Source organism: Stenotrophomonas sp., assembly GCF_032061965.1.
In the GTDB taxonomy this organism is placed as follows: Bacteria; Pseudomonadota; Gammaproteobacteria; order Xanthomonadales; family Xanthomonadaceae; genus Stenotrophomonas.
Genome location: NZ_DAMBEF010000007.1, coordinates 35787 through 91909, shown reverse-complemented (window position 1 = coordinate 91909; position 56123 = coordinate 35787). Strand labels below are relative to the sequence as shown.

Sequence of the window (56123 nt, the reverse complement as noted above, 5' to 3'; positions counted from 1 at the left end):
TCTCGCTGTCCGGGTCCACCTGCGCGCCATAGCAATCCAGCGCCTTCTGCGCGATGGCCTGGCGCAACGGCGCCACACCGGTCATCGGCGCGTACTGGTTCAAGCCCTCGCGCATGGCCTTGGCGGTTTCATCGATCAGCCGCTGCGGTGCCGGGAAATCCGGGAAGCCCTGGCCCAGGTTGACGGCACCGTGCTCGGCGGCCAGCTGCGACATCACGGTGAAAATGGTGGTGCCCACCTTGGGCAACTTGGTCTGCGGTTGCATCGTTACGTACGCGCCGGGGGAGGAAAGTCCCGAGTTTACGCAAAGCCGCCGGTTTCGGCCCCACTACGCCCACCTTGCCTGCAGGACACTGTGGTGCCGGGTCTATAATGCGCCCCCTCCGGGCGCCTGCCCGGCTGTGCCCTCCTCCATGGACGGAAGCGCCCGATCGATGATTGACTCCACCAACGCCCCGCCACTGCTTGCCGCCCAAGGTCTGCGTTTCAGCCGCAACGATGACCCGGTGTTCGGCCCGCTGGACCTGCATGTCGACGCGGGTGAGGCACTGCTGGTGCAAGGCAGCAACGGGGCCGGCAAGACCACCTTGCTGCGCGTGCTGGCCGGCCTGCTGGCGCCCGACCAGGGACAGATCGAGATCGATGGCCGCCCGGCCAGCCGCACTGAGCGGTCGCGCTATATCGCCTACCTGAGCCACCTGACTGCCCTCAAGCAGGACCTGGGCACCCTGGAGAACCTGCACTTCCTGTGCGGGCTGCAGGGCCGCCGTGCGCGCCAGATGCCCGGCAACGCGCTGGCCATCGTCGGCCTGGCCGGCTATGAGGAAACGCCGGTTCGGCAGCTCTCGGCCGGACAGAAGAAGCGCCTGTCGCTGGCCCGGGTATGGCTGTCGCCGGCACCGGTCTGGCTACTGGACGAGCCCTACGCCAATCTCGACCTGGAAGGCATCAACCTGGTCAACCGGATGATCTCGGCGCACCTGCGCAGTGGCGGTGCCGCGCTGGTCACCACCCATGGCGCCTACTCCGCGCCACCGGTACGCAATCGCCTGCTCACCCTCGGTGGCAACGATCAAGAGGAAAGCGCATGAGCCTGCCCGGTCCACAACCGACCCTGGCCAGTGCCGCGCGCGCCCTGCTGGCACGTGACCTGAGGCTGCTGTGGCGACGCCGTGGCGATGCCGCGCAACCCATCCTGTTCGCCCTGCTGGTGGTGGCATTGTTCGCCCTGGCGCTGGGCGGCGAACCCCGACTGCTGCAGAGCGTGGCCTCGGCCGTGTTGTGGTTGGCGGTGCTGCTGGCTGGCCTGCTGTCGTTGGACAGCCTGTTTCGCAGTGATGCCGAGGATGGCTCGCTGGAGCAATGGCTGCTGTCGCCGGTGCCGCTGGCGTGGCTGGTCGCGGTGCGGGTGTTCACGCATTGGCTGACCACTGCCTTCCCCTTGGTACTGGTCAGCCCGCTGCTGGCCGAGCTGATGCACCTGCCACGCGCCCAATTACCGATTTTGATCGCATCACTGGCACTGGGCACGCCCTTGCTCAGCCTGCTGGGTGCGGTGGTTGCGGCGCTTACGGTAGGCATGCGCCGGGCCGGCATCCTGCTGGCGCTGCTGGTGTTGCCGCTCTACGTCCCGGTGCTGGTGTTCGGCGCCGGCGCGGTGGCCGCCTCGGCGCAGGGCCTGGATCCGAGCGGGGCACTGCTGATGCTTGCTGCCGGGCTGGTGGTGTCGGCGCTGCTGGCACCGCTGGCGGCTGCACTTGCCATCCGCATTGCCAACTCATAACGCGCTATTCTTGACGGCGGCTTCACACCTTTGCTCTGTCAGCCCATGCCAAACCGGCACTATCCAGATTGCGCGACCACCGGCCTGCCCTCGCTGCCCCCTCGGCCCGCAGTAGAACTGCAGCGTCGTGGCGAACTTCGCGCGGAAAAATTTCTGGAAGCCGCCACCGTCATCTTCAACGAGAAGGGCTACCAGGCCGCGCGCCTGTCGGACATCGTCAAGCTCGCCGGCGGTTCCATGGCCACCTTGTACCGCGCGTTCGGCGACAAGGTCGGCCTGGTCCATGCGCTGATGGAACGCAGCATCAGTCAGTTCGGGCGCAGCCTGGACGAGCTGACCAGTTCAACCCTGCCCGCCGAACAGGCGTTGGAGCAGGCCGCGCTGAAGATGGTGGAAGAGATCCTGTCGCCGGCACGCATTGCCTGCCACCGCGTGGTCATCGCCGAAGGCATGAGCCAGCCCGAGCTGCGTGATTGGTTCCAGGCCCATGGCGTGACCGCGATGGAGATCCTGTTGAGCCGTTATTTCGCGCGCGAACACGATGCCGGCCGGCTTGACATCCAGAATCCCGACCTGGCCGCGCGCCATTTCTACATGTTGGTCATCGGCGGGGTGATCCTGCGCTCTGTCAATGGCCGCATGAGCCCTGACGATGTCCCCTTGGCTCAGGAACAGGCACGCTCTGCGGTGAGACTTTTCCTGAACGGGACGCGCCCGCGAACCTGAACCGGAGCTTGCTGCGCCGCAGCTTGCACTGTACCCAAAGCCGCTCACAGAATCGTGACGTAATCGCCATTACGTTGTCGGCACCCGTTGTCACCGACCCATCGGCAGGGACAACTCAAGGAGGGGAACGTGCGGCTCTACCTAGCGTTTGTGATGCTGGTCGCAACTCTGGTGTTGGCGTCGGCCGCTTGGCTGGCGCCGATCAAGGCCGACGCGTCCGGGCAAGCGGTCAAGCTGCCCGAAACCCAGTTCGCCTCCACCCAATCCGGGCACGGTTTCGACGCCCCGCCCGGTTTCGCCGATGCCGTTCCTGCGCGCAACAAGGCCCATCCTGACGCCAAGTCGGTCGGGCAGCAGGTCTGCACCGCGTGCCACAGCAAGGAGAACGACAACTTTGCCCATACCGCGCATGCCGCCGGCATGCAGGTCGCGCTCGCTGCCAATCCCAATACCGCCACTTGCGAGGCCTGCCATGGCCCGGGTTCGGTGCATGCGGCCAACCCGACGCAGAAGGGTTCGATCATCGCTTTCACCCGCGATGGCGGTACGCCGGTCGCCAACCAGACCGAAAGCTGCCTGGGCTGCCATTCCGGTGGGCCGCGCGATGCATGGCTGGGGTCGATCCATCAGCGCAACGACCTGTCGTGCAGCGACTGCCACAACCCGATGACCAAGTTCTCTGCCGAAGGCCTGACTGCCAAGCAATCGGTGAGTGAAACCTGCGCCACCTGCCACAAGGACATTCGCCAGCAATTCAACCGTCGCTCGCACATGCCGCTACCCGAGGGCGCCATCAGCTGCGTCGATTGCCACAACCCGCACGGCACGCTCAATCCCACCCTGCTCAAGACCGATACGGTCAACGAGACCTGCTACCAGTGCCACGCAGAGAAGCGCGGCCCGTTCCTGTTCGAGCATGCGCCGGTGCGCGAAAGCTGCCTGAACTGCCATCAGGTACACGGCTCCAACCAGCACGCGTTGCTGGTCGCGCCAATCCCGATGCTCTGCCAGCAATGCCACTCGCATACCCGCCACCCCAACGACCTGCAGACCGAAACCTCGCTGGGCAACGGCCTGACCGCCGATGAGCGCTTGATGGGCCGCGGCTGCATCACCTGCCACGCCCAGGTACACGGCTCCAACCATCCTTCCGGCCCACGTCTGCACAAGTAAAGGGAGAACGACATGTGCACACGGAATCGTTCAAGGAACTGCCGCTGGTCACTGTTGTCCCTCGCGCTGTTGGCAGGTCTTGCGCAGGCGCAGGACAGCGGCGGCGGCGTCGACCTGCAGTTCGGCAACTGGCTGGACCCCAGCGGCCGCATCGGCTGGAACGGCTGTGACCCGGACGGCGAAAGCTGGTTGAGTGCGGAGAACAAGCGCACCCCGACCGGCCTCCTCTACGGCTGCGCGCCGCAGATGGCCACGGCCAAGCCCTTCGGCGACAACGGCTGGACCTACTCGGGCAATGTCGCGCTTGGCTACCTCCACCTCAGTGGCGATGAGCGCAATACCAACTGGCGTCGTTTCCGCGATGCCGATGATGGTGTCGTGCTGCAGGCCAACTTCAGTCTGGCGCGGGCCGAGGATGGGCGCTACGTCGATGTGCGCATGAGCCGGCTCAGCCGTGACAACCAATACCTGCGTGCAGTCTTCGGCCAGGCCGGCCGCTACAAGGTGCAGGCCTTCGCGCGCAGCACGCCGAACGTGCTCAGCGGCAATGCCCGCTCGATATGGGATGGCGTCGGCAGCAACCACCTCACCCTCAAGGACGGGCTCACCCCGGCCGGCAGCAGTGCCGCACAGGTTGCCGCGGTGTCCGCTGCACAGCCATTCACCACCTTGAGCGTGGTGCGCGACAAGCAAGGGGTGAGCATCAACTACCTGCTCAATCCGCGCTGGACCGGCTATGCCAGCCTCACTCATGAAGAGCGCAAGGGCGCGCGCCCGTTCGGCGGCCCATTCTTCTTCAACTACCCGTTCCCGGCCAACGGTGGCGTCTACGAAATCCCGCGCCCCATCGACGACAGCACCCTCAATTTCATGGGCGGCTTCCGTTTCGTCGGCAATGTCTGGCGCAGCGATTTCAGCTACACCGGCTCGTTCTTCCGCAATGCGCACAGTTCGTATGACTACCAGGTGCCGTACGGCCTGTACTCGGTGGCCGGCGCCTACACACCGCCGCTCACGCAGGGCTCGTTCGCTTACGAACCGGAGAACGACTATCACCGGCTGGGTGCGACCTTCGGCCGCAAGCTGCCGTCGTGGAATGGCGACTTCTCGGTAAACCTGGCGCTCACCACCATGCGCCAGAACGACAAGTTGCTGGCACCGATGGATTGCCAGGGCCAGTTTGGGCAGGTACTGGCACCACCCTTCATTGCCGACTGTGCCAACTGGAATACCACCGACGCGTTGTCACGCAAACGCGCGGGGCTGGCCATCAACAACCAGAAGCTGGATGCGAGGCTGGTGCTGATGCCCAACGACGACGTCACCTGGCGCAATACCGCACGCTATCTGCGCGAGGACTACAGCGGCACCTACTGGGCCTACAACCCGCTGACCGACCAGTACGGCTACATCGCCGAAAATGGTGCGCAGGGCAGCGTAGTGCCGGGCGAAATGGGCGTGTGGGATCGCGGCCCGAACGCCTCGGTGCTCACCCGCATCCGCAACCTGCCACTGGACAAGGAAACCCGCGAGGTTTCCACCGGCGCCGACTTCCGCGCCAACAACAAGAACACCTTGTCGACCAGCTTTACCTACACCACGATCGAGCGCGCCCACCGCGAGGTCGCCACCACCCGCGACAGCCTGCTCAAGTTCGGCTGGAACAACCGTGCGCTGGATTGGCTGACCTTCCGTGCCAACTACTCCTACCTGGACCGCAGCGGCAGCCGCTATTACTACGACCCTTACGAATTCACCTTCTCCAGCTCCCTGCCCGGCTTCGTCGAGCCTGCCGGAGGGCTGAGCCCACATACGGTTTCGGCCCTGCGCAAATACGACATCGCCTCGCGCACCCAGCAGAAGCTGGACCTGATGGCGACCTTCATCCTGCCGCATGACATGACGATCTATGCCTCGGCGCGCGGCGACCGCAACCGCTATGACGCGCAGATAGGTCGGCAGCGCTTCGACACCTATTCCGGCAGCCTGCAGTGGGAATGGCAGCCCAGCCCGGAAACAACCACCAGTGCCTGGTATGGCTACGACCGTTCGACCTTGGTGTTTGCCAACGTCAACGACGGTACCGGCAGCGACCCGGACCTGGGCGGGCCCACCTACCCGGACGCCAACCGCTGGTGGATGGATGATGCGCAGCGCAATCACTACGCCGGGGTCAACTTCAACCGCCGCTTCGGTCGTGCCGTGCTGGATCTGGCCTGGAACTGGACCTACTCACGCGGCACCACCCGTTACCGCATGAACTCGCCCGCGGCGATGACCACGCCAGCCAATGCAACGCAGGCGACCGGCGCCTATCCGGTGATGAAGTACCGGGTAACCTCGCTGACGGCGGGCCTTACCGTGCCGCTCAACGACCGCATGCGCCTGCGCGTATTCGACACCTGGGAACGCGGCAGCCTATCCGACTGGCACTACTTCGGCTTCGAGGACACGCTGATCTATGACCATCGTGTTTATACCGATGGCGGTCCCTCCGGCTACAACGTCAACCTGGTCGGCATGTTGTTCGAGGTGGCCCTATGAAGGCGCTCTGGCTGATTGCCGCACTGGCCGCCGCCGGCGGCCAGGCCGACCCACCGGCTGCACCGCCCACTGCCGCCGACGCACCAGCACCTCCGGCAGCGCCCACCGAAACCCCGGCGGCCCCGACAAAGCCGTTGGCGCGACTGGATCTGCGCCGCGCGCATGCCCCGGCTGGCGATGCACAGGCGGGCAAGGGCAAGTCCGAGGTCTGTTCCGCCTGCCATGGCGCCGACGGCATCGCGATCACGCCGGCCTTCCCGAACCTGGCCGGGCAGAAGGCCGACTATCTGTATTGGGCTCTGCACGCCTACAAGGATGGCCGCATGCCCGAATCGCCGATGACGCCGATGGCCGCGCCATTGGAAGAGCAGGACATCCGCGACCTGGCCGCCTATTACGCCAGCCTGCCGCACCCACCGCCGCCTGCCGATGCCGCGCCTGCCGATCCCCCGTACCCGGCCTTGCTCAGCCAGGGCCAGGCCATCTACATGGACGGTGACGTCAGCAAGGGCATCCCGCCCTGTCAGGGTTGCCATGGCGCAGATGCGCGCGGCAACCCGCAGGCCAGCTTCAAGGACCGCAGCGGGCGCAGCCCCTATGCCGCCTATCCGGTGCTGCGCGGGCAACAAAATGACTACCTGCAGGCACGCCTGCAGCAGTTCCACGACAACACCATCGACGCATCCACCAACAGCCGGGTCATGCACGGCATTGGCCGGCAACTGGATGCCGATAGCATCAAGGCGGTCTCGACCTGGCTGTCATCGCTGAAAGAGTAGAACCGAGCTGGACCTTCCCCCGCGCCACGCCGTGGCGTGCATTGCAACCTGTGCTTGAGGAGTTACCCATGAAGTCCCGTATTTTCCTTGCCCTGCTCGCCCTTGGCGGTGCCTCCTCCGCCTACGCCTCGGACACCTGTTCGGTGAACCTGGAAGGCAACGATGCGATGAAGTACAACCTCACCAACATCGACGTGCCCAGGACCTGCAGCAACTTCACCATCAATCTCAGCCACACCGGAAAGATGGCCAAGAACGTGATGGGCCACAACGTCGTGGTGGCCAAGACCACCGACATGGCCGGAATCGACGCCGACGGCATCAAGGCCGGGCTGGCCGCGGACTACCTCAAGGCCGGCGACACCCGCATCCTGGGCCACAGCAAGGTGGTTGGCGGTGGCGAAAGCACATCGGTGTCGATCCCGGTGGCCAGCCTGACGGCAGCCGGTGCGCCGTTGTCGTTCTTCTGCAGCTTCCCGGGCCACTCGGCGCTGATGAAAGGCACGGTCACCCTCAAGTAAGCACCTGGCCACCGCCGGTATCCCGGTTTTGGGGTATCTTGCGCTAGTGTGAAAACAGCAACGGTGCCGCAAGCGGCACCCAGCCGGTCGGGCCGCCGCTTGCGGCCCGGCCTTCGTCTTCCTCAGCGAGCGTGCGGATGTTCAAAGCTTTAGTCGGTTGGTTTCACAAGCTGGGCTCACCGCCCTACTTCGACAGCTTTGCTGCACGCTGGGCGCCGTGGTTCTATCTTGCCTCCCTGCCACTGTTTGCCTTCGGGCTGTGGCAGGCGCTGGCGGTGGTCCCTGCCGACTACCAGCAAGGCGACAGTTTCCGCATCCTCTACATCCATGTGCCCTCGGCCTGGATGAGTTTGTTCGTGTTCGGCCTGATGGCCTTCTACAGTGCCATTGGTTTGATCTGGCGGATCAAGCTGTGCGAGATCCTGGCCATGGCCTGCGCGCCAATCGGCGCCGGCTTCACCCTGATCACCTTGCTCACCGGCAGCATCTGGGGCAAGCCGATGTGGGGCACCTGGTGGGATTGGGACCCACGCCTGACCACCGAACTCATCCTGCTGTTCCTGTACCTCGGCGTCATGGGCCTTTACGGCGCCATCGATGACCGCCGTGCCGCGGCCCGTGCTGCCGGCCTGCTGGCAATTGTCGGCGTGGTGCTGTTGCCGGTGATCCGTTATTCCGTGGTCTGGTGGAACTCGCTGCACCAGGGCCAGACCATCCGCATGTTTGGCGAGTCCAGCATGGACAGCAGCATGATCCTGCCGCTGTGGTTGATGGTGTTGGCCACCAAGTTCTGGTTTGCCGGCTCGCTGCTGACCCGCGCCCGCGCCGACAACCTCCGCCGCGAAGTCGGCAAGGCCTGGGTGCGCGAACGCGTGGAGAAATCGGCATGAGCTATTTCAAATACGTCGCCATGGCCTATGCGGTGTTCTTCCTGGTGCTGGCGTGGGATTTCATCGTGCCGCGCCTGCAAATCCGCCAACTGCTGCGCGAAGCGCGCGGCCGCGTTGCTCGTAGCAAGCGCAGCAACAGCGCGCCTACCGACGAGGAACTGAGCCGATGAGCCCCACCCAACGCCGCCGTCTGCTGCTGGTGTTGCTGGTACTGGCCGTGGCCGGCATTGCCGTCGCCCTGGTCGCCACTGCCCTGCAACGCAATATCGCCTATCTGTACACGCCGGCCGAGGTCAAGGCAGGCAAGGTGGCTGCGGATGCGCGCTTCCGCCTTGGTGGCATGGTCGCCAAGGGCTCGTTCAAGCGTGAAAGCGGCGCATTGCTCGCACGTTTTGACGTCACCGACGGCGACGCCGAACTGCCCGTCACCTACGACCGCATCCTGCCGGACCTGTTCCGCGAAGGTCAGGCCGTGGTCGCCACCGGGCGCATGGTCAACGGCGTGTTTGTCGCCGAAGACGTCCTGGCCAAACATGACGAGACCTACATGCCCAAGGAACTGGCCGACAAGATGGGCCAAGCCCATACCAAGCATCAGGTTCCGGCTGCCGCCCCTGCTACGGAATCGCCCTGAGTGCTCGCTGAAATCGGACAGGTACTGCTGATCCTCGCGCTGCTGGCAGCCCTGCTGCAGAGCGTCCTGCCAATGATCGGTGCGCAACGCCAGCTGCCTGCGCTGATGGCCACCGCAAGGCCCACCGCCCTGCTGCAGCTGACCATGGTATTGGGTGCCTTCGTGGTACTGACCATCGCCTTCGTCCGCCAGGATTTCTCGCTGCGTTATGTGGCCGAGAACTCCAACTCACTACTGCCGATGATCTACCGCTATTCGGCGGTATGGGGCGCGCACGAAGGCTCGCTGCTGCTGTGGACGCTGGTCCTGGCGTTGTGGAGTGCCGCCGTCAGCGAGTTCTCGCGGCAGCTGCCCGAGCCCGTCGTCGCCCGCGTGCTGGCGGTGATGGGCATGATCAGCGTCGGTTTCCTCGCCTTCCTGCTGTTCACCTCCAACCCGTTTGCACGGCTGCTGCCGGCCCCGGTGGAAGGCCACGACCTCAACCCGCTGCTGCAGGACCCCGGGCTGATCATCCATCCGCCGCTGCTGTATCTGGGCTATGTCGGCTTCTCGGTGCCGTTCGCCTTCGCCATTGCCGCACTGCTGGATGGGCGCATCGATGTCCGTTGGCTGCGCTGGACCCGGCCCTGGACCAATGTTGCCTGGGCGTTCCTGACGGTCGGCATCGCGCTGGGCAGTTGGTGGGCCTACTACGAACTGGGCTGGGGCGGCTGGTGGTTCTGGGACCCGGTCGAGAACGCCAGCTTCATGCCGTGGTTGGTCGGTGCAGCGCTGCTGCATTCACAGGCTGCCACCGAGAAACGCGGCGTGTTTGTCGGCTGGACCTTGCTACTGGCCATTGCAGCGTTCGCGCTGTCGTTGCTGGGTACTTTCCTGGTGCGCTCCGGCGTGCTGACCAGCGTGCATTCCTTTGCCGCCGATCCTTCGCGTGGGCTGTTCATCCTGATTTTCCTGGGCCTGGTGGTGGGCGGCTCGTTGCTGCTGTACACCCTGCGCGCACCCGGCATTGGCGGCGATGCGCAGGACCCGCGCCGCGCGTTCACGCTCAATTCCCGCGAAGGCCTGCTGCTGGCCAACAACCTGCTGCTGGCCAGTGCCTGCGCGATGGTGCTGCTGGGCACCTTGTACCCACTGCTGGCCGATGCGCTGGACCTGGGCAAGGTATCGGTAGGCCCGCCCTACTTCGGCACCTTGTTCCTGCTGTTGATGACGCCGTTGGTCCTGCTGCTACCGTTCGGCCCGCTGACCCGCTGGCAGCGTGAGCAAGGCATGCGGCCGCTGACGCTGCTGCTGCCTTGGGCGGCTTTCGCCGTGGTGCTTGGCGTGATTGGCTGGTGGTTGGCGCCGCAGGGCAAGTTCAAGACCGCTGCGGGCATCGCCGGCGCAGCCTGGGTGGCTGGCGGCACGCTGTACTACCTGTGGACCCGCCTGCGCGGCGGCGGCCGCCCCAAGGCCGAAACCTGGGGCATGCTGGTCGCCCACCTCGGCATTGCCGTATTCCTGGTCGGCGCCCTGCTGGTGGAGGCACTGAATGTGCAGCACGAAGTTGCGCTTGCGCCGGGCCAGTCGGTGGATGCCGGCGGCTACACACTGGTGTTTGAAGGCGTGGACGCTACCGATGGCCCCAACTACCACTCCGACCGCGGCCACCTGAAGGTGCTGCGCGGCGATCAACTTGTCGCACGCCTGAACCCCGAAAAACGCATGTACGCCAGCGGCGGCCAACCGATGACCGAAGCCGGCATCCATCCGGCCCTGGGTGGCGATGTGTACGTTGCGCTGGGAGAATCACTGGGCGACGGCTCTTGGGCCGTGCGTGTACAGATCAAACCCTTTGTCCGCTGGATCTGGTTGGGCGCGGCGCTGATGGCCCTGGGTGGCCTGATCACCGCCGTCGACCGCCGCTTCCGCCGGTTGCCCGAGAAGTCCCGATGAATACCCCTGTAGAACCGCAATCCAACAAGCCGCACCGGCTGCCGCCAATCGCCATCATCCTTGGCGCCCTGTTCTTCCTCGGCCTGATGGGGTTGATGCTGTACGGCGTCAGCCGTTCCGACCGCCCGGATCGCGACAGCCTGCCGTCGGCACTTATCGGCAAGCCGGCGCCGGCGTTCTCGCTGCCGGTGCTGCACGACCCCAGCGTCCATGTCACTGGCAAGCAGCTGCGCGGTGCACCGTATGTGCTCAACGTCTGGGGCAGCTGGTGCCCGACCTGCCGTGACGAGCACCCCATCCTCACCCGTTTCGCCGAAACCAAGCGCGTGCGCATGATCGGCTACAACTGGAAGGACGAGCCCAGCGAGGCCTTGCGCTGGCTGGAACAACTGGGCAATCCCTACATGATCGTGCTGGCCGATCAGGAAGGCCGCACCGCGCTGGACTGGGGCATCGCAGCCGCCCCGGAAACCTTCCTGGTGGATGGCGCCGGCATCGTGCGCTGGAAGTACAGCGGCGCCATTACCCAGCAAGTAATGGATGAACAGCTCATCCCCGCGCTGGAGAAAGTGGAAGCCGCCAACGGCGGCCACAAGGGTGCACCGGACCTGGGCACGCTGCGATGAGATACCTGGGCGGCATCCTGCTCTGGCTTTGCCTGGCCACTGCCGCCCTGGCGCAACCGGCCGGCGACCCGACGCCACTGCAGTACCGTGATCGCGCCGAGGAAGCCCGCTTCCACGCACTGACTGCCGAACTGCGCTGCGTGCAATGCCAGAACCAGTCGCTGGCCGACTCCAACGCCCAGATCGCCCACGATCTGCGCGGTGAAATACTCAAGCTGATGCACGAAGGCCGCAGCGACGCCCAGATCAAGCAGTTCCTGGTCGAACGCTACGGCGAGTTCGTGCTTTACCGGCCCCAGATGGAAGGCGGCACCTTGCTGCTTTGGCTGGGCCCGGGATTGTTGTTGCTGGCTGGCGCTGTCGTGCTGGTCGTGCATGTGCGCCGACGTGGCCGCAACGTCCCCGCCTCCGCAGCCGATGATGCCAGCCAGGAAGAACGCGAATGGTGAACTGGGTTTTCCTGATCGGCGCCGCCGTGCTTGCCGCCGCCGCAACCGGCATCGCCTTGTGGCCTTTGTGGCGCGCGGGCCAACGGCGGATCTGGGGCACCCTGCTGGCCATCGCCGTGGTCGCCACGCTGGGCCTGTACCAATGGTTGGGCACGCCCGCTGCGCTGCAACCGCAGCCGGTGGCCAGTGAAGGCCCACAGACCATCGAGCAAGGTATCAGCGCACTGCAGGAAGCCTTGGCCAAGAATCCGCAGCGCGTGGATGGCTGGGTGCTGCTGGCCCGCTCTCAACTTGAAATCGGCAAGGTCGCCGATGCCGCCGCCTCCTATCAGCGTGCCGTCGCGCTGGCACCTGACGAGGCCGACCTGCTGGTCGAAGCCGCACAGACGCGTGCCCAGGCCAATCCCAAGCTTCTATTCGACGACACCGCGACCCAATGGCTGGCCCACGCCCGCCAGGTGGCACCGGACAACGAACGCGCCATCTGGCTGTCCGGCATCGTGCAGCGCCAACAAGGCCACGATGAGCAGGCGGCGCAGACCTGGGAAAGCCTGCTGAGCCGGTTGGAACCGGCCGCGGCCACCGCATTGCAGGAACAGATCGACATCGCCCGCGGCAAGACCCCCACAACGGCGCACGGTCGTGATGCCGCTGCCGGCGCCGCAGCTGCCAATGAGGGCAAGGGCATTCAGATCACGGTGACGATTGCACCGGCCTTGGCTGCACGCGCAACCTCGGGCAAGGAAACCCTGTTCGTCATCGCTCGCATCCCGGGCGGCCCGCCAATGCCGGTCGCAGTGGAGCGCCACCCCGCCCAGGCCACCCCGTTGACCGTGACCCTGGACGACGGCGACAGCCCGATGCCGACGCAGAAGCTGTCCGACCTGCAGGAAGTGGAAGTCTTCGCCCGCCTCTCCAGCAGCGGCACCGCCATGCGCGGCGAAGGTGATGTCGAGTCCGCGCCTATCAAGGTGAAGCTGCCGGCAAGCGCACCACTGACGCTGTTGATCGGTCCCCCTCAGTAAGTCGCAGGGGCATGGAAGCCGAGCAACGCACGAGCAGCCAACCCCGGCGGCAGCCCCATCAAGCAATCGCAATGCGTTGGTTGCCACGGCCAGCGCTGCAGTGCCTGGCCGCACTTGCCTTGCTCGGGATGCTGCTTCCCCTGCAGCGGGCCTGGTTCCCGGGCCAGAGCGGGATTGCTTGGGTTCTGGACTTGTTTGCGCACTGGCAGCCGTTTTATGCGCTGGCCTGGCTGCTGAGCTGTGCGCTGCTTGCCGTTGGCCACCGGTACTGGCTTTGGGCCCTGCCGCTGACCTTCCTGCCTTGGTTCAGCGCAAGTCGGGAAACCACAGGCGCATCGCCCTCCTCCGAGCTGGTCATCGTTGTTGCCAACGTCAATATCCACCAACGCGACCCTGCGCGTCTGCTGCAGTGGCTGCGCGAAGACCCCGCCAATATCGTTGTACTGACCGAACTATCAACCGCCTACGCCGAGCAACTGGCCGCTGCCGGCAATGGTGGATTCCGCCATGCTGTCCTGCACGCGCAGGACTCGCCACCGGGCTTGGGCATCCTCTCCGATCGCCCCTTGCAGACCCCGCGGCTCCACGCCGATGCGCTTGGCGCGCTCCGCCTGGAAACGCGCATCGACCTGCAAGGACGCTCGATCCATCTGATTGCAGTCCACCCAAAGCCGCCCATGGCAATACGCAAATTCCGTGCGCGTGACCAGTTGCTGTGCGACCTGGCGCAAACCTCGACAGGCCCCACCATCATTGCCGGCGACCTCAATGCGACGCCTTGGTCCAGTGCCTTGTTCATCGCCGAACAACAGGGGCTGCGGCGCACAACCGGCGCTGCACCGACATACCCCAGCGAAGGCGCGGGACTACTTGGCATTGCCATTGACCACGTGCTGGTGTCGGCGCCGTTGGCTGGCACGTTCCGGCAGCGTGGCCCGGACATTGGCTCGGACCATCTGCCGGTGCGGGTTGGCCTCAGCTGGAGTGCCAGCCCGCTCCCGCCCGCGCCTTGACTCCGTCATAGCGTGATAACTGCTGGTTATCACCCATGCGAAGATGTAGCACGCATCCCCGTTAAAATTGGCCGATGACCGAATTCATACCCGAAGGCAGCCGTTTCCACGCGCTTTCGTCTCCCTTTCCGATGAAGCGCGGCGGCAGCCTGCAAGGCGCCCGCGTTGCCTATGAAACCTGGGGCACGCTGGCTGCCGATGCCGGCAACGCCGTGCTGATCGTCACCGGGCTGTCGCCCGATGCGCATGCTGCCAGCCACGCCGACAACCCGAACGTGGGCTGGTGGGAGCCCATGCTCGGCCCCGGCAAGCCGATCGATACCGACCGCTGGTTCGTCATCTGCGTCAACTCCCTGGGCAGCTGCAAAGGCTCCACCGGCCCGGCATCCACCAATCCTGCGACGGGCCAACCTTATCGGCTGGCGTTCCCCGAGCTGTCCATCGAGGACGTCGCCAACGCCGCCGCCGAGGTGGTCAAGGCACTGGGCATCCGCCAGCTCGCCTGCCTGGTTGGCAATTCGATGGGCGGCATGACCGCGCTGGCATTGCTGCTGCAACACCCCGGCATCGCCCGCACCCATATCAACATCTCCGGCAGCGCGCAGGCGCTGCCGTTCTCCATCGCCATCCGCTCGCTGCAACGCGAAGCCATCCGCCTTGATCCGGCCTGGAACAACGGCGACTACGACGATGCGCACTACCCGGAATCAGGCATGCGCATGGCGCGCAAACTTGGCGTCATCACCTACCGTTCGGCGTTGGAATGGGATGGCCGCTTTGGCCGCGTAAGGCTGGATTCGGAGCAGACCGACGATGATCCGTTCGGCCTGGAATTCCAGGTGGAAAGCTATCTGGAAGGCCACGCCCGCCGCTTCGTGCGCCGCTTCGATCCCAACTGCTATCTGTATCTCGGGCGATCGATGGACTGGTTTGACCTGGCCGAATATGCCGGCGGTGACGTCATGGCCGGGCTGGCAAAAATACGGGTCGAGCGTGCGCTGGCCATTGGTGCCAACACCGACATCCTGTTCCCGGTGGAACAGCAGCAGCAGATCGCCGACGGCCTGCGTGCCGGCGGCGCGCAAACCCAGTTCATCGGCATGGATTCGCCGCAAGGCCACGACGCCTTCCTGGTCGACTACGACCGCTTCGGGCCAGCCGTCCAGCAGTTCCTGCACAGCTTGCCGACAGTCGACTGATCGCAGGGCTGACCAACGCAGCGGGCAGCAACTGATGGTTGCCCGCAGATAGCCGACGCACGCTGTTTGCCTTTCCCCACAGGCAACAGCCCATGCTGCGTGCACTCCTGTTTCTAGTGCTGTGCGTGTTGACGATCAGCCGCAGCCACGCGGCCGTCCCGCCGCTGATGCTGGCCAGTACCTGGCAGGACGGGCCGGACGTATCGCAGTACCTGGTAAGTGAGAAGCTCGACGGTGTCCGCGCACGTTGGGACGGCGAGGTGTTGTGGACGCGCGCAGGCCACCGCATCCACGCCCCGGCATGGTTCACCGCGCACTGGCCGCAACACCCCCTGGATGGTGAACTCTGGTTGGCGCGAGGCCAGTTCGAAGCCACCAGTGCCCTTGTCCGCAGTGGCAGCGTCGAGGACGTCCGCTGGCGCGCCCTGCGTTTCATGGCCTTCGATCTGCCAGCGATGCCAGCAGGGTTTTCGGACCGCCACGCACAGATGGGCAAGCTGATCGGCAACGCATCAACGCCGTACCTGCGCATCATCGAGCAACACCGTCTGAGCGATACCGAAAGCCTGCACCGACGGCTTCGCGCTGTCGTCCAGGCCGGTGGCGAAGGGCTGATGCTGCAGCACCAGGACAACCGCTACAGCGTCGGTCGCAGCAACGGCCTGTTCAAACTCAAGCTGCATGAAGACGCCGAGGCGCGTGTCACCGGCTACATTCCTGGCAAAGGCAAATACGCTGGCAAGGTCGGCGCCTTGTTGGTGGAGAACGACAAGGGTCATCGCTTCCGCATCGGCAGCGGTTTGAGCGACGCCCAGCGCGCGGCGCCACCGCCCATCGGGGCCTTGGTCACCTACCGTTACAACGGCCTGACCGTACATGGGCTGCCACGCTTCCCGCGTTTCCTCCGCCTGCGTCCGGAGCCGTGAACACCATCCCCACGGCGTTCGACCACGCGCGAGGTGTCTTACGGTTCCCAGCATCTTCCCAGCTGCCATGGAATGCGTTGCAATACGCAAAACCGGGCAGGGATACCATGCGCTACCAAGGCAGGCTGCAGGACTGGAACGATGAAAAGGGCTACGGATTCGTCATCCCCAATGGCGGCGGCGATCGTGCGTTCGTGCACATCAAGGCATTCGAACAACGCGCGCAACGCCCCAGCGATGGGCAACTGATCAGTTACCAGCTGCGCAAGGATGAAAGAGGTCGCTTCAACGCGATCGCCATCCGCCAGACCGCTGGCGCCAACAACGCATCCATTCCGCAAAAAAAGGTGGCGTTTACCGCCAGGTTGCCGCATGTACTGCTGGGCGCTGGCGCGCTGCTTTGTATCGCAGTGTTGTGGGCGATGCGCTACATACCGGACTGGTCGCTACCTGTCATCGGCAGCATGAGCGCAGTCACGCTTGGCTTCTATCTGCATGACAAAGGCGCGGCTGCACGCGGCCAGCAGCGCACCCCGGAAAACACCCTGCATATCTTGGCCCTGCTGGGGGGCTGGCCCGGCGCCCTGATCGGTCAAGGCCTGTTCCGGCACAAGACCAGCAAACGCAGTTTCCAGGCGGTGTTCTGGCTTACGGTAATACTCAATATTGCCACCCTGTTTTTTCTTGCCCGCTGGTTGGCTGACTGAGGGCAGCAAAGAAAAAAGCCGCCCTCCCAGCGCAGTCGGTTGCTTCATGCAGCAGGCCCGCATCAGGCTTGTCTCTTGTGCCACCTCGTCCTCCGTACTGGAAGCCAACCATGCGCCACTTGCCTGCACGCACCCGACTGGACAGCAGACCTCTGACGCCGGAGAGGATCCGGAAAATCGTGCTGCCGCTTTTTCGGCGCAGACACGCTTACGGAGCCGAGGATGGGGCTGAACTGGTTCTCCAGCTGGCCGCACTTGAAGTCACCAACTCAAAACAACTCAGAATCATCATGAAACGTCACAGGCGCGCGCTGTTACAGGACGAAAATCGGCGCATGTCGCGACTGGAAACCCGCTGGATTGCCGAAGAAACCGGCGGGGTCGGCATCAACGTGCATTCCAGCACATCCTGGTTCACGATTGCCGGCCTTGCAAGGCAAGCCATGGAGCTGGAGTTCGGTGAACGCGCGGCCGCGTTGTGGACTGCTACCGAAGACTGACCTGGCTGATCCTGGCGTGCACGCAGCTTCAACCCGGTTACCTGTGACCTTCCGATCAACCCGCGCTGCTTCAGACGTTGGCGCAATCAAGATCCGCTGTACGGTCGCCCCCCTCGTTTGACAAGGAGTCACCCATGACATTCTGGATAGTGGCTGCACTCACAAGCGCTCTGCTTGGCTTGGCAAGTAGCGCGTTCTTTCAGAAGACCTGGGCCGCGCTGTCGGCCGCGGGCCTTTCAGCGGCCCTGATTGCACCGTATCTAGGCCTGCGTTTTGTCCAGGACATCACCGGCCACCATGACGCACAGGATGGATTGGCCTTCCTGTTCGGCCCGTTTGTGGCGGTGCCTGTAGCCGTGCTCTGCGCCTATGCATCCAAACGCGTGCAGCGTCGCCGGGGCCACGGATAGGCGGCACTGTTGCGCACCCGGCGCTGCTATCGCGGAAACCAGTGTGGCAGCGCCATCGGCGTGAGCCATCTTCGAGCCTGAGAAGCCCCCGCCCAAATCCTTCCGCAGGAGCTCGCCCCCTGGGTTCCAGCCGCCTTCCGCGCCGCGGAGACCGGCCCAGCAGCGCGCTTGCGGCTGCAACGGCTCACTGCCAATAATGCGATACAGCCCCACCAACCCACCGGCTCATACCTGCAAAGCCCTCATGGAGCGCGCAATGAACTGCCCCAAATGTAATGCCCAGTTGCAATCGTTCGTTCACCAGGGTGTTGAAATCGAACGCTGCGGCGGCTGTGGTGGCCTCTGGTTCGATGTATTCGAGCATGAGGAGTTACGCGAGCTGAGTGGGTCCGACGCAATCGATACCGGGGCACCGGCAAAGGTTCCAGCTGGCACCGGCTCTGGGCTATGCCCCAAGGATCAGCAACGGTTGTTCAGCATGGTGGTCGCCGGCCAGCCGCATATCGCCTATGAGTCCTGCGGCCTTTGCCATGGGGTTTTCTTTGACGCGGGCGAGTTCAAGGATTTCCGCGAAACAACCTTCGGCGAGCGTTTGCGCGCGATCTTTGGCGTGGCCCGCGTCGCCCAGGGTCAGGCCTGATCACCTCGCGGCTATCGCGCCTGCAGGCGCGATAGCCAGCTCGGGGGCTGAGGCCACGCCAACGCCCCATCGCCCCCGCAGCGGCGCGAACTTGTTGATTGTGCAGTTGCCAACGGGATCAATCACCCTGGTGTTCGACAAGACCCAATTCCGGCAGACCCTGATCAGCACGGGCGCGATAGGCGCCTTGTTCGGCTCCCTGCCGGTGCTGGCCTTGCTGGCATTCCGCAACGACTACGGCCACGCCCCTCGCGCTACCCGATCGCTGTTTGCACTGGGTTTGGACCTGTGCCTGCTGTTTTTCGGTAGCGTCACTTTCTGCATCTTCTTTTTCGGCGTGTTGCCGATGGCCTTACACTATGCATTCGTCTGGACGATGCGACGTTGGACAGGGCGTGATTGATTGGCAAGGAATGCGCAGTCCGTGTCCGGAACAAGCGCATTCTTCCCCGCTCACTGCATCTGAACCAGCTGCCCCTGCTGCAACCGGTATGCACGCTGCACCACGCCATCAGGCAGGCTGTCGTGGGTGATCATCAGCAGGCTGCGCTGGCCCAGCGCCGCCGCAAGATCGATCAACAAGGCATGCGCTGTATCAACGTCCAGGCCTTCCGTGGGTTCGTCCAGCACCATGATCGGTGCATTGCGCAGCAAGGCCCGCGCCAACGCCAAGCGACGGGCCTGCCCCGCCGACATCGTTGCGCCGTTCTCGCCTACCCAGGCGGACAGGCCGCCCTGCTGCCGCGCCCACGCAGTCAACCGCACCTGTTCCAGCACCGCCCACAGCGCTTCGTCGCTGGCGTGGGGATCACCTAGCCGCAGATTCTCTGCAATGCTGCCGGCAAATACCGGTGCACCCTGCGGCAACCAGGCGATCTGCCGATACCAATCGTCCTGGGTGAATTCGCGCAGATCCACGCCCGCATAGCGCACGGCGCCTTGCTGCGGGTCCCACAATCGCAGCAGCAACGCCGACAGCGTGGTCTTGCCGCTACCACTGTCACCGCGGATGGCGATGCGCTCGCCCGGTGCCAGGCTCAGGTCCACACCGTCCAACAGGCGTCGTGCTTCCCCCGACCACGCAAATACGACGTTGTCGAACTCGACCCGGCCAACAGCAACCGGCACCTTGCGCGGCGTTGCCGGGTCCTGCACTGCCGGGGCCTGATCCACGATCTCGGCAAGCCGCCGCCCCGCCACACGCGCCGACTGCAGCGCCTGCCACGCAATGCCACTGGCGGCGGCTACTTCCAGCAACGCCACCGTCAGAAACACCAGCGTTGCGGCAAAGGGAGCCTCCACCCTGCCCGCTTCGAACGCCGACAAGGCCAGCCACAACATCGCCAGCAGACCCAACCCGGCAATCGTCGAATGCAGCACATTGCCTGCGATCAGACGGCGACGACGGCGCAAGTCACTGCGCGCCAACTGCTGCGCGGCTGCATCCACGCGCAACGTCCAATCGTCGCGCGCGTCCAGTGCCGTCAGATCGGCAACGCCTTCCAGCCCCTCATAGGCAAGTGTGCGCAGCTGGGCGCGGCGCTGGGCGCGTTGCGCTTCGCCTGCGTTGCCTCCGCGCACCGCAACCGCTGGCACGCCGAAGCCAACCAGCACCGCCAACACCAGCAGCAGGACGGCAGCGGGCCAATAGATCAACGCTGCGCCGATGGCCGTCGCCAGAGCAATGCCGGCCAACGCCAGCAGCGGGCTGATGGCACGGACCATCAAGCCGTCGACTTCGCTGATATCGGTGATCAACCGCGCCAACAATTCACCGGTGCGGCTGCTGCCCAGCCTTGCCGGCGCCAAAGGCAGGGCGCGCTGGAAAAACCACACCCGCAGATCGCGGGCAATGCGCAGGGTCGCGTCATGGCCCACCAGCTTCTCGAAGTAGCGCGAAGCGATACGCGCCATGGTCAAGCCGCGGATGCCCGCTGACGGCGAGAAGAAGTTGAAGGTGCCCGACATTCCCAATGCACCGGCCAAAGCAGCGGCGGTCAGAAAGCCACCGGACAGGCCCAGCAGGCCTACCCCGGCCAGCATGGTGGTAAACAGCAGCACGGTTGCCAGCAACAACCGCCAGCGATGGCGTTTGAAGACCTCGCGCATCGACGGGACACTCATGCCTGCTCTCCCTGTTCACCGATATGGGCCTGCAGATCGAGGACCTGGTCCGCCCAGCGCATCGCCACCGGGCTATGCGTGGCCATCAAGACACTGCGGCCGCGCGTATGCGAGGCCAGGGCCTGCAGCAGATCGGCCTCGGTCTGTGGATCCAGGAAGGCAGTGGGCTCGTCCAGCAGGAACAGATCCGGCTCCAGCAGCAACAGGCGGGCCAATCCAATCCGCCGCGCCTCGCCCCCGGACAAGCCAAAGCCGCGCTCGCCGATCACCGTATCCAGGCCCAGTGGCAGCTGGCGTGCAAAACGCATGACCTGGGCCACCTCGGCAACGGCCTGCAAGCGGGCATCGCTTACCGCCGGGTCGGCCAGGCGCAGATTGTCGGCGATCGACCCATGGAACAGATACGGCCGCTGTCCGGCGTAGCCGATACGTACGCCGTCGCGGACCAGCAGCCGGCCTTCGCGCGGCGGCAGCCAACCGGCCAATGCCTCCAGCACCGTGCTCTTGCCGCTGCCACTGGGGCCGACCAGCGCCACGCGCTGACCATCACCGATACTCAGCGAAAAGTCGCGCAGCACATCGTGACCGGCGCCCTGCGGGCGCAGCGCTACCGATTGCAGCGACACCATCGGTGCATGCAGCTGTGCCGGCTCCGGTGCCATCAGCGGTGGCGACGGCACGTTGGCGGCGCTTACATCCAGGTCATCGGCCAGCAGTCGCTCGACCTCGGCAGCGGCGGCCAGGGCATTGGCGCGGTCGTGGTAGTGCGCGGCCAGCCGGCGCAGCGGCGCATAGAACTCCGGCGCCAGCAGCAGGCAGAACATGCCGGTGCCCAGGGTTGGCACCACCGCGTGCAGCGACATCAGCCCCAGATAGCTCAGGCCCAGGTACAAAGCGACCATGGCCACGCTGACCGAGGCAAAGAACTCCAGCACCGTGGACGACAGGAAGGCGATGCGAAGCACCTTCATGGTGCGCACGCGCACGCCATCAGCAGCAATGGCAATGCCGTCCAATTCGGCCGCACCACGGCCGTAGAGCCGCAGCAGCCCCAAGCCCTTGATGCGATCAGCAAAATGGCCGCTCATCCGCGCCAATTCGCCCAGCTGCGCACGCCCGGCCGCCTCGGCCCCCCAACCCACCAGCATCATGAAGAACGGCACCAGCGGCGCGGTGAAGATGAAGATCAGCGCCACCACCCAGTCCACATAGGCCACCGCAGCAGCAATCAGCAGCGGGACCACCACCACTTCCACCCGTACCGGCTGGAATCCCGCGTAATAGCCCTCGATCGCGTCGCCATGGGCCAGCAACAGCTCCCCCAGTTCGCCGCTGCGCTGGCGCCGCAGCCAAAGCGGCCCCCGCGCCATCAGCCGCCGGTATACCTGCCCGCGCAAGGCCAGCTTGGCGCTGTCGGCGACCCGGCCAGCTGCCGCCTGGGCCACCCCGCCCAGCAGGCTGCGCAGCAACAGCACGGCCGCCAGTACCCAGAAACCGTGAACTACCTGTGCCCAATCCAGCCGTTCCACGACTATGCTCTGGATAAGCCAGGCAATGGCGCCGGCCTGCACGATCAGCAGCGCACCAGAAATACATACGGCCATGGCTGCCAGGCGCTGTTGCGGCTTGGCGCCGGACGCCAAGGCGGCCAGCCATTGCTGCTGCAGGCGGCGCTCGCCGGCGGCGCTGGAATGTGGAACTTCGCTCAAGACTGACAACTCAGGTGAAGGAGATCTACGTGATTGTAAGCAAGCCGTACCCCGCTCGCGCGCCAGCACCATCGGTGCTGAACCTCCCGGCCACATTGATTCAGATCAAGGCATTGGCAGGCATGAACAGGGAGTATCCCTGCCATAGAACCCCTTCCCGCCACACCATGACGCCCAATTCCCACGAGGTAACCAGGCCATGATCGACTCAACAGTCGTAGAACTGTCTCGTCTACAGTTCGCGCTGACCGCGATGTACCACTTCCTGTTCGTCCCGCTCACGCTGGGGCTTTCTTTCATGATTGCGATCATGGAGAGCGTCTACGTGATGACCGGCAAGGATGTCTGGCGCCGCATGACCCTGTTCTGGGGCGTGCTGTTCGGCATCAACTTCGCCATGGGCGTGGGCACCGGCATCGTGATGGAATTCCAGTTCGGCATGAACTGGTCCTACTACAGCCACTATGTGGGTGACATCTTCGGTGCGCCGCTGGCCATCGAGGGTTTGATGGCGTTCTTCCTGGAAGCCACCTTTATCGGCCTGTTCTTCTTTGGTTGGGGCCGCCTGTCCAAGGTGCAGCACTTGACCGTGACCTGGCTGATGGCACTGGGCACCAATCTGTCGGCGCTTTGGATCCTGATCGCCAATGGCTGGATGCAGAACCCGGTAGGTGCGGTGTTCAACCCGGAAACGATGCGCATGGAAGTCGTGGACTTCATGGCCGTGTTGTTCAACCCGGTGGCACAGGCCAAGTTCGTGCACACGGTGTCGGCCGGTTACGTGACCGGTGCGGTATTCGTGATGTCGATCAGCGCGCTGTTCCTGCTGCGCAACAAGCACCACGACGTCGCCCGCCGCTCGTTCGCGGTGGCCGCGGCCTTCGGCCTGCTGTCCTCGCTGTCGGTGGTGGTGCTGGGTGACGAAAGCGGTTATGCCGCCAACGAGCACCAGAAGATGAAGCTGGCCGCGATCGAAGCCATGTGGGAGACCGAGCGTGCCCCGGCCGACTTCACTGCCTTCGGCATTCCGAACCAGGAAACCCACCAGAACGACTACGACATCAAGATCCCGTACCTGATGGGCTTGATCGCCACGCGTTCGCTGAACCAGCCGATTCCGGGCATCCTGGAACTGGTGGACCGCGCCGAGCACCGTATTCGCGGTGGCCAGCTGGCCTACGGCGCGCTTGAACGCATCCGTGCCGACAAGAACGACGTCGAAGCACGCGAGATGTTCGACCGCCATTGGCAGGATCTGGGCCACGGCCTGCTGCTGAAGCGTTACCGCGAGGACATCCTCAACGCCACTCCGCAGGAAATCTCCAAGGCGGCGATGGATACGGTGCCGCGTGTTGCCCCGCTGTTCTGGACCTTCCGCATCATGGCGGGCCTGGGCTTCTACCTGATCGCCTTCTTCGCGGTGGCGTTCTACTACTCCTGCCGCCACAACTTCCAGGACAAGCGCACCTTCCTGAAGATCGCGCTGTGGACGCTGCCGGCACCGTGGATCGCCATCGAATGCGGCTGGTTCATTGCCGAGTACGGCCGCCAGCCGTGGGCCGTGGAAGGCGTGCTGCCCACCTTCTATGCCGCCTCTGGCCTGGCCCTGCACGAAATCCTGATGACCCTGGCCGGCTTCACCGCGCTGTACACGGTACTGCTGGTCATTGAAGTCAAGCTGATGCTCAAGGCCATCCGCAAGGGCCCGGACGACATCCTGCCCTCGCTGCAGCACAGCGCCGCCCCCACCCACGCCTCCAAGCCGGCTTCTGGCCAGGTTTGAGGAAGGAGAACACTCATGGATTTCATTCTTCTGGACTACACGACACTGCGGGTGATCTGGTGGCTGCTGCTGGGCGTGCTGCTGATCGGCTTCGCGATAATGGATGGCTTTGACCTGGGCGTCGGCGCACTGCTGCCGTTCGTGGCCAAGACCGATGAGGAACGCCGCCTGGTCATCAACACCGTCGGCCCGGTATGGGAAGGCAACCAGGTATGGCTGGTGCTGGGCGGCGGCGCGATCTTCGCCGCCTGGCCGCCGCTGTATGCGGTGAGCTTCTCCGGCTTCTACCTGGCGATGTTCGTGATCCTGTTCGCCCTGATCCTGCGCCCGGTCGGCTTCAAGTACCGCGGCAAGATGCCCAGCCAGCGCTGGCGCAACAACTGGGACTGGGCGCTGTTCATCGGCGGCTTCATCCCGGCGCTGATCATGGGCGTGGCGGTAGGCAATGTGCTGCTGGGCGTGCCCTATCACTTCGACGACACGCAGCGCATCTGGTACACGGGCACGTTCTTCGGCCTGCTGACCCCGTTTGCATTGCTGGCTGGCCTGCTCAGCGTGGCCATGCTGGTCGCCCACGGTGCGGCGATGCTGGTGATCAAGACCGATGGCCCGGTGGCTGATCGTTCGGCACGCTACGGCAGCATTGCCGCCATCCTCAGCTTCGTGCTGTTCGCCGTCGCCGGCGCCTGGGTTGCCTTCGGCTTGCCGGGCTATGCCATCACCTCGCCGGTAGTCAGCGATGGCGCCAGCAATCCGCTGTTGAAGACGGTCGAACTTAGCGCCGCTGGCGGCTGGCTGCACAACTACAGCACCATGCCGGCCACGATCCTGGCACCGGTGGTGGGCCTGCTGGGCGCACTGGCCAGCGCAGTGCTGTTGCGCAAGCGTCGCGGCGGCCTGGCCTTCATCGCCTCGGGCGCCTCCATCGCCGGCATCATCTTCACCGTCGGCTTTGCGATCTTCCCGTTCCTGCTGCCCTCCTCCAGCCAGCCCGGCTCCAGCCTGACGCTGTGGGACGCATCCTCCAGCCACCTGACGCTGTGGATCATGCTGCTGGCAACGGTGGTCTTCCTGCCGCTGATCATCGCTTACACCACCTGGGTGTACCGCGTACTCAAGGGCAAGACCACGCTGTCGGAAATGGGTGAAAACCCGAACGCCTACTGATCCCCATTCAAGACATACAAGGAGACATCCCATGTGGTATTTCGCCTGGATCCTCGGCGCCGGCCTCGCCTCTACCGTCGCCATCCTCAACGGCATGTGGTTTGAAGCACGCGAAGCCCGCAAGGCCGAAGAAAACCGCTAAAAACCGCGTTAAGGTATTGCCAAGAGCCCGGACTGAGCGTATCTTTCCGGGCTCCTTCGCGGGGTGTAGCTCAGTCTGGTAGAGCGCTACGTTCGGGACGTAGAGGTCGCAGGTTCGAATCCTGTCTCCCCGACCAAAGGGTCGAAAGAAGCCTGGAAAAACGGCAACGTTATCCAGGCTTTTTATTCGCCGGTACCGCGATACCGGCAGCCACGCACCACGCCTTGCAGGCAGCGTTGGCTGAACGAAACAACTTGCAGGGCACGAGGTTCACCGCTATCATAGGCGGCTCCTTCGGGGTGTAGCTCAGTCTGGTAGAGCGCTACGTTCGGGACGTAGAGGTCGCAGGTTCGAATCCTGTCTCCCCGACCAATTCGACAAAAGCCGGCCTCTGGCCGGCTTTTGTTTTATGGGTCATACCGCGCTGCCGGTTGGTCCACGCCGGAGTTGCCATGTCATCGCCCGCCTCGCCACAGCCCCACTCCCTGCTCAAGGGACGGCTGCTGGCCTTCATCGCCATCGTTCTGGTCTCGGCCAACCTGCGCAGCGCCGTCACATCGCTGACGCCGTTGCTGGACCGACTCGGGCATGTCTTCGATTTCGGCAGCACCATGACCGGCGTGCTGGGCATGATGCCCACTGCGGCCTTCGCCGTGTTTGGTTTGGCGACGCCCCGCATTACCCGCGCCATTGGCCTTGAGCGCACCGCCGTACTGACCATGTTGCTGGCCACCATCGGCCTGCTGCTTCGCGCGTTCTCCGGCAACGTCGGCATGTTGCTGCTGGGCTCAGCCATCGCACTGGCGGGCATGGGCATGGGCAATGTGGTCGTGCCGCCGCTGGTGAAGCGCTACTTCGCTGATCGCGTTGGCACCTTGAGCACCATCTACATCACCGTCCTGCAGGCCGGCACGATGGTGCCGGCCCTGCTTGCCGTGCCCATGGCCGACGCCTTCAACTGGCGCGTATCGCTGGGCATGTGGTCGCTGCTGTCGGTTGCCGCCTTGCTACCGTGGATCCTGCTTGCGCGCACCGCCCCTCGCCCCGAACCAAGCACAGCCACCACCGAACACGCCCCTGGACGGGTGTGGAAGACGCAGCTGGGCTGGGGCATGGCGCTGATGTTCGGGATGACGTCGCTCGGCACGTATTCGCTGTTCACCTGGCTGCCCAAGGTGATGGTCGAAGCCGGCGCCAGTGAATCCTTCGGTGGCGTGATGGTCGCGGTTTATTCGGCAATCGGCCTGTTGCCGTCCTTGCTGGTGCCAGCATTGGCAGTACGCATGCGCAATCCCTTCCCGATTGCGGTGATGGTATTCGTGCTGAACATGGTCGCCTTCTCCGGCCTGCTGTGGGCGCCAATGAGCGCGCCGTTGCTGTGGGCGGTGATCGCCGGGTTGGGCCCATCCACCTTCCCGCTGGGCCTGACCTTGATCAACCTGCGCACCCGCAGCCAGGCCGGCTCGGCCGCGCTGTCGGGCTTCATGCAGGGCGTTGGCTACAGCCTGGCAAGCCTGGGGCCGCTACTGTTTGGCTGGCTGCACGGCGTGAGCAATGGCTGGACCTGGTCGTTCGCCTTCCTGGCCTGTTGCTCCGGCGTACTGCTGACAGGCGCATGGTTTGCCTGCAAGCCGCAGCAGCTGGAAGATCACTGGAAATAAGCTGTTGGTAATGGAAAGCCGCCGACTCGCATCGGCGGCTTTTTCGTATCTGGAGATTTCAGCTTGCGCGCACGCAATGTAGCGCGGGTAAGCACAGCGCAGCCGGGACCGCATGGGGCCGGCTGGCATGAGCGCTTTGAGTACCGGAATCTCCCGCCCGCCCTGCGCTTCCGCGCTACGGCAGCTGACGTTTACGATGCTTTCGGCGGATGCCGCACCTGGCCTTCGCCGCGTACCACGAAACGCTCCACGGTCAGCGCTTCCAGGCCCATTGGCCCATAGGAATGCAGACGCGTAGTGGAGATGCCGATCTCCGCGCCCAGGCCCAGCTCACCACCATCGGAGAAACGCGAGGAGGCGTTGACCATCACCACCGCCGAACGCAATGCACGCACGAAGGCCTCACCATGCGCCGGATTGCCGGTTGCGATGACTTCGGTGTGATCGGAGGTGTAAGTCTGGATATGGGCGATGGCGACAGCCATGTCCGGCACGATGCGGATGGCCAGGATCAGATCCAGGTACTCAGCGGCGTAATCGTCTTCGGTCGCGGCGCTGATGCCCGGCAGCAATGCCTGGCTGGCTGCATCGCCACGCAGCTCAACACCACGCTCGCGCAGGGCTGCCGCGGCCAACGGTAGAAAGCGTGGCGCGATATCTGCGTGTACCAGCAGGGTTTCCAGGGAGTTGCACGCCGCCGGTCGCGTGGTCTTGCCATCAACCAGCAGGTCCACCGCCAATTGCAGATCCGCGCTGTCATCGACGAAGAGATGGCAGACGCCTTTGTAGTGCTTGATCACCGGCACCCGCGCGTGCTCTGCAACGAAGCGGATAAGGCCTTCGCCGCCGCGTGGAATTGCCAGGTCGATGATGTCGTTGAGCTGGAGCAGCTCCAGCATGGTCTCGCGGCGCAGATCCTCAACCAGGGTCAGCGCGGCATCGGCGACGCCGGCTTCGCGCAGGGCGCGCTTGAGACTATTGGCGATAGCGGTGTTGGAGTGGATGGCTTCCGACCCCCCTCGCAGGATCACGCCGTTGCCGGCCTTGATACACAGCGCCGCCGCGTCTGCGGTCACATTGGGCCGTGCCTCGTAGATCATCGCGATCACGCCCAGCGGCACCCGCACCTTCTGCACGCGGATGCCATTGGGCCGCGCATAGTCACGGGTGACTTCGCCTACCGGATCCGGCAGGGCCGCAACCTCGCGCAAGGCGTCGGCGACGCCGCGCAGCCGCTCCGGGTTCAAGGCCAGCCGGTCCAGCATCGCGCTGCCCACGCCCTTGTCACGCGCCGCCTGCAAGTCACGCGCATTGGCCGCAAGAATGCCGCCGGCATCTGCCTCCAGCCCATCGGCCATCGATCGCAGCAACGCACTGCGCGCCTCGGTGGACAGCTGGGCCAGCTGTTGTGCGGCGTCGCGGCATTGCAATGCCAGTTGGCGGATATTACTCATGTCCTGCCCTGCTATTGATCAAGTAGTGGCTTACAGCAACACCAGGTCATCGCGATGGACCACGTTGTCGCCGTAGTTGTAGCCGAGGATGGATTCGATTTCGCGGGTGTGGTGCTGGCTGATGCGACGGATATCGACGGCGGAGTATTGGCTGACGCCGCGGGCGATCTGCTGTTGACCCTGCGCATCGAACAGTCGCACCTCCACCATGTCACCGCGTCGGAACTCGCCTTCCGCACCGACCACGCCACCGGGCAGCAGCGAGGCGCCGTTGTCGCGCAGCGCCCGCGCCGCACCGGCGTCGATCAGGATCGCGCCAGGTTCCAACGGTGCGTGCTTCAACCAGTACTTGCGCGCAGCAATGCGCGACTGCCCCGCATGCAGGCGCGTGCCATGCAGGCGCCCTTGTGCCAGCCCACGCACCACATCGCTGTTGCGGCCGTTGAACAGGAAGGTATCGATGCCGGCAGCACCGGCCTTGGCTGCCGCCTGCAGCTTGGTATGCATGCCACCGGTGCCGACCGCGCTGCCACTGCCGCCGGCCATGGCCATGATGTCCGGGGTCAGCGCGATGACTTCATTGATCGGCTGTGCATCCGGATGGCTGCGTGGGTCGGCGGTATACAGACCGTCGATATCGGTGGCGATGAACAGCGCATCGGCATCCACCAGGGCGGCGACGATGGCGGCGAGATTGTCGTTGTCGCCGAGCTTGAGCTCGTCCACCGACACGGTGTCGTTTTCATTGATGACCGGCAACGCACCCAGCGCCAGCAGCGCGTTGAGCGTAGCGCGTGCATTGAGGTAGCGGCGACGGTTGCGCAGGTCGTCATGGGTCAATAGCACCTGCGCGACCGGGCGTTCGAAGAAACGCTGCCACAGCGCGATCAACTGCGCCTGGCCAAGCGCAGCCAAGGCCTGGCGTGCGGCCATCGCCGCTCCCGCTTCGGCCGCCTTGGGCACGATGGCACGCCCGGCGGCCACCGCGCCGGAGGAAACGATCACCACTTCGCGCCCTGCCAGCACATTGGCCGAGACGAACTGCGCCAAGCCCAGTGCAAAGCGCGGGGTCAGGCCGCCACCGTCGGCAGCGAGCAGGCTGCTACCCACCTTGAGCACGGCACGGCGCCACTGCGGCAGCGCTTGTTCGGTGAACGGCGAAAGCGAGGACTGGTTCATGGGATCAACGGGTATTCCACTCATGGACGGTCAGTTCGGAACTGCCGTGGATAGCCAGCGGGTCGGTAGCGACCAGGGCCTTTGCCTGCGCAAGCGTGTCGACGTTCTTCAGCACATAGGCGCCACCGCTGCCGTCGCTGAAGCCACCGGTGAGGTGCAGGCGGTCATCCGCACTTAGCGCATCGAGGAAGGCTTTGTGTGGGCCAATCACCGCATCGTCGAAAGATGGCTTGCGCATGGCCATTACCAGGTAGAGCTTCATTGCATTCTCCTTTGCTGCATATGACACCACGTGGGAGCGGGGATCGCGCGTTTGCTTTCGCTTGGAACTTGCTGGGTGGGGCCTTGGGCTTTGGCTTTGGCTTTGGCTTTGGGCTTTGGGCTTTGGCTTCAGCCTTGGCTTTGGTCTTGGCGCTGGCTTCGACTGTCCCTTCTCCCGCCTGCGGGAGAAGGTGCCCGAAGGGCGGATGAGGGGAGCTTTTGACGTTGCTTGCTAGAAGCTTGTCCTCACCCCAACCCCTCTCCCGCACGCGGGAGAGGGGCTAAAGAGCTAAACAAAACGGGCGCCTTTCAGCGCCCGTATTCAAGCCATCAGCCCTGCAGCGCACTCCAGCGTGCTGCCAGCTCTTCCAGGCGAAGATCCGCTGCCGCACCGGGCGACACCCGTGCCGCCAGACTACCCTCGGGCGTGCGCCCTTGCCCTGCCGTATCCGACGCAGCCGCTGCGGCCTTGTAGGCATCACGGAAAGGCACACCGGCGACCGCAGCTTCGACCGCCACGTCGGTTGCATACATGCCCGAATCAATCGCCGCGCGGATGTTGTCATCGCGCCAATCCAGGTTCGACAACAGCGCCGGCAGCAGCTCCAGCGCGGCCAGACCACGGCCGAAACCGTGCACGATCGCGCCCTTGGAATTTTGCAGATCGCGCTGGTAACCCGAAGGCAGCGACAGCAGCTGCTCGATCTCGGTACGCGCCGCAGCGATGCTGGCATGGGTGGCGCGCATCAACTCGATCACGTCCGGGTTGCGCTTGTTCGGCATGATCGAACTGCCGGTGGTGTACTGCGCGGGCAAGGCCACAAACGCAAATTCGCCCGTGGTGAACAAGGACAGATCCCAGGCGATACGACGCAGGTCCAACGTCGCGCCACCCAGCGCCTCCAATGCCGCCAGCTCGAACTTGCCGCGCGAGAGCTGCGCGTAGATCGGGCTGACCTGCATGCGTGCAAAACCCAGCGCTGCGGTGGTGTGCTCGCGATCCAGCGGCAGGTTGACGCCGTAACCGGCCGCGGTGCCCAGCGGATTGGTATCGATCAGCGCACGCGTATCGCGCGCACGGATGGCGTTGTCGATGAAAGCCTCGGCCCAACCCGCCCACCACATGCCCGCCGACGACACCACGGCGCGCTGGATATGCGTATAGCCCGGCAGCGGCTGCAGCTTTTCAGCGGCCGCGCGGTCCAGGGCTACCTTGGCCACTTCGGTGCTGATCTGCGCAACGCGCTCCAGCTTGTCCTTCAGCCACAAGCGGGTGGCCACCAGGATCTGGTCGTTGCGGCTGCGGCCGGTGTGGATCTTGCGACCAGCATCGCCCAGCCGTTCGGTCAGGCGTGCTTCGATTGCCGAGTGGCAATCCTCGTACTGTTCGTCCAGCACGAAGGCGCCGCTGCGGAAGTCATCGGCAAGCACCGCCAGCTCGCGCTTGAGCGCGGCCAGTTCATCGCTGCTGAGGATGCCGATGTGCTGCAGGCCTTCGGCGTGCGCAGTGCTGGCCTGGATATCGTGCAGGAAGAACTCGCGGTCCAGGATGACGTCGTCGCCCGCCAGGAAGGTCTGGATCTTTGCGTCAACCGCGACGCCGGGTTTCTGCCATAGCAGGTTGGTCATGGTGTTCTCTCGAAATGGCGCCGGGCGCGGCGACAACCGCCTGCGCCCTGGCAGTGAATCAATGCGGGATGGCGGTCAGCTCGTCCAGCCCCAACGCACGATTGAGGTTCTGCAGGGCCTGCGTGGCCGCGCCCTTGAGCAGGTTGTCGATGGTGGCTACCACCACCACGCGCTTGTTGCCCGGGGCCATGGTGAAGCCACCGATCTGCACACCATGGGTGCCGGCAATGCGGCTGACCCACGGCGCGTCATCGACCACTTCAATCAAGGGCTCGTTGGCGTAGCGCTGCTGGTAGGTCGCGATGACCTCTTCGCGGCTGCGTGGCTGCTGCAACCACAGGTTGACGGTCATGGTGATGCCGCGGAAATGCGGCGCCACATGCGGCATGAATTCCACCGGCACGCCGAGTTGGGTGGACACCTCGCGCTCGTGCACATGGTTGGTCAGCGCGTACGGCATCAGGTTGTCGCGCAGCAGTTCCTGGTTGTTCTTGTCCGATGGCGTGGTACCGGCGCCGGACCAACCGGAGACGCCGAAGCACACCGGTGGGCCTGCCAACTGGCTCAGCAGCGGCGCGATCGCCAGCTGCATCGCCGTGGCATAGCAGCCCGGGTTGCTGATCCGCGCCTGCCCTGCATAGCGTGCGCGGGTCAGTTCCGGCAGGCCGTAATACCAGCGGTTGTCGAAACGATAATCGGCTGACAGATCAACGATCACGGTGTCCGGCTTGCCGGCATCCAGGGCAGCAACAAAGGGTTCGCCCTTGCCGTTGGGCAGGGCCAGCACCACCGCGTCCACAGCCTTGGCGGCAACCGCCTCCGGGCCCAGGCTTTCATAGCGCAGCTCGCCGTTATAGGCGTCGTTGTGGTCAGCCACGCGCTGTCCGTCCAACTCACGCGAGGACACGAACGCAAGCTCGATACGCGGGTGCGCGGCCAACAAGCGGATCAGCTCGGCGCCGGTGTAACCGCGCGCGCCAACAATGCCTACCGAGAATTTTTTGTCAGTCATTTATGCGAATCCAGAAGGAACTGCAGGTGGGCTTTCACCGCCGGCCATTCCGTGTCGATGATGGAGAACACCACGGTGTCGCGGCGCGATCCGTCGGCGTGACGTTTGTGGCTGCGCAGTACGCCATCCTGCTTCGCACCAAGGCGGGCAATGGCGGTGCGCGAAGCGTGGTTGAACCAGCTGGTCTCGAAACCGACGCTGATGCAGCCAAGGGTTTCGAAGGCATGGTGCAGCAACAAAAGCTTGGCCTCGGTGTTCAGGCCGCTGCGCTGCACGCGCGGGCTGTACCAGGTGTAGCCGATGTTCAGCCGCGGCACGTCGGCCTCAAGTGCGTAGTAACGCGTACTACCGACCACTTCACCACTGGCGTCCCTGACAACGAAGGCCAGTACGCGGCCTTGGGCCTGGGCTTCCAGCGCAGCGACCACATAGTGCCCAGCGTGCTCGGGGGTCGGTACATTGGTGTACCAGCACCGCGACAGTTCGCCGTCACCCAGGGCGCGCTGCAAGGCCGAAACATGCGCCAACTGCAGCGGTTCCAAGGTAACGTGCCGACCTTTCAGGATCGGCACCTGGCTCCAATGTCCGGCGCTGGCCAGGTCCATGTTCACCCCTGCAGGCTCGGCTTGCGCTCGCCGCAATGCGCGACGTAACCCTTGATGCTGTCAAAGTCGTTGGCACCGAACCAGAACACCTTCCAGTGGTCGAGCTTGTAGCAGCCGTCCGACTCGGAATAGTAGAAGTGATTGACCGGGTTGCCGTTGCGCGAGCGCCAGAACAGCTGCGTGGTTTCCTCCAGCATCACGTTCCACACCGCCCGGCCCAGGCCTTCGCCCTGTGCGTCATCGAGCACGGCAAACTTGTCCAGGTACACGCCTTCGGCCTCGTCGGTGAGTACCACCGCAGTGCGATAGTTCTCACTGACGTAGGCGCGCAGCAGCTTGGTCTTCTCGAAGTAATCCGGCACCAGCGTGCGGCCGAAGCTGGATTCGATCAACGCTTTCAGGCGACCGGTGTCGAGCTGATCCCAGGACGTGGCCTTCAGCACTTTTTCGCCACGGCGCACCAGCGTACCCGAGCCCTTGTGCGTGAACAGCTCCTTGGCCAGGTCGGCCGGGCGTGTGATCGACACCGAGGATTCTTCCGGCAGCTTGTCCAGCAGATCCTTGATCTGCTCGATCTTGACCCGCATGCCACCGTGGATCCACGGCTGCTGCATCAACTGGTCGTATTCGGTGGACAGGTTGATCGAGTCGATCAGCTTGCCCTCTTCGTCCAGCAAGCCGCCGGTGCCGGTCAGGAAGATGATCTTGTACGGCTGCAGTTCCTGCACCAGTTCATTGGCGGCGAAATCGGCATTGACGTTGAGGATCTGCCCGCTGGGGGTTTCGCCCAGGCTGGTGATCACCGGTATCGAACCGGCGCGCAGGCTGGCTTCGATCGGTGCCAGATTGACCTTCTTCACCTCGCCGACCAGGCCGTAGGTATCCAGATCCAGGTACTCGGCCTCGAACACGCCGCCGGTGATGGAGGTTGCACGTGCACCGTTCTGCTGCAGGGCTTCAACCAGTTTCAGGTTGGACTGCTGGAACACCTTGCGCACGATCGCCAGGGCTTCGGGCGAGGTCACGCGCAGACCGTCGATGGTCTGCTTCTCGATGCCGGCGGCGGACAGCTCGGCATCGAGCTGCGGGCCGGCACCGTGCAGCACGATCGGGGTCAGGCCGACTTCCTGCAGGAAGGACAGCGACGAGGTCAGCGCTTCCAGATCGTCGCGCAACACCGCGCCACCGACCTTGACCACGGCAAAGCGCTTGGCATCAAGCTGAGAAAAGCGCTTGAGGTACTGGCTGATTTCCTTCGCACTGGCCATGCTCGAAAGCAGGCGGACGATGGTCTGGCGGGTCTGGCGGTGCGGCTGCATGGCTGGGGACATTGCTTGTATCTACGTAGCGACCCTGGGGGTCACGAAAAAGAAGCCGGCGGCGAGCCGCCGGGCCACGCGCGGCTCAGGCGCCGCGCTGCAGGATCTGCAACACCGATTCGGCGTAACGCTGCAACTGCTCCAGCGTCACGAACTCATCGGCGGTGTGGGCCTGGGCGATATCGCCGGGGCCGTACACCATGGTTGTGTAGCCACCGGCCGAGAACAGCGACGCCTCGGTCCAGAAATCCACCGCGTTGCCGATCGGCAGGCCCAGTTCGTCGGCGATGTCGCGCGCGGCCAGACGGCGCTCTTCGGCACGGGCGATATCACCGGATGGCAGGCTGGGGCCGCGGAAGGTTTCTTCAAAATGCGCCGCCTGCGGCTCGGCGAAGCTGGCGAAGGTGCCCAGCAGCGCATCGATATCCATCGACGGCAGCGGCCGGAAACCAAACCGCAGCTCGGCTTCGGGCGCGATCATATTGGCCTTGATGCCACCTTCGACGCGGCCGATGTTGAAGCGCAGCCCGGTCAGGCCGCCAAAGCGCGCATGCGCCAGCGACTCGACGTGGTCCAGCGCCTTGCCGCCCCAACGCATGGCCTGGTGCAGCGCACTTGCCGAAGGATCCTGCTTGCCGGAAGCATGGCCGGCGCGGCCCTGGAACTTCATCAGCACCGAGCTGATGCCACGGTGCGCGAGCACCGCTTCGCTCATGGTCGGCTCGGCGACGATCACCGCTTCGTACGCGATGCCACGCGCCAGGAAGGCGGCGATACAGCGCGGGTCATTGGCTTCTTCGTCACTGGAGAACAGAAACGCAGCATCGCCATCGGTCAGATTGGCGGCGGCCACCAATGCAGCAGCGGCGCCCTTGATGTCGCAGACACCGAGGCCGACAACGCGGTCGTCCAGGCGACGCATCACGTGCGGATCGGCCGACCAATGCGGGGAATCCGGCACGGTGTCCAGATGCACGTTGAACAGATATTTGGGGGTGCCGCGCACCGCGTAGAAGCTGACCGCACCGGCGCCGTGGTCGATCACCTCGACATTGAAGCCCGGCAGGTTGTCGCGCAGGTAATCAAAGATGCCACCGGTAGTGATGGCACGCGGCGGATTGCGGGTGTCGTAGGACACCAGCTTTTCCAGGTGATCGAGGGTGGATTGGAGCAGCTTGGTCATGGTTTCAATTCGTAGCGAAGGCGGACGAAAGCTCCCTTCTCCCGGCGGGAGAAGGTGCCCCGAAGGGGCGGATGAGGGTAAGGCTGCACCAAAGCGGTGTGTGGCTGCGCCCTTACCCTCACCCCAACCCCTCTCCCAAAGGGAGAGGGGCTAACAGCGCTTAGCGATTCACCTGCGCGTACAGCGTGGAGCTCATGCCGAACAGCTTGATGAAGCCTTCGGCTTCTTCCACGCCCCAGTCGGCCGACTGTGCATAGGTTGCGCCCTTGGCGTTGAGGATGTGCTCCGAACGCACGGCCACGGCGTCAACGCGGCCACCACGGGTTTCCAGCACCACTTCACCGGTGACCTTGGCCTGCGAGGACTGCAGGAAGGCCTCGATGTCGGCCTTCAGCGGGTCGTGGTAGAAACCTTCGTACACCAGCTCCACCCACTTGCGCGCCACTTCCGGCTTGAAGCGGTTCTGCTGCTTGGTCAGCACGGCGTCTTCCAGCGCGCGGTGCGCGGCCAGCAGCGAGACCAGGCCCGGGGCTTCGAACACGATGCGGCCCTTCAGGCCGATCACGGTGTCACCGGTGTAGACGCCACGGCCAACGCCGTACTGGGCGAACAGCTTGTTGAGCTTGGCCAGGATCTGCTCACCCGGCAGCGCCTTGCCGTCCAGCGCAACTGCCTCGCCCTCGACAAACTTCAAGGTGACGGTCAGCGGCTCCAGCGGCCAGGCGTTGCGCGGTGCGCACCAGCCGCGGGCGCCCTCGCCCGGGGCTTCCCATTTGTCGATCTCGCCGCCGGACATGGTCAGGCCCAGCAGGTTCTCGTTGATGGTGTAGGCCTGCTGCTTGGCACGCACGCCGAAGCCGCGCGCTTCCAGGTACTTCTGCTCGTAGGCGCGGGTCTGGGTGTGTTCTTTCTGGATTTCGCGGATCGGCGCGACGATCTGGTAGTCGCCCTGGGCCTTCACTGCCAGGTCGAAACGCACCTGGTCGTTGCCCATGCCGGTGCAGCCGTGGGCGATGATGTTGGTGCCCAGCTCGGCAGCGCGCTTGAGCGCAGCGTCGACGATCAGGTAACGGTCGGATACCAGCAGCGGGTACTGGCCCTGGTAGCCCTCACCGGCCCACACGAAGGGCTTGACGAAGCCAGACCAGATGGCCGGGCCGCCATCGACGGTGACGTGGCTGGTGACACCCAGCTCGGCGGCACGCTTTTCGATGAACTCACGCTCTTCGGCATCCACGCCGCCGGTGTCGGCGAACACGGTGTGCACGTTGTAGCCGCGCTCCTGCAGGTAAGGCACGCAGAAGCTGGTGTCGAGGCCGCCGGAGAAGGCGAGGACGATGTCTTTGCTCATGGGGAAGGAATCTCTGCTTTTGATCTTTGAGCCCCTCTCCCTCCGGGGGAGGGGTTGGGGAGGGGGTAGGCGTGTACGAGGATGCATCTGGAGCAAGGAGCACTACCCTCACCCCAACCCCTCTCCCGGCGGGAGAGGGGCTAAAGCATTACTTGCCGATCACTGCGGCCATGATCGCCTTCTGCACATGCAGGCGATTCTCGGCCTCGTTGATTGCAATACATTGCGGCGAATCCATCACGCCATCGGTCGCCTTCACATTGCGGCGCAGCGGCAGGCAGTGGCTGAACACACCGTTGTTGGTCAGCGCCATCTTGGCTTCGTCGACGATGAAGTGCTTGTACTGGTCGCGGATCGGCTTTTCCGGCTCCCAGTTGCCGAAGAACGGCAGTGCGCCCCAGCTCTTGGCGTAGACCACATCGGCGCCGGCATAGGCGCTCTGGATGTCATGGCTGACCTGCAGCGAACCACCGCTCTCGGCCACGTTCTGCTCGGCCCAGCCCATGTAGCGCTCGTCCAGGATGTAATCCGGGGTCGGGCACAGCAGGGTCACGTCCATGCCCATGCGGGTAGCAATGGTCAGTGCCGAGTTGGCCACGGCGGTGTTCAGCGGCTTGGGATGGTAGGTCCAGGTCAGCACGTACTTCTTGCCGCGCAGGTCGCTGGTGCCGAAATGTTCCTGCAGCGCCATGATGTGCGCCAGCTCCTGGCATGGATGGGTGATGGTCTCCATGTTGATGACCGGCACCGGCGAATATTTGGCAAAGCTCTTGAGCACCTGGTCTTCGCGGTCCTTGCTCCAGTCCACGAATTTCGGGAACGCACGCACGCCGATCAGGTCGACGTAACGGCCCAGCACCTTGGCCACTTCGGCGATGTGCTCTTCGGTATCACCGTCCATCACGGTGCCGAGGTTGAACTCGATCGGCCACGCATCCTTGCCCGGCTGCAGCACCACGGCATGCCCACCCAACTGGAACGCGCCCAGCTCGAAGCTGGTGCGGGTACGCATGGACGGGTTGAAGAACACCAGGGCGATCGACTTGCCCTTCAGGTCATCACCCAGCTTGTTCTGCTTGAACAACGCCGCCTGGGCGAGCAACGCGTCCAGTTCGGCGCGGCTCCAATCCTGGGTGTTCAAAAAGTGCTTCAAAGACATCGATCGATCCTTTAGTGCTGAGAGCCACCGTTGCCGGTGGGCGGATGCGCATTCGCGCGGCTCATTGCGGTTGTAACTTTTGCCAAAACAGAAACGAAAAAACCCAGCCTGGGCTGGGTTTTCCGAACAGACAGCACGAAGCTCCGGTTACCCAGCGAAAATGTGGGGTTCCGGTCGGCGGGCACGGGACGTCATGCCGGAGGCCATCCGGGCGGTGCTGGTTTCGTGCTGGAAGCTGTTGGCTTTCATCGTCGGGCATACTCGCACGCAGGTCAGGCCTGCGCAAGTGTCGCGGTGCAACATCAAGGGACCGATGTGGTCGTCTCGACGCCCTGACCCACGTCAGGGGTAATCGATACCCGCAGTTTGAGGCGGTTGCCCGGATCTTCCGGCAGGCGCGAGCGGAACTTGATGCCCTTGTAGACATAGTCCACGTCATAGGCGATGGGACGGCGGAACTCGCGCCCGACCTCTACAACCTTGCAGTCCGGGGTCAACATCGCGCTGCTGCCACTGTTGGCGCGCGGTGCGGCCTCCTGGGCCAGTTCGACCGAGCCGTTTTCCTGGCGCTCACTGAAGATGCCCTTGACCGAATCCCAGAAGCGGCGGAACCCGCCCTTCTCTTCCTCACCCTTGACCTGCACAGGTGCCAGGGTACGCGTGGATACCGGTTCGCAGTGTTCCTCGGTCCGGGTAGCACGCAAGGTCTGGAAAACAGGCTCGACATTGAGCACCTGCGCATAGTCGTAGCGCACGTTCTCGATGATCACCACGCGATTACGCAGATCCGCTTCCTGCGCCAGCGCGGGCCCGGAGGCGGCGGCCAGCAGGCAAAAAAACAACGGAGTGGGTTTCATCAACAAAAGGGGCACAGGGACCTTGGGTGAGCATAGTGTAGGCAGCACAGCTGCCCTTGGCCTGAACATTACCCATCCGCACGCGTATTGCCCAGCCCGGGGATGCCCCGCCCGGCCCGGACCGCTAGAATTGTCAGGTTCGCTTACCCCCGGATTGCCATGACCCTGCGCCTGCACAACAACCTGACGCGGCAGCTGGAGCCGTTTGCTCCGCTCGACCCCGCCGCCCCCACCCTGTATGTGTGCGGCCCCACGGTCTACAACTATGTACATATCGGCAATGCCCGCGGCCCGGTGGTGTTCGGGGTACTGGCCGACCTGCTGCGCCGGACCTACGGCAATCTGCGTTACGCCCGCAACATCACCGACGTTGACGACAAGATCAATACCGCAGCCAAGGATCAGGGTGTGCCGATCTCGGCCATCACCGACCGTTTTGCCGCCGCCTACCGCGAGGACATGGCTGCGCTGGGCGTGGTGCCACCGGATATCGAGCCCGAAGCCACCGCGCATATCCCGCAGATCATCGCCATGGTCGAGCAGCTAATTGCCAGCGACCATGCCTATGCGGCCGAGGGCCACGTACTGTTTTCGGTCAGCAGTTTCGCCGACTACGGCAAGCTTTCGCGCCGCGACCCGGAGGAAATGCTGGCCGGTGCGCGCGTCGAGGTTGCTCCCTACAAGCGTGAAGCCGGCGATTTCGTGCTGTGGAAGCCGTCCAGCGACGACCTGCCCGGCTGGGATTCGCCCTGGGGCCGTGGCCGGCCGGGCTGGCATATCGAGTGCTCGGCAATGGCCGCCGCCCACCTGGGCCCGACCATCGACATCCACGCCGGCGGCGTCGACCTGCAGTTCCCGCATCACGAGAACGAGATCGCCCAGAGTGTCTGCGCCCATGGCGGACAGACCTTTGCCCGCTTCTGGCTGCACAACGGCATGCTCAACTTCGGCGGGGCCAAGATGAGCAAGTCGATCGGCAATATCGAGCGCGTACACGACCTGGTGCGCAAGCACCCGCCGGAAGCACTGCGCTATGCACTGCTGTCGGCCCACTACCGGCAGCCGCTGGACTGGTCCGATGCGTTGATCGAACAGTCGGTACGGACCCTCGACCGGCTGTACGGCACCTTGCGTGATCTGGCCGATGTGCATGCCGAGGCCGCGATCCCGGCCAGCGTCGAAGCGGCGCTGGAAGATGATCTCAACACGCCGTTGGCGCTGGCCGAAGTGGCGCGCATCGCCAGCGAGGCACGCAAGGCCGAGAGCGCCGAGGACAAGCAACGCCTGAAGCGTGAGCTGCTGGGCGCTGGCCTGGCCCTGGGCCTGCTGCAGCAGGCGCCGGCCGAATGGTTCGGCCGCGGCGCCGAGGCTGGCGACGACGCTCGCATCCAGGCGTTGATCGATGAGCGCATCGCCGCCAAGCAGGCGCGTGACTTCGCCCGTGCTGACGCCATCCGTGACCAGCTGGCCGCGGAGAACATCGTGCTGGAAGACACGCCGCAGGGTGTGCGCTGGAAGCGCGGGTAAGGCTTCCCCCTCACCCCAACCCCTCTCCCGGGGAGAGGGGCTAAAGCGGAAGCTGCAGCTACACAATATTGCGTCGGTTCGCGGCGCACTAAGCCCCTCTCCCACCGGGAGAGGGGTTGGGGTGAGGGAGACCCTCCAGCACCCCACTCAAAGGCCATCGCCAGCAAAGCGACCGGCCAAGAACAGGACCCACAATGACAAACTCCCCCTTCCCGCTCGAACCCACCCCCGCCGAAGCCCAGGCCGCCATTGCCGAGGAGTTCTCCTTCTTCGGCGACTGGTCCGAGCGCTACCAGTACCTGATCGACCTCGGCCGCAAGCTGCCCGCCTTCCCGGAAGAATGGAAGACCGAAGAGCACCGCCTGCTCGGCTGCCAGTCCATGGTCTGGATCGTGCCCGAAGGCGATGCCGACAAGCTGGTATTCCATGCCATCAGTGATTCGGCGATTGTCTCGGGCCTGATCTACCTGGCCCTGCGCGTGTACTCCGGCCGCTCGGCTGCCGAGATCCTGGCCACTGACCCGGACTACGTGTCGGCCATTGGCCTGGCCAAGCACCTGTCGCCGACCCGCAGCAACGGCCTGGCCGCCATGCTGGCCTTTATCCGCGATACCGCCCAAGCCAAGCAGTGAACAACACCGGCTCCATTGCCGAACTGTTGCGCCAGCCCGGCTTCACCCGGCTGCTGCTGTACCGCATCGCCGGCATGCTGTCCTACCAGATCGTCGCGGTTACGGTCGGCTGGCATATCTATGAAGTCACCCGTAATCCTTTCTCGCTCGGCCTGATCGGCCTGGCCGAAGTGCTGCCCTACTTCTGCGTGGCGCCGTTCGCCGGCTATCTGGTCGACCACCTGCCGCGCCGCAAACTGGGCATGACCGCCTGTCTGGGACTGATCGCAACTGCCCTGATGCTGGTTGCCGTGGCTACCGGCTGGCTGCCGGTCAAGGGCGTGTGGCCTATCTATCTGGCGGTAGCGCTGACCGGCATGGTGCGGGCCTTCCTCTCACCGGTCTACAACGCCCTGTTCGCCCGCGTGCTGGCGCGCGAGCAGTTCGCGCGCGGCGCCGGCTTTGGCACCGTCGTCTTCCAGACCGGTATGGTGCTCGGCCCGGCGCTTGGCGGCGTGCTGGTCGCTGTAGGCGGCAAAGGCCTGTCCTACGGCGTGGCGGCCTTCATGGCAGTACTGGCGCTGGCGGCACTGGCCTCGTTGAAGGTCAGCGAACCGGCGCCATCGCAGAACCGCGCGCCGATCTTCGCCAGCATCGCCGAGGGCGCCCGTTTCGTACTGTCCAACCAGATCATGCTGGGCGCGATGGCATTGGACATGTTCTCGGTACTGCTGGGCGGCGTGGTGGCGATGCTGCCCGCCTTCATCCAGGACATCCTGCATTACGGCCCGGAAGGGCTGGGCATCCTGCGCGCAGCACCGGCGCTGGGCTCGATCTGCGTGGGCCTGTGGCTGGCGCGGCATCCGCTGCGTCGCAATGCCGGCCGGGTATTGCTGTTTGCGGTGGCCGGCTTCGGCCTGTGTGTGATCGCTTTCGGCCTGTCGCACAGCTTCTGGCTGTCGGCCGCCATCCTGTTGTTCTATGGCGCCTGCGATGGTGTATCGGTGGTGGTGCGCTCGACCATCATGCAGCTGGTCACACCCGACGACATGCGTGGCCGCGTCTCATCGATCAACGGCATATTCATCAGCTCGTCCAACGAACTGGGCGCCTTCTACGGCGGCAGCATGGCGCGACTTCTGGGCCTGGTGCCGGCGGTGGTGATCGGCGGCTGCGCGGTGCTCGGCGTTGCGGCCATCACCGCGTGGAAAGCACCGCAGCTACGCAAGTTGGACAACCTGCAGGATCTCTAGCGCCGGGGCCGGCCTTGCGGCCCGCCCCGGCAACTTGCCTCATTCGATATGGCGCTTCACGGCGCGTAGTCGCTGGTTTCAGCCTTGTCGAATGACTGCTGCACCCGGATGTCCCGCGACGAGGCGCCCACTCGCAGGCTGTATTGCCCCTTGTCCACTATCCATGCGCCGCGCTCGGGATTGAACGAGGCCAGATCCTTGCCCTCGATCTGAAACTGCAGCACTTGCGACTGGCCGGGTTGCAACAACCCGGTTTTCGCGAATGCCCGCAGTTCCTGCTCTGGCTTGTGCAGTGCCGCGGGCGGTGCCGACACATATACCTGTGCGATCTCGCGCCCGGCCAGCTTTCCTGTGTTGGTGATCTTCACGCTCGCCCGCACGGCTCCTTGTGATCCACGCTCCACCTTGAGGTCGCTATAGTCGAAGCTGGTGTAGGACAAACCAAAACCAAACGGGTACGCCACATCCAGCTTCCGCGTATCGAAATGCCGGTAACCCACCCATATTCCGTCGCGATACTCCACCTCGGCCTCGCGTGCGATCTGTCCAAAGAGGGATTTATCGGCAGGATCAGGCCCCAGCAACACCTTGCCGGGGAAGCCATCGGCGGCAGGGTAGTCGGCCAGCGTGAGAGCAAAGGTATCGGCCAGCTTGCCAGACGGATTAACCGCACCCGACAACACATCCGCCACGGCGTTACCTGCTTCCTGGCCTGGCTGCCAGGCCAGCACGATGGCATCGGCCAGGTCCCTCCAGCTGGCCATTTCGATCACGCCACCGATATTGAGTACCACAACAACTTTCTTGCCTAGCGCATGAAACGCCTGGGATGTGGCCATCAACAGCGCGCGTTCGGCGTCACTGAGCTGGAAGTCGTTCTCCGGCGTGCGATCAACGAATTCGCCCGAAACGCGCCCGATGGTTACCACTGCAATATCCTGCTGCTGTGCGAGCTGCGCCAGCTCGGCTGCACTCACCGGCCGCTCCGGCACCCGCGCCTTGGGCAGGAACCACAGCGACGTCGGTAGCTTGGGGGTCTGCTCGGCAATGTAACGCGCGTAGCGCTCACCCAACTCCGGAGCATTGCTGAAGCCTGCATTCTGCAGGCCCTGTACAAGCGAGATCGCGTAGGCCTTGTTGACATCACCACTGCCGGTGCCACCGGTGATCACCTGGTAGCTGCCCTGCCCCAGTACCGCCAGCCGTGATGCGGCGGCCAGCGGCAAGGTGGCTCCATCGTTCTTGAGCAACACCATGCCCTGGGTCGCCGCCCGCCGCGAAAGCATTGCGTTACCGTGTAGGTCAGGTGCGTCGGAGTGTGCTGCGTGCTTGAAAGCTCGGCTGCGCAGTACCAGCTCCAACACCCGGGTCACATTGCGATCCAGCACGCGCTCGTCCAGCTTGCCATCGGCCACCGCAGCGGCCAGCACCTTGCGCTGCTTGCCGGTACCTGGCATCAGCAACTCGTTGCCTGCGCGCATCTGCGCCACCGCGTCGTTGCCACCGAACCAATCGGTCATCACCAGGCCCTGATATCCCCACTGGCCGCGCAACACGTCGCTCAACAACCAGGTGCTCTCCGAGGTGTAAGTACCATTGAGCTTGTTGTAGCTGGACATCACTGTCCATGGCTGTCCCTTGCCCGTGGCTATCTCAAAACCCTTGAGGTAGATCTCGCGAAGCGCCCGTTCATCCACCCGCGCATTGATGGTGTTCCGGTTCCACTCGTGGTTGTTCACCGCAAAGTGCTTGACCGAGGCGCCCACGCCACGATCCTGCAGGCCAAGCACCAACGCCGCGGCCGTCTCACCGGTTACCAGCGGATCTTCCGAGTAGTACTCGAAGTTGCGCCCGCCCAGGGGAAAGCGGTGAATGTTCAAGGCAGGCGTCAGCATTACATCGATATCGTAGGCTGCAGCCTCCTCGGCAATCGCAGCCCCTACCTCGCGCACCAACGCGGTATCCCAGCTACTGGCCAACGCAGTTCCTATCGGGAACGCCGTGGCGTAAAAGGTCTTGCCCGGTGCGCTCTTGCGGGTAGGCTCGATACGTACGCCTGCCGGCCCATCGGCCATTACCAGCGAAGGAATCCCCAGTCGCGGCACCGCCACTGTTGCGCCGGCAGCGCCGGGCACGTGATCTTCGATCGCGCCGACTGCCGGCGCCTGCATGTCATCTGGCAAGCCAGGGAAGACCATGCCTTGCCCTGTAACCAGTGCGATCTTCTCGTCCAGGGTCAAGGCTGCCACCACCTGTGCCAACGGCGCCTGGCCGAGGCGGGGAAGCTCCTGTGCCTGCGTCTGCTCCGACATGCCCAGCGCTACCATGATGGTAGCCAGCACAGGTGCCAGGCCTCGCGTGTTGTGCATCATTGCCATGCGGATAACTCCTCTTGGCGCTGCTGCGATAGCGCACAGCGCTCCATGCGTGAAAGGTGCACCGCTCTGTGCGGCGCATGCTTGCCCCGCCCAACAGCCGCGGCGCCAATGCCTCGCCTGTGGCGCATCGGGGGTGCTTACCTGCTACGTTGCGAAATGTCGCGGCCATCGCGAGGACCGCATCCGGCTCAGAACGAGAACGTCAACTGCGTGGCCAGATTCATCGCGTCCGGGTGCGGCTGGGTAATGACCGGGTTGCGCGTGTAACTCAGGCTATTGACCCAATAGATGCCGCGCGCTGCACGCAAGGCATAGGACAACGAGGCGCTGGTGCTGAAGCGCACCGGATCCATCCCCAGGCTGCGCAGGTACTTCACCGCGTCCTTGCTGACCTCGTTGCGGGTATAACCGATAGACACCATGTCACCCGGACGCTTGGCAAACGGTGCCAGGCTATAGAGCGTTACAGCGTAGTCAGAGCTGAAAATATTGTGCTCGGCAGCGGCGTAGTTGCCCTTCAGGTTGAAGTACCAACCGCGATACGGCACGTCCTTGTCAGGCTGGGCGAACTGGTAGTCGGCAACCACGTAGTAAGCATGGTTCTGGCCTTTCTGCCCTGGCTTGCTGAAATCGTTGTAGAGCGTGCGGTTGTAGATGCTGCCCTGACGTATCCAGGTCATTCGGGTATCGGCACTGGAGGCTACCCGGTAGCCGATCTCATTGACGTAGATCGGCTTGGTGCCCTCCACACTCCACTTCAGTCCGGAGGGGTTGGCCTTGCTGTCAGCCAGGAAGCCATCCGGGCTTTGCGAGCGCGCCACGCCGAAGTGGTCGTAGAAGCGGCCATCCTTGGAATACAGGCGGATGTCGAACCCCGGCACAGGCTTGAACCCGGCCATGCCGGCGAGGTTGGGAATGATACTGGAGGGCCCCAACGCCGAGGATGCCGTGCTTGCCCCGAGAAACAGACCGACGAACTGGCCCATCATTCCGTAGTAACCGTACTGGATGCGCACCCGGCCCTTGGCGAACTCCTGTTGCACCGAGAGCTGGGAGACCGCCAGATCATCGTTCAGACCTGCATCGCGGTAGGTTGTGCGCCAACTGTTCGCTTCGAAGGTCAACTGGGATTTTTGCCCCCACCACCCAAGCCGCGACAAATCGTAGGTGGTAATCGTCACCAAGGTTCCGCTGTAGCTGGGGCGCTGACCGTTATACATCTGTGGGCGGCGTTCCTGCCCACGCAGATCGTAGGTTTCAGAGGCACTGTAGAAACCCATGAACATCCAGCCATTGTCGTAGAGCTTCGGACGCAGGCCGAGCAGGTCCGGCGACAGGGTTTCGCAGGTGGTGATGATCGGTGCCTCGGAACCGCGGCTGACGAACTCATCGTAGTTGTGGCAACTGGGTTGCCCGCGCATGCCGTGGTCCAGGCTTGGCACCACCTGCTGTGTTGCATCCACACTGGCAACATCGCCCGTTGCAGTAGCAACAGCCTCTCCCTGCGGCCCGGCCTTGCTTGATCCGGCAGCTGCGGCAGGCTCGTCGTCGGCCCGGGCATCGGCATTTGCGGACATCGCGAAAATTCCCAGGCAGCTCGCCAGAACCATCGTATGGATGGCATTGCTGCGCCTGTGTCTACAACGCTTGTTCATTGTTCTCTCCCAGATTGATGGAGAGCGGCCGACATACCGTGCCCGCCGCCCGTTCACACGCCCTGTGGGTGCAACCACAAACGTGATCGCCCCGCCTCCACATCCCGGCGCCGGCTCGTCTGTCTGCTTGTGCTTCATCCCGGAGGCTGGCCAGACCTGCCAGGCCGCTGGCAGATGGAAATCAACCGCCACCGAGAGCTGGCTCACGAGCATTCGTAGACCGGCGACGCGCTTGAGATGAGGCATTGAGCTGCGATTCGCCGACGCGGCCGCAGTAAACCTACTTGCCAGTAGGTTTGTCAAAAACTGTGATGCAGGCACAGTTTTGTGGCCTGCAGCAAATCAACTCAGCACGGATACACTGCAAGTCCGCCATTCCGAGTCATGCCCTTGTCCAGCCCGGCGCCGGCCTCATCCAGCAATTCACGCGCACACCGGCGCTCCCCGAAGGGCGATAGACGCCGGCAACAAATCCTGGATGCGGCAATGCAGGTCTTTGCCCGCGATGGCTACAGCAACGCATCGATAGGCGAAGTGGCCGCGCAAGTCGGGCTCACATTGCCGGGGCTATTGCATTATTTTCCGAGCAAGACCGAGATGCTTCTGGCGGTGCTGGACATGCGTGATCAACGCAGCCCACGACTGCAGGACTACCCGCAGACACTGACACTGGAGCAGGCCGTGGCAGGCACTCCCCTGCACTGGTCGAAACTGTTTGAACAGCTGCTTCTGGTCAACCGCTCCAATGTCGATATTCCTGGCGTGATCAAGGCGTTTTCCCTGCTCAATGCAGAAAGCCTGAGCCAAGACCATCCAGCTCAGTCATGGTTCCATCACCGCTCCGAGCTGATGTTGGAGTTGATCACCTGCAGCATTCGGCAGGGGCAACAGGCTGGCGAAATCCTTGCCAGCGTTGACCCTGCCCAGATTGCCGTCGAGCTGGTATCGATGATGGATGGCCTGCAACTGCTCTGGCTGCGACACCCCGATCGAGTAGACCTTGATGGGCACTTCCAGCGTTACCTGGAGCGCGTGCAGCGCACTATCGCTGCTTGTTGATTGGCCTGCATCTGCGCTATTTCGTTGCAGCCCATTCGGCGTACAGGCCCTGTTCGTCCTGCGGGCGCAGCTGCCGCAGGCCCGAGCCGGCTGCCTGCGGTCCCTGCGCCAGACGCTCATACACCGCAGCGGTGGACAGCCCGTAAGCCAGTCCTTCCTCGTTGCCATAGGCAAACCAGGCCTGCTCGATGCCGCTCAGATACATGGCGGCCAGGCACATCGGACAGGGATGGCCGCTGGCGTAGATCACGCAGCCGTCCAGGCGCGGGCTTGCCAATGCGGCACTGGCCAGGCGTATGGCGCGCATCTCGGCATGGTCGGTGGGGTCATGGCTGGCGTGGATGCTGTTGGCCGCCTCGGCAAGCACCTGATCGTCCTTGACCAACACGGCCCCAAACGGACGGCCACCGGCGGCGATGTTATCGCGGGCCAGCGCCAGCGCGCGACGCATATGCATTTCTGCGGACATGGCTTTCTCCCAAAAAAGAAAACCCCGCCGCAGCGGGGTTTTCGGATGACAACAAACCAGACGATCAGTCGCCCTGCTGCTTCTGCAAGTGCTCCCAACGCTCCTGCGCATCGATCGTGCGCTCGGCGGTGAGGCGGGCTTCCAGACGGTCCAGGCCAATCTCTTCGCCGGTATCCACGCAGTAACCGTAGTCGCCCGCTTCCAGGCGCTTGAGCGTGCTGTCGATCTTGCCGATCAGCTTGCGGTAACGGTCACGGGTGCGCAGTTCCAGCGAATTCTCGGTTTCGCGGGTAGCACGTTCGGCCTCATCGCCGATGTCACGCACTTCGTCGCGCAGGTTTTCGATGGTCTGCTTCGATTCCTCGACCAGGTCGGCGCGCCAGTTCAACAGACGCTGGCGGAAGTACTCCTGCTGCAGCGTGCTCATGTATTCCTCATCGGCGGTCGGCTTGTAGCCGGCCGGCAGAATCGGACGGCCGGAGGCCTCATCGGTCTTGTATTCGACCACCTTGTATTTGCTGCGCGGCGCCGGGGCGGTCGAGCGGGCGGTTACGGCGACGGCCACCTTGCCGACCGGACGGACGGCGACAGGTGCTGCGGACTTGACGGGGGTTTTGACGTGGGATTTCGAAACAGGCACGGGATTCTTGGGTTGCGGGGCCTTGGCCGCGGACGACGGTGCCGCAGCAGCCGGCTTGGGAGCCGATGCTGGGGCTGTCTTGGCGACTTCAGCCGGGACAGGCTTGGCCGTCACCGGCTTGGGGGCCGGCTTCGGTACGGACTTGGCCACGGGCTTGGTGGCGGGAGTCTTGGCGGGTTGGGCGACGGTTTTTGCCGCCGCTTTCTTGGCCACCGGCTTGGTTGGCGTTGCCACAGCCTTCGCTGCGGGCGCGGCCTTCTTCACCGCAGGAGCGGCGACCGGCTTGGTGGTTTTCTTGGCAGCAGCCTTTTGGACAGCGGCCTTCTTGGCAGCCGGAGCCGCCTTCGGTGCCACCTTCTTGGCTGGGGCCGGCTTGGCCACTGCCTTCTTCGCAGGTGCCACCGGCTTGGCCGCAGCCTTCTTGGCAACCGCCGTCTTGGCGGCCGCCTTCTTGGCCGGCGTAGCCGCCTTGGCGACCGGCTTGCTTGCAACCGGCTTGGACGCCGCCTTCTTGACTACAGGTTTGGCGGTTTTCTTGGCGACCTTGACGGCCTTTTTTGCAGTTTTTTTAGCAGCCACGAAACGCTCTTCCTTGTTTCCCCCGGGGCCCGGGAAAGCGGGCCTTTATAGCCTACCCGACCAGCAGCAGCAACCGCGCCGGGGTTCCGTATATGAACGGAAGCCCCAGCCATGCAGCAAAGGTCCAGTGGCGTCACCGGACCGTTTCGCGCAGTTCGGAACGTAACCAGGGCGCAACCGCCCCGGCCAGGCCCGGCAATTACCCGCCAAGGCCTTACTGCATCCTGCGATAAATCCTCCACGATTGCCAAGTGGCTTATCATCTAAGGGTGATCGGCCGCCTCCTCATTGCCGTACTGCGCTCCTACAAGCGCTTCATCAGCCCCCTGCTCGGGCCGCGCTGTCGTTTCTATCCCAGTTGCTCGGAGTACTCCATGGACGCGATCCGCATACACGGGCCGCTACGGGGGTGCTGGCTTACGCTGCGCCGACTGGGACGCTGCCACCCCTTCCACCCGGGCGGACTGGATCCGGTCCCGGAGCGCGCCGATTCCCCCTCTTGCCGCTGTACAGGAAAACACTGACATGTCCTCCACGCTTATCCGCAATGCCCGCATGGTCAACGAAGGCCGCACCTTCGACGGCGACCTGCGCATCGAGAACGACCGTATCGCGCAGATCGGCAGCGGCCTGACCCCGCGCGACGGCGAACAGGTGGTGGACGCGGCCGGGCGCTGGCTGCTGCCGGGGATGATCGACGACCAGGTCCACTTCCGCGAGCCGGGCCTGACCCACAAGGGTGACATCGCCAGCGAGTCGGCGGCAGCGGTTGCCGGTGGCCTGACCAGTTTCATGGACATGCCCAACACCAATCCGCCGACCCTGGATTCGACCATCCTGGAAGCCAAGTACGAGCTGGCCAAGGGCCGCGCCTGGGCCAACTACGGCTTCTACCACGGCGCCAGCAACGACAACCTGGAAGCAATCCGCGTACTCGACCCGAAGAAGGCGCCGGGCGTGAAGGTCTTCATGGGCGCTTCCACCGGCAACATGCTGGTCGACAACCCGGAAACCCTGGACGCGATCTTCCGCGAATGCCCGACGCCGATCATCACGCACTGCGAAGACACGCCGATGATCGACGCTAACCTGAAGGCCTTCCAGGAAAAGTACGGCGACGCGCTAACCCCGGACATGCACCCGGATATCCGCTCGCGCGAGGCCTGCATCAAGTCCACCCGCCTGGCCATGTCGCTGGCGCGCAAGCACGGCACCCGCCTGCACGTGTTGCATATCTCCACCGCCGATGAGTTGGCGCTGTTCGAGAAGGGCCCGCTGATCCGTGCCGATGGCAGCCGCAAGCAGATCACCGCCGAGACCTGCGTGCACTTCCTGCATTTCGCGCGCCCGGACTATGCAACCAAGGGCAACCTGATCAAGTGCAACCCGGCGATCAAGGAAGTGTCCGACCGCGAGGCGATCACCGCCGCACTGGCCGATGACGTGCTCGACGTGCTCGCCACCGACCACGCCCCGCATACCTGGGAAGAGAAGCAGAAGCCCTACGCACAGGCCCCGTCCGGCCTGCCGCTGGTGCAATACGCCCTGGTCGCGGCGCTGGAGCGCGTGCACGAAGGCAAGCTGACGCGCGAACAGGTGGTGCAGAAATTCGCCCATGCCCCGGCGCAGCTGTTCGACGTGGAAGAACGCGGTTTCCTGCGCGAGGGTTATTTCGCCGACCTGGTGCTGGTCGAAGACGTAGCGTTCACGGTCAAGCGCGAAGACGTGCTGTCCAAGTGCGGCTGGTCGCCGTTTGAAGGCACTACCTTCCGCTCGCGCATCGCCTCCACCTGGGTCAATGGCCAGCAGGTATGGGATGGCAGCAAGCTGGTCGGTGCGCCGGCCGGCCAGCGCATGACCTACGACCGCTGATGCGTGCGGTATTGATGATGGGCGCGCTGCTGCTGGCAACGCCCCTGCTCCCCGCCCTGCCCGCGCAGGCCCAGGACAGCATCGGCAACCTGCTCGACAACCGTGTCGTATTCCCGGCCAGCGCCTCGCAGGGCGCAATGGTGATCGGCAAGGTGCCAGCCGGCAGCACGGTCCGTTACGGCGGCCGCGACCTGCGGGTCAGCAGCTATGGCAGCGTGGTGTTCGGCATCGGTCGCGATGAGAAAGGCCCCTTGCAGGTGCAGGTACAGCGCCCGGATGGCGGCAGCGAAACCGTATCGATCACGGTGAGCCCGCGCGACTGGCCGGTGGAGCGCGTCAACGGCGTGCCGCCGAAGACCGTGAATCCGCCACCGGCAATTGCCGAGCGCATTGCCCGCGAGCAGGCGTTGGTGACCGAATCGCGCAAGCGTGACGACAACCGCACCGACTTCACCCAGACCTTCATCTGGCCGGTACAGGGCCGTATCAGCGGCCGCTTCGGCAATGCCCGCGTCTACAACGGGCAACCTGGCAGCGGTCACTCCGGCATGGATATCGCCGTACCCACCGGCACCCCGGTGAAGGCCCCGGCGGCAGGCATCGTCACCTTCGCCAACCCCGACCTGTACCTGACCGGTGGCACCTTGGTGCTGGACCATGGCTTCGGCATCAGCTCCAACTTCCTGCACCTGTCGCGGATCGACGTGAAGGTCGGTGACAGGATCGAGCAAGGGCAGACCATCGCCGCGGTGGGCGCCACTGGCCGCGCGACCGGCCCGCACTTGCACTGGGGCATGAACTGGTTCGACACCCGCATCGACCCGCTGCTGGTGCTCGAACGCGGCAAATAAAGCCGCAGCGCTGTAATGCCGAGCCATGCTCGGCAGGCGCGTCACCTGTAGTGCCGAGCCATGCTCGGCAGGCGCGTCACCGGTAGAGCCTCAGCCGAGCATGGCTCGGCTCTACAGGGGCATTCCAACAATCGTTGTAGGAGCGGCGTAAGCCGCGAAGCAGGCTCTTCGGGCACCTTCCCCCAAAAAGGGGGCTGCAGTCCCGCCAACGGGAGAAGGGAATGGGCCTGCAGGCTTCTGCTGGTGTAGTGCCGAGCCATGCTCGGCAGGGGCTTCACCGGTAGCGCCTCAGCCGAGCATGGCTCGGCTCTACACGAGCACTCCCAACAATGGCTGTGAACTCACCCCCGCGCAGCCCACCAACTACGCCACAGCAGCCCCGCCGGGCTCGGCTGGTACTCACCGCCGCGAATCCGCGCCTGCTGCCGGCCACGGGCCAGTACCGCATAGACGCGGCGCGGGCGCGGGCCGGCCACGCGCGACGGCCAAGCCGCCTGCAGCGCCTTGTCCCATTCCATTTCGTTGGCGAACGACTGCGGCAACGCTGCCGCCTGCTCCTGCACGCGCAGGGCCAACATCTGCGTGACCACTGCGTCAGCAGCTGCCGGCGATGGCTTGCTGTTGAACATCGCCGCTTCCACCGCTGCCACCGCTGCACCGTATTGCGCCAAGGCCTTGCGTGCCTGCGCGGCATCTGCCGGACGCTCACGCGCGCCGATCAGGCCCGGCAGCGCATCGGCCAACTGCGCCCAGGGCGCGCGTACCGGTTCCAGCACACGCCCCAGTGGATGCCGCGAGCGCTGCGCGTCCCAACTGCGCAACTCCTCGCCCCACCACGCCAGCTTGGCGTCCTGCGGCGTGGTGTCGCCGCTGGCGTTGAGCATGTCGTCGAATTCCTGCAACAGCGCGAACCACGCCACGCTGCGGCCACGATCGGCCTCATCGACAAACCGCTCCACGAAGGCCCATTCCGGCCAACGCTCACGCCACTTGTCCAGGAAGCTGTCCAGCGCACTGCTCACATCAAACCTCGTTGTTTCGATCAGGCCGAAGCCGGTTGGGTAGCTGGCCATGCGGCTGGCTGCCAGAGTTCGCTAGGTTCCGCGCACAGGCTGTCCGCCTGCCAGGCCTGCGGATCGTCATCGTCCAGACGATAGCCCCACAGCGCTGCCACCGACGGCATGCCCGCCGCGCGCGCAGCAAGGATGTCGCGCTCGTCATCGCCCACGTAAACGCAGGCAGCAACGGCGGTGTTGATCTGTTGTGCCGCCACCTGCAGCGGCAGCGGGTGCGGCTTGCGTTCGGCCAGGGTGTCGCCGCCGATCAGCACCGCGCAGCGCTGCTGCCAGCCCTGCTGCGGCAGGATCAGGCGCGCCAGGTATTCGGGCTTGTTGGTGACGATGCCCCAGGTGGTGCCGGCCTGCTCCAGTGCCTGCAGCATGGTCTCGATGCCGTCGAACAACTGCGCGTACTGGCCGATCAGCGCTTCGTAGATCTCAAGGAATTCCGGCACCAGCGCATGCCGTTCGGCATCGCCCATCTGCGGGAAAGCCACCGCCAACATCGCGCGCGAGCCCTTGGACACCGCCGGCCGCAGTTGCTCCAGGCTCACTTCGCCCATGCCGCGTGCCTGCAGCATGCGATTGGCGGTAGCGACGAAGTCCGGCGCACTGTCCAGCAGCGTGCCGTCCAGATCGAACAGCACCGCTGCCGGGAATGCGGGCCTGGTCATGCCTGTTCCGGCTTGACCGCGTAGGCCAGGTAATTGATGTCGGTGCGGCTGCTCAGGCGGGCGCGATTGCGCCAGGGCTCATAGGCCATGCCACTGACATCCTGCAAGGACAGGTCCGCTTCGCGCAGCCATGCACCCAGCTCGGCTGGCTTGATGAATTCCTGGTAGTGGTGCGTGCCCTTGGGCAGCAGGCGGGCGATGTATTCGGCACCGACGATGGCTACCGCAAACGCCGCCGGGGTACGGTTGATGGTGGACAGGAACAGCTTGCCACCCGGGCGCAGCAGACGATGGCAGGCAGCGATGATTGCGCCCGGGTCCGGCACGTGCTCCAGCATTTCCATGCAGGTCACCACATCGAAACTACCTGCCTGTTCCTCGGCCAGGTCTTCAGCAGCCTGTACCCGGTAATCGACCGTGACGCCCGATTCCAGGCCGTGCAGGCGGGCAACCTTGACCAGCTCCGGGGCCAGGTCGATAGCCGTCACCTGCGCCCCTTCCTTGGCCAGCGCTTCGCTGAGCAGGCCGCCGCCGCAGCCGATGTCCACGACCTTGGCGCCACGCAGCGTCGCGCGATCGGCCACGTACTTCAGGCGCACCGGGTTCAGCGCATGCAGCGGCTTCTGCGGGCCGTCCGCGTCCCACCAGCGGTTGGCCAGCGCGGCGAACTTGTCCAGTTCTGCCTGATCGAAATTGGTGGAGGTGGAAGCTGCGCTCATATCGGTTTCCTCTTGCGGCCGCCGGGCGGCGGCCGGGTGCGCGGTCAGGCGCGGGTGGTACGGATGCGGTCGCGCCACTGGCGCGCATTGGCGGTGATCGCGGCAATGTCCATGTCGACCAGCTGACGCTGGACCAGCTTGGGCTTGCCAGCAATCCACACATCGCTGACCTGGTGACGGCCGGCGGCATAGACCAGCTGCGACAGCACATGATGCAGCGGCTGGGTTTCCAGTGCGGACAGGTCCACGCAGGCCAGATCGGCCTGCTTGCCCACCTCGATCGAGCCGACGCGGTCACCGAACCCCAGCGCGCGTGCCCCGCCCAGGGTAGCCGCACGCAGCGTGGTCGCCGCGTCCAGCGCGGTGGCGTCATTGGCCACGGCCTTGGCCAGGATGGCCGCGGTGCGGTTCTCGCTGAACATGTCCAGGTCGTTGTTGCTGGCGCAGCCGTCGGTGCCGATGGCCAGGTTGACGCCAGCCTTGACCAGCGCACAGGCCGGGCAGAAGCCCGAGGCCAGCTTCAGGTTCGACTCCGGGCAATGCACCACGCTGACGCCACGCTCGGCGCACAGGTGGATCTCGGCCTCGGTCAGCTGGGTCATGTGCACCGCGATCAGGCGGTCATTGACCAGCCCCAGCCGATCCAGCCGCGCCAGCGGGCGCTGGCCGTGCAAGGCGATGGAATCGCTGATTTCCTGCGCGGTTTCATGCGTGTGCAGATGCACCGGGATATCCAGCTGGTCGGACAGCATCCGCACTCGCTCGAAGTTGGCATCGTTCACCGTATACGGTGCGTGCGGCGCGAACGCGGTGCCGATCAGCGGATCGCCGCGCCAGGCATCATGCAATTCGATAGCGCGGGCGAAGTACTCGTCATCGGTCCTGGCCCAGGCACTGGGGAAATCGATGACCACCGAGCCGACCAGCGCGCGGAAGCCGTGCTTCTTGTAGACAGCGGCCTGCACGTCGGCGAAGAAATAGTTTTCGTTGGCGCAGGTGGTACCCCCGCGCAGCATCTCGGCGATGGCCAGGGTGGTGCCGTCGGCGACGAACTCCGGGCCGATCACCGCCGCTTCCACCGGCCAGATGTGCTCGCGCAGCCAGGTCATCAGCGGCAGGTCATCGGCGATGCCGCGCAACAGCGTCATCGGGTTGTGGGTGTGGGCATTGACCAGGCCGGGGATCAGCGCCGCATCCGGGCGCGACACCACTTGCTTGGCGGCAAAACGCGCACGTGCCTCGGTGCGCGGCAGCACCGCCACGATCACGCCGTTGCTGATCGCCACTGCGTGGTCTTCAAGCACCACCGCATGCGGCTCTACCGGCACCACGTAGCCGGCTTCGATCAACAGGTCGCAGGGCTGGGGTTGCACTTCACTCACGCCGGTTCACCTCTAGATTTGTTACTGAATCCATCCGTCAACGCCGGATGCGAAAAAGGCTTCGGGCTTCCGAAAGGTTGCCCGAAGCCCAATATTACCTGCGCGAGGATGACCGGCCGGAGCAACTGCCAGAGCCGAATCGATCCCCGCCTGCGCGGGGATGACCGGCCAGAGCAACTGCCAGAACTCGAGCGATCCCCGCCTGCGCGGGGACGACCGGCCGAAGCAACTGCCAGAGCCCGAGCGATCCCCGCCTGCGCGGCGATGACCGGCCGAAGCAACTGCCAGAGCCCGAGCGATCCCCGCCTGCGCGGGGACGAC

At 64.5% G+C, this 56123-nt stretch carries 55 protein-coding genes and 2 tRNA genes (1 of these 57 only partly in view); 35 read left to right on the top strand and 22 right to left on the bottom strand.

The window, feature by feature from the left end:
- On the bottom strand, positions 1–265 hold the start of the coding sequence (locus RT460_RS05630; RefSeq protein WP_313317667.1) for a pyridoxal phosphate-dependent aminotransferase. 884 nt of this gene lie to the left of the window's left edge; 265 of the gene's 1149 nt are visible here — the first part of the coding sequence; it begins with the start codon at positions 263–265; its stop codon lies beyond the left edge, outside the window.
- 169 nt (positions 266–434) lie between these two features.
- Here RT460_RS05630 and ccmA point away from each other — a divergent pair, with 169 nt between their 5' ends.
- The 22 genes from ccmA (at position 435) to RT460_RS05520 (ending at position 18883) form a co-directional block, all read left to right on the top strand.
- On the top strand, positions 435–1091 hold the full coding sequence (gene ccmA, locus RT460_RS05625; protein ID WP_313317666.1) for a heme ABC exporter ATP-binding protein CcmA: 657 nt from the start codon (positions 435–437) through the stop codon (positions 1089–1091).
- Positions 1088–1783 carry a heme exporter protein CcmB gene (gene ccmB / locus RT460_RS05620; protein WP_313317665.1) on the top strand — a complete coding sequence of 232 codons (696 nt, stop codon included), beginning with the start codon at positions 1088–1090 and terminating at the stop codon, positions 1781–1783. Before ccmA ends, ccmB begins: the two co-directional genes overlap by 4 nt.
- Positions 1784–1828: 45 nt before the next feature.
- Complete coding sequence (locus RT460_RS05615; RefSeq protein ID WP_313317663.1) at positions 1829–2509, top strand: TetR/AcrR family transcriptional regulator; 681 nt, start codon at positions 1829–1831, stop codon at positions 2507–2509.
- 129 nt (positions 2510–2638) lie between these two features.
- Positions 2639–3682 carry a DmsE family decaheme c-type cytochrome gene (locus RT460_RS05610; protein WP_313317662.1) on the top strand — a complete coding sequence of 348 codons (1044 nt, stop codon included), beginning with the start codon at positions 2639–2641 and terminating at the stop codon, positions 3680–3682.
- A 12-nt stretch (positions 3683–3694) separates the two neighbouring features.
- Positions 3695–6226: an MtrB/PioB family outer membrane beta-barrel protein gene (locus tag RT460_RS05605; protein WP_313317660.1), complete on the top strand. Its 2532-nt coding sequence runs from the start codon at positions 3695–3697 to the stop codon at positions 6224–6226.
- Positions 6223–7005, top strand: coding sequence for a c-type cytochrome (locus RT460_RS05600; protein WP_313317658.1), 783 nt, complete (start codon positions 6223–6225; stop codon positions 7003–7005). Before RT460_RS05605 ends, RT460_RS05600 begins: the two co-directional genes overlap by 4 nt.
- 68 nt (positions 7006–7073) lie before the next feature.
- Positions 7074–7526, top strand: a complete 453-nt coding sequence (gene azu / locus RT460_RS05595) for an azurin (protein WP_313317657.1) — start codon at positions 7074–7076, stop codon at positions 7524–7526.
- 137 nt (positions 7527–7663) lie between these two features.
- Positions 7664–8416 carry a heme ABC transporter permease CcmC gene (gene ccmC, locus RT460_RS05590; protein ID WP_313317656.1) on the top strand — a complete coding sequence of 251 codons (753 nt, stop codon included), beginning with the start codon at positions 7664–7666 and terminating at the stop codon, positions 8414–8416.
- Positions 8413–8586: a heme exporter protein CcmD gene (gene ccmD / locus RT460_RS05585; protein WP_313317655.1), complete on the top strand. Its 174-nt coding sequence runs from the start codon at positions 8413–8415 to the stop codon at positions 8584–8586. Before ccmC ends, ccmD begins: the two co-directional genes overlap by 4 nt.
- Positions 8583–9050: a cytochrome c maturation protein CcmE gene (gene ccmE / locus RT460_RS05580; protein WP_313317654.1), complete on the top strand. Its 468-nt coding sequence runs from the start codon at positions 8583–8585 to the stop codon at positions 9048–9050. Before ccmD ends, ccmE begins: the two co-directional genes overlap by 4 nt.
- Positions 9051–10985: a heme lyase CcmF/NrfE family subunit gene (locus RT460_RS05575; protein ID WP_313317653.1), complete on the top strand. Its 1935-nt coding sequence runs from the start codon at positions 9051–9053 to the stop codon at positions 10983–10985.
- Entirely contained in the window at positions 10982–11611 is a 630-nt protein-coding gene (locus RT460_RS05570; RefSeq protein ID WP_313317652.1) for a DsbE family thiol:disulfide interchange protein, read from the top strand. The genes RT460_RS05575 and RT460_RS05570 overlap by 4 nt, the downstream gene beginning before the upstream one ends.
- Entirely contained in the window at positions 11608–12060 is a 453-nt protein-coding gene (locus RT460_RS05565) for a cytochrome c-type biogenesis protein (protein ID WP_313317651.1), read from the top strand. The genes RT460_RS05570 and RT460_RS05565 overlap by 4 nt, the downstream gene beginning before the upstream one ends.
- Positions 12054–13085, top strand: coding sequence for a tetratricopeptide repeat protein (locus RT460_RS05560; RefSeq protein ID WP_313317650.1), 1032 nt, complete (start codon positions 12054–12056; stop codon positions 13083–13085). The genes RT460_RS05565 and RT460_RS05560 overlap by 7 nt, the downstream gene beginning before the upstream one ends.
- Positions 13086–13156: 71 nt before the next feature.
- Positions 13157–14098 (top strand): endonuclease/exonuclease/phosphatase family protein, encoded by a 942-nt coding sequence (locus RT460_RS05555; RefSeq protein ID WP_313317649.1) that lies wholly within the window; start codon positions 13157–13159, stop codon positions 14096–14098.
- Between the two features lie 74 nt (positions 14099–14172).
- Entirely contained in the window at positions 14173–15297 is a 1125-nt protein-coding gene (locus RT460_RS05550) for a homoserine O-acetyltransferase (RefSeq protein ID WP_313317648.1), read from the top strand.
- 92 nt (positions 15298–15389) lie between these two features.
- The gene (locus tag RT460_RS05545) at positions 15390–16223 is read left to right on the top strand and encodes a DNA ligase (RefSeq protein ID WP_313317647.1); all 834 of its coding nucleotides are present in this window, start codon (positions 15390–15392) and stop codon (positions 16221–16223) included.
- A gap of 107 nt (positions 16224–16330) precedes the next feature.
- Positions 16331–16930, top strand: a complete 600-nt coding sequence (locus RT460_RS05540) for a cold shock and DUF1294 domain-containing protein (protein ID WP_313317646.1) — start codon at positions 16331–16333, stop codon at positions 16928–16930.
- A gap of 110 nt (positions 16931–17040) precedes the next feature.
- Positions 17041–17430 carry a hypothetical protein gene (locus RT460_RS05535; protein WP_313317643.1) on the top strand — a complete coding sequence of 130 codons (390 nt, stop codon included), beginning with the start codon at positions 17041–17043 and terminating at the stop codon, positions 17428–17430.
- 134 nt (positions 17431–17564) lie between these two features.
- Entirely contained in the window at positions 17565–17840 is a 276-nt protein-coding gene (locus tag RT460_RS05530; protein ID WP_313317642.1) for a hypothetical protein, read from the top strand.
- A 244-nt stretch (positions 17841–18084) separates the two neighbouring features.
- Entirely contained in the window at positions 18085–18480 is a 396-nt protein-coding gene (locus RT460_RS05525) for a zf-TFIIB domain-containing protein (RefSeq protein WP_313317641.1), read from the top strand.
- Positions 18481–18586: 106 nt separating this feature from the next.
- Positions 18587–18883 (top strand): hypothetical protein, encoded by a 297-nt coding sequence (locus tag RT460_RS05520; RefSeq protein ID WP_313317640.1) that lies wholly within the window; start codon positions 18587–18589, stop codon positions 18881–18883.
- A gap of 50 nt (positions 18884–18933) precedes the next feature.
- Here RT460_RS05520 and cydC read toward each other — a convergent pair whose 3' ends face one another.
- Together cydC and cydD are read right to left on the bottom strand one after the other, a co-directional pair.
- Positions 18934–20604, bottom strand: coding sequence for a thiol reductant ABC exporter subunit CydC (gene cydC, locus RT460_RS05515; protein WP_313317639.1), 1671 nt, complete (start codon positions 20602–20604; stop codon positions 18934–18936).
- The gene (gene cydD, locus RT460_RS05510; protein ID WP_313317637.1) at positions 20601–22313 is read right to left on the bottom strand and encodes a thiol reductant ABC exporter subunit CydD; all 1713 of its coding nucleotides are present in this window, start codon (positions 22311–22313) and stop codon (positions 20601–20603) included. Before cydD ends, cydC begins: the two co-directional genes overlap by 4 nt.
- Before the next feature lie 199 nt (positions 22314–22512).
- Here cydD and RT460_RS05505 point away from each other — a divergent pair, with 199 nt between their 5' ends.
- The 6 genes from RT460_RS05505 (at position 22513) to RT460_RS05480 (ending at position 27066) form a co-directional block, all read left to right on the top strand.
- Entirely contained in the window at positions 22513–24096 is a 1584-nt protein-coding gene (locus tag RT460_RS05505) for a cytochrome ubiquinol oxidase subunit I (protein WP_313317636.1), read from the top strand.
- Positions 24097–24111: 15 nt separating this feature from the next.
- Positions 24112–25263, top strand: a complete 1152-nt coding sequence (cydB, locus tag RT460_RS05500; protein ID WP_313317635.1) for a cytochrome d ubiquinol oxidase subunit II — start codon at positions 24112–24114, stop codon at positions 25261–25263.
- Between the two features lie 31 nt (positions 25264–25294).
- Complete coding sequence (cydX, locus tag RT460_RS05495; RefSeq protein ID WP_313317634.1) at positions 25295–25405, top strand: cytochrome bd-I oxidase subunit CydX; 111 nt, start codon at positions 25295–25297, stop codon at positions 25403–25405.
- Between the two features lie 59 nt (positions 25406–25464).
- Positions 25465–25541: transfer RNA gene (locus RT460_RS05490), tRNA-Pro, on the top strand.
- Between the two features lie 159 nt (positions 25542–25700).
- Positions 25701–25777: transfer RNA gene (locus RT460_RS05485), tRNA-Pro, on the top strand.
- An 80-nt stretch (positions 25778–25857) separates the two neighbouring features.
- Positions 25858–27066 (top strand): MFS transporter, encoded by a 1209-nt coding sequence (locus tag RT460_RS05480; protein ID WP_313317633.1) that lies wholly within the window; start codon positions 25858–25860, stop codon positions 27064–27066.
- 191 nt (positions 27067–27257) lie between these two features.
- On the opposite strand, the gene RT460_RS05475 is transcribed toward RT460_RS05480, so the two are convergent.
- The 11 genes from RT460_RS05475 to RT460_RS05425 form a co-directional block, all read right to left on the bottom strand.
- Complete coding sequence (locus tag RT460_RS05475) at positions 27258–28520, bottom strand: glutamate-5-semialdehyde dehydrogenase (protein WP_313317632.1); 1263 nt, start codon at positions 28518–28520, stop codon at positions 27258–27260.
- Positions 28521–28550: 30 nt separating this feature from the next.
- Positions 28551–29699 carry a glutamate 5-kinase gene (gene proB, locus RT460_RS05470; RefSeq protein WP_313317631.1) on the bottom strand — a complete coding sequence of 383 codons (1149 nt, stop codon included), beginning with the start codon at positions 29697–29699 and terminating at the stop codon, positions 28551–28553.
- Between the two features lie 4 nt (positions 29700–29703).
- On the bottom strand, positions 29704–29961 hold the full coding sequence (locus RT460_RS05465; protein ID WP_313317629.1) for a YciI family protein: 258 nt from the start codon (positions 29959–29961) through the stop codon (positions 29704–29706).
- A 329-nt stretch (positions 29962–30290) separates the two neighbouring features.
- A complete protein-coding gene (locus tag RT460_RS05460; protein WP_313317628.1) occupies positions 30291–31589 on the bottom strand; it encodes an argininosuccinate lyase in 1299 nt (432 codons plus the stop codon).
- 58 nt (positions 31590–31647) lie between these two features.
- Positions 31648–32601 carry an N-acetyl-gamma-glutamyl-phosphate reductase gene (gene argC, locus RT460_RS05455; RefSeq protein ID WP_313317626.1) on the bottom strand — a complete coding sequence of 318 codons (954 nt, stop codon included), beginning with the start codon at positions 32599–32601 and terminating at the stop codon, positions 31648–31650.
- Positions 32598–33206, bottom strand: a complete 609-nt coding sequence (locus RT460_RS05450; protein WP_313317625.1) for a GNAT family N-acetyltransferase — start codon at positions 33204–33206, stop codon at positions 32598–32600. Before RT460_RS05450 ends, argC begins: the two co-directional genes overlap by 4 nt.
- A gap of 2 nt (positions 33207–33208) precedes the next feature.
- Complete coding sequence (locus tag RT460_RS05445) at positions 33209–34537, bottom strand: acetylglutamate kinase (protein ID WP_313317624.1); 1329 nt, start codon at positions 34535–34537, stop codon at positions 33209–33211.
- Between the two features lie 73 nt (positions 34538–34610).
- Positions 34611–35708 carry an acetylornithine deacetylase gene (locus RT460_RS05440; RefSeq protein ID WP_313317623.1) on the bottom strand — a complete coding sequence of 366 codons (1098 nt, stop codon included), beginning with the start codon at positions 35706–35708 and terminating at the stop codon, positions 34611–34613.
- A gap of 160 nt (positions 35709–35868) precedes the next feature.
- Positions 35869–37059 carry an argininosuccinate synthase gene (locus RT460_RS05435; protein ID WP_313317622.1) on the bottom strand — a complete coding sequence of 397 codons (1191 nt, stop codon included), beginning with the start codon at positions 37057–37059 and terminating at the stop codon, positions 35869–35871.
- Between the two features lie 148 nt (positions 37060–37207).
- Complete coding sequence (locus RT460_RS05430; RefSeq protein WP_313317621.1) at positions 37208–38218, bottom strand: N-acetylornithine carbamoyltransferase; 1011 nt, start codon at positions 38216–38218, stop codon at positions 37208–37210.
- Between the two features lie 302 nt (positions 38219–38520).
- Positions 38521–39075, bottom strand: coding sequence for a hypothetical protein (locus RT460_RS05425; protein WP_313317620.1), 555 nt, complete (start codon positions 39073–39075; stop codon positions 38521–38523).
- Positions 39076–39234: 159 nt separating this feature from the next.
- Here RT460_RS05425 and cysS point away from each other — a divergent pair, with 159 nt between their 5' ends.
- From cysS to RT460_RS05410, 3 genes are all read left to right on the top strand, one after another.
- Positions 39235–40602 (top strand): cysteine--tRNA ligase, encoded by a 1368-nt coding sequence (gene cysS, locus RT460_RS05420; protein ID WP_313317619.1) that lies wholly within the window; start codon positions 39235–39237, stop codon positions 40600–40602.
- Between the two features lie 194 nt (positions 40603–40796).
- On the top strand, positions 40797–41234 hold the full coding sequence (locus tag RT460_RS05415; protein ID WP_313317618.1) for a SufE family protein: 438 nt from the start codon (positions 40797–40799) through the stop codon (positions 41232–41234).
- Positions 41231–42466, top strand: coding sequence for an MFS transporter (locus tag RT460_RS05410; protein WP_313317617.1), 1236 nt, complete (start codon positions 41231–41233; stop codon positions 42464–42466). Before RT460_RS05415 ends, RT460_RS05410 begins: the two co-directional genes overlap by 4 nt.
- A gap of 56 nt (positions 42467–42522) precedes the next feature.
- Here the strand turns inward: RT460_RS05410 and RT460_RS05405 are convergent, their stop codons facing one another.
- Both RT460_RS05405 and RT460_RS05400 read right to left on the bottom strand, forming a co-directional pair.
- Positions 42523–44844, bottom strand: coding sequence for a glycoside hydrolase family 3 C-terminal domain-containing protein (locus tag RT460_RS05405; protein WP_313317616.1), 2322 nt, complete (start codon positions 44842–44844; stop codon positions 42523–42525).
- 188 nt (positions 44845–45032) lie between these two features.
- Positions 45033–46421, bottom strand: coding sequence for a carbohydrate porin (locus tag RT460_RS05400; RefSeq protein ID WP_313317615.1), 1389 nt, complete (start codon positions 46419–46421; stop codon positions 45033–45035).
- Positions 46422–46883: 462 nt separating this feature from the next.
- Here RT460_RS05400 and RT460_RS05395 point away from each other — a divergent pair, with 462 nt between their 5' ends.
- Complete coding sequence (locus RT460_RS05395; RefSeq protein WP_313317614.1) at positions 46884–47558, top strand: TetR/AcrR family transcriptional regulator; 675 nt, start codon at positions 46884–46886, stop codon at positions 47556–47558.
- A 16-nt stretch (positions 47559–47574) separates the two neighbouring features.
- Here the strand turns inward: RT460_RS05395 and RT460_RS05390 are convergent, their stop codons facing one another.
- Both RT460_RS05390 and dksA read right to left on the bottom strand, forming a co-directional pair.
- Positions 47575–48027, bottom strand: a complete 453-nt coding sequence (locus RT460_RS05390; protein ID WP_313317613.1) for a nucleoside deaminase — start codon at positions 48025–48027, stop codon at positions 47575–47577.
- Positions 48028–48091: 64 nt separating this feature from the next.
- On the bottom strand, positions 48092–49246 hold the full coding sequence (gene dksA / locus RT460_RS05385; protein WP_313317612.1) for an RNA polymerase-binding protein DksA: 1155 nt from the start codon (positions 49244–49246) through the stop codon (positions 48092–48094).
- Between the two features lie 251 nt (positions 49247–49497).
- On the opposite strand from dksA, the gene yidD reads away from it, so the two are divergent.
- Genes yidD through RT460_RS05370 form a run of 3 tightly spaced genes read left to right on the top strand, consistent with a single transcriptional unit; the run spans position 49498 to position 51969 of the window.
- The gene (gene yidD / locus RT460_RS05380; protein WP_313317611.1) at positions 49498–49770 is read left to right on the top strand and encodes a membrane protein insertion efficiency factor YidD; all 273 of its coding nucleotides are present in this window, start codon (positions 49498–49500) and stop codon (positions 49768–49770) included.
- A 1-nt stretch (position 49771) separates the two neighbouring features.
- Complete coding sequence (locus RT460_RS05375; RefSeq protein ID WP_313317610.1) at positions 49772–51118, top strand: dihydroorotase; 1347 nt, start codon at positions 49772–49774, stop codon at positions 51116–51118.
- On the top strand, positions 51118–51969 hold the full coding sequence (locus tag RT460_RS05370) for a peptidoglycan DD-metalloendopeptidase family protein (RefSeq protein WP_313317609.1): 852 nt from the start codon (positions 51118–51120) through the stop codon (positions 51967–51969). Before RT460_RS05375 ends, RT460_RS05370 begins: the two co-directional genes overlap by 1 nt.
- Positions 51970–52310: 341 nt before the next feature.
- Here RT460_RS05370 and RT460_RS05365 read toward each other — a convergent pair whose 3' ends face one another.
- The 4 genes from RT460_RS05365 to RT460_RS05350 are packed head-to-tail and all read right to left on the bottom strand — an operon-like array spanning position 52311 to position 55802.
- Positions 52311–53042: a phytoene/squalene synthase family protein gene (locus tag RT460_RS05365; RefSeq protein WP_313317608.1), complete on the bottom strand. Its 732-nt coding sequence runs from the start codon at positions 53040–53042 to the stop codon at positions 52311–52313.
- On the bottom strand, positions 53012–53701 hold the full coding sequence (locus RT460_RS05360) for a phosphoglycolate phosphatase (protein ID WP_313317607.1): 690 nt from the start codon (positions 53699–53701) through the stop codon (positions 53012–53014). The genes RT460_RS05365 and RT460_RS05360 overlap by 31 nt, the downstream gene beginning before the upstream one ends.
- Entirely contained in the window at positions 53698–54420 is a 723-nt protein-coding gene (gene ubiG / locus RT460_RS05355) for a bifunctional 2-polyprenyl-6-hydroxyphenol methylase/3-demethylubiquinol 3-O-methyltransferase UbiG (RefSeq protein ID WP_313317606.1), read from the bottom strand. Before ubiG ends, RT460_RS05360 begins: the two co-directional genes overlap by 4 nt.
- Positions 54421–54464: 44 nt before the next feature.
- Positions 54465–55802, bottom strand: a complete 1338-nt coding sequence (locus RT460_RS05350; protein WP_313317605.1) for a TRZ/ATZ family hydrolase — start codon at positions 55800–55802, stop codon at positions 54465–54467.
- Between the last annotated feature and the right edge of the window lie 321 nt (positions 55803–56123).

Bases quoted from the DNA above. Each gene is read 5' to 3' on its own strand.
- ccmA (WP_313317666.1), top strand. From the start codon at position 435: ATGATTGACTCCACCAACGCCCCGCCACTGCTTGCCGCCCAAGGTCTG.
- ccmB (WP_313317665.1), top strand. From the start codon at position 1,088: ATGAGCCTGCCCGGTCCACAACCGACCCTGGCCAGTGCCGCGCGCGCC.
- RT460_RS05615 (WP_313317663.1), top strand. From the start codon at position 1,829: ATGCCAAACCGGCACTATCCAGATTGCGCGACCACCGGCCTGCCCTCG.
- RT460_RS05605 (WP_313317660.1), top strand. From the start codon at position 3,695: ATGTGCACACGGAATCGTTCAAGGAACTGCCGCTGGTCACTGTTGTCC.
- RT460_RS05600 (WP_313317658.1), top strand. From the start codon at position 6,223: ATGAAGGCGCTCTGGCTGATTGCCGCACTGGCCGCCGCCGGCGGCCAG.
- azu (WP_313317657.1), top strand. From the start codon at position 7,074: ATGAAGTCCCGTATTTTCCTTGCCCTGCTCGCCCTTGGCGGTGCCTCC.
- ccmC (WP_313317656.1), top strand. From the start codon at position 7,664: ATGTTCAAAGCTTTAGTCGGTTGGTTTCACAAGCTGGGCTCACCGCCC.
- ccmD (WP_313317655.1), top strand. From the start codon at position 8,413: ATGAGCTATTTCAAATACGTCGCCATGGCCTATGCGGTGTTCTTCCTG.
- ccmE (WP_313317654.1), top strand. From the start codon at position 8,583: ATGAGCCCCACCCAACGCCGCCGTCTGCTGCTGGTGTTGCTGGTACTG.
- RT460_RS05570 (WP_313317652.1), top strand. From the start codon at position 10,982: ATGAATACCCCTGTAGAACCGCAATCCAACAAGCCGCACCGGCTGCCG.
- RT460_RS05565 (WP_313317651.1), top strand. From the start codon at position 11,608: ATGAGATACCTGGGCGGCATCCTGCTCTGGCTTTGCCTGGCCACTGCC.
- RT460_RS05560 (WP_313317650.1), top strand. From the start codon at position 12,054: ATGGTGAACTGGGTTTTCCTGATCGGCGCCGCCGTGCTTGCCGCCGCC.
- RT460_RS05555 (WP_313317649.1), top strand. From the start codon at position 13,157: ATGCGTTGGTTGCCACGGCCAGCGCTGCAGTGCCTGGCCGCACTTGCC.
- RT460_RS05550 (WP_313317648.1), top strand. From the start codon at position 14,173: ATGACCGAATTCATACCCGAAGGCAGCCGTTTCCACGCGCTTTCGTCT.
- RT460_RS05545 (WP_313317647.1), top strand. From the start codon at position 15,390: ATGCTGCGTGCACTCCTGTTTCTAGTGCTGTGCGTGTTGACGATCAGC.
- RT460_RS05540 (WP_313317646.1), top strand. From the start codon at position 16,331: ATGCGCTACCAAGGCAGGCTGCAGGACTGGAACGATGAAAAGGGCTAC.
- RT460_RS05535 (WP_313317643.1), top strand. From the start codon at position 17,041: ATGCGCCACTTGCCTGCACGCACCCGACTGGACAGCAGACCTCTGACG.
- RT460_RS05530 (WP_313317642.1), top strand. From the start codon at position 17,565: ATGACATTCTGGATAGTGGCTGCACTCACAAGCGCTCTGCTTGGCTTG.
- RT460_RS05525 (WP_313317641.1), top strand. From the start codon at position 18,085: ATGGAGCGCGCAATGAACTGCCCCAAATGTAATGCCCAGTTGCAATCG.
- cydC (WP_313317639.1), bottom strand. From the start codon at position 20,604: ATGAGTGTCCCGTCGATGCGCGAGGTCTTCAAACGCCATCGCTGGCGG.
- RT460_RS05505 (WP_313317636.1), top strand. From the start codon at position 22,513: ATGATCGACTCAACAGTCGTAGAACTGTCTCGTCTACAGTTCGCGCTG.
- cydB (WP_313317635.1), top strand. From the start codon at position 24,112: ATGGATTTCATTCTTCTGGACTACACGACACTGCGGGTGATCTGGTGG.
- cydX (WP_313317634.1), top strand. From the start codon at position 25,295: ATGTGGTATTTCGCCTGGATCCTCGGCGCCGGCCTCGCCTCTACCGTC.
- RT460_RS05480 (WP_313317633.1), top strand. From the start codon at position 25,858: ATGTCATCGCCCGCCTCGCCACAGCCCCACTCCCTGCTCAAGGGACGG.
- RT460_RS05475 (WP_313317632.1), bottom strand. From the start codon at position 28,520: ATGAGTAATATCCGCCAACTGGCATTGCAATGCCGCGACGCCGCACAA.
- proB (WP_313317631.1), bottom strand. From the start codon at position 29,699: ATGAACCAGTCCTCGCTTTCGCCGTTCACCGAACAAGCGCTGCCGCAG.
- RT460_RS05465 (WP_313317629.1), bottom strand. From the start codon at position 29,961: ATGAAGCTCTACCTGGTAATGGCCATGCGCAAGCCATCTTTCGACGAT.
- RT460_RS05460 (WP_313317628.1), bottom strand. From the start codon at position 31,589: ATGACCAACCTGCTATGGCAGAAACCCGGCGTCGCGGTTGACGCAAAG.
- argC (WP_313317626.1), bottom strand. From the start codon at position 32,601: ATGACTGACAAAAAATTCTCGGTAGGCATTGTTGGCGCGCGCGGTTAC.
- RT460_RS05450 (WP_313317625.1), bottom strand. From the start codon at position 33,206: ATGGACCTGGCCAGCGCCGGACATTGGAGCCAGGTGCCGATCCTGAAA.
- RT460_RS05445 (WP_313317624.1), bottom strand. From the start codon at position 34,537: ATGTCCCCAGCCATGCAGCCGCACCGCCAGACCCGCCAGACCATCGTC.
- RT460_RS05440 (WP_313317623.1), bottom strand. From the start codon at position 35,708: ATGACCAAGCTGCTCCAATCCACCCTCGATCACCTGGAAAAGCTGGTG.
- RT460_RS05435 (WP_313317622.1), bottom strand. From the start codon at position 37,059: ATGAGCAAAGACATCGTCCTCGCCTTCTCCGGCGGCCTCGACACCAGC.
- RT460_RS05430 (WP_313317621.1), bottom strand. From the start codon at position 38,218: ATGTCTTTGAAGCACTTTTTGAACACCCAGGATTGGAGCCGCGCCGAA.
- RT460_RS05425 (WP_313317620.1), bottom strand. From the start codon at position 39,075: ATGAAACCCACTCCGTTGTTTTTTTGCCTGCTGGCCGCCGCCTCCGGG.
- cysS (WP_313317619.1), top strand. From the start codon at position 39,235: ATGACCCTGCGCCTGCACAACAACCTGACGCGGCAGCTGGAGCCGTTT.
- RT460_RS05415 (WP_313317618.1), top strand. From the start codon at position 40,797: ATGACAAACTCCCCCTTCCCGCTCGAACCCACCCCCGCCGAAGCCCAG.
- RT460_RS05405 (WP_313317616.1), bottom strand. From the start codon at position 44,844: ATGGCAATGATGCACAACACGCGAGGCCTGGCACCTGTGCTGGCTACC.
- RT460_RS05400 (WP_313317615.1), bottom strand. From the start codon at position 46,421: ATGTCCGCAAATGCCGATGCCCGGGCCGACGACGAGCCTGCCGCAGCT.
- RT460_RS05395 (WP_313317614.1), top strand. From the start codon at position 46,884: ATGCCCTTGTCCAGCCCGGCGCCGGCCTCATCCAGCAATTCACGCGCA.
- RT460_RS05390 (WP_313317613.1), bottom strand. From the start codon at position 48,027: ATGTCCGCAGAAATGCATATGCGTCGCGCGCTGGCGCTGGCCCGCGAT.
- RT460_RS05375 (WP_313317610.1), top strand. From the start codon at position 49,772: ATGTCCTCCACGCTTATCCGCAATGCCCGCATGGTCAACGAAGGCCGC.
- RT460_RS05370 (WP_313317609.1), top strand. From the start codon at position 51,118: ATGCGTGCGGTATTGATGATGGGCGCGCTGCTGCTGGCAACGCCCCTG.
- RT460_RS05365 (WP_313317608.1), bottom strand. From the start codon at position 53,042: ATGGCCAGCTACCCAACCGGCTTCGGCCTGATCGAAACAACGAGGTTT.
- RT460_RS05360 (WP_313317607.1), bottom strand. From the start codon at position 53,701: ATGACCAGGCCCGCATTCCCGGCAGCGGTGCTGTTCGATCTGGACGGC.
- ubiG (WP_313317606.1), bottom strand. From the start codon at position 54,420: ATGAGCGCAGCTTCCACCTCCACCAATTTCGATCAGGCAGAACTGGAC.